The sequence below is a fragment of the Rhizobium sp. GCM10022189 genome (assembly GCF_042656325.1).
In the GTDB taxonomy this organism is placed as follows: Bacteria; Pseudomonadota; Alphaproteobacteria; order Rhizobiales; family Rhizobiaceae; genus Rhizobium.
Window position 1 is genome coordinate 48,344 of sequence record NZ_JBHSOR010000012.1, and the last position, 41,464, is coordinate 89,807.

At 63.8% G+C, this 41,464-nt stretch carries 42 protein-coding genes; 31 read left to right on the top strand and 11 right to left on the bottom strand.

Annotated features, from left to right (window positions below):
• A partial coding sequence (locus ACFPWW_RS09565; RefSeq protein ID WP_377311490.1) for a cobaltochelatase subunit CobN occupies nucleotides 1–1,517 on the top strand: 1,517 nt, incomplete at its 5' end.
• A complete protein-coding gene (gene cobO / locus ACFPWW_RS09570) occupies nucleotides 1,514–2,146 on the top strand; it encodes a cob(I)yrinic acid a,c-diamide adenosyltransferase (RefSeq protein ID WP_112569672.1) in 633 nt (210 codons plus the stop codon). The genes ACFPWW_RS09565 and cobO, both read left to right, overlap by 4 nt.
• Here the strand turns inward: cobO and ACFPWW_RS09575 are convergent.
• Nucleotides 2,143–2,937 carry a helix-turn-helix domain-containing protein gene (locus ACFPWW_RS09575; protein WP_112755085.1) on the bottom strand — a complete coding sequence of 265 codons (795 nt, stop codon included), beginning with the start codon at nucleotides 2,935–2,937 and terminating at the stop codon, nucleotides 2,143–2,145. The two genes, cobO and ACFPWW_RS09575, sit on opposite strands and share 4 nt — an antisense overlap.
• Nucleotides 2,937–3,302 (bottom strand): nuclear transport factor 2 family protein, encoded by a 366-nt coding sequence (locus ACFPWW_RS09580; RefSeq protein WP_112703271.1) that lies wholly within the window; start codon nucleotides 3,300–3,302, stop codon nucleotides 2,937–2,939. Before ACFPWW_RS09580 ends, ACFPWW_RS09575 begins: the two co-directional genes overlap by 1 nt.
• A 189-nt stretch (nucleotides 3,303–3,491) precedes the next feature.
• On the opposite strand from ACFPWW_RS09580, the gene ACFPWW_RS09585 reads away from it, so the two are divergent.
• Complete coding sequence (locus ACFPWW_RS09585; protein WP_112755083.1) at nucleotides 3,492–4,145, top strand: cysteine hydrolase family protein; 654 nt, start codon at nucleotides 3,492–3,494, stop codon at nucleotides 4,143–4,145.
• On the opposite strand, the gene ACFPWW_RS09590 is transcribed toward ACFPWW_RS09585, so the two are convergent.
• A complete protein-coding gene (locus ACFPWW_RS09590) occupies nucleotides 4,142–4,927 on the bottom strand; it encodes a TSUP family transporter (RefSeq protein ID WP_112703273.1) in 786 nt (261 codons plus the stop codon). The two genes, ACFPWW_RS09585 and ACFPWW_RS09590, sit on opposite strands and share 4 nt — an antisense overlap.
• A gap of 90 nt (nucleotides 4,928–5,017) precedes the next feature.
• On the opposite strand from ACFPWW_RS09590, the gene ACFPWW_RS09595 reads away from it, so the two are divergent.
• The 6 genes from ACFPWW_RS09595 (at nucleotide 5,018) to cbiB (ending at nucleotide 10,858) form a co-directional block, all read left to right on the top strand.
• The gene (locus ACFPWW_RS09595; RefSeq protein ID WP_377311491.1) at nucleotides 5,018–5,461 is read left to right on the top strand and encodes a cobalamin biosynthesis protein; all 444 of its coding nucleotides are present in this window, start codon (nucleotides 5,018–5,020) and stop codon (nucleotides 5,459–5,461) included.
• Nucleotides 5,462–5,584: 123 nt separating this feature from the next.
• Nucleotides 5,585–6,535 (top strand): nucleoside hydrolase, encoded by a 951-nt coding sequence (locus ACFPWW_RS09600; RefSeq protein ID WP_112753390.1) that lies wholly within the window; start codon nucleotides 5,585–5,587, stop codon nucleotides 6,533–6,535.
• A 195-nt stretch (nucleotides 6,536–6,730) separates the two neighbouring features.
• A complete protein-coding gene (gene cobA / locus ACFPWW_RS09605) occupies nucleotides 6,731–7,579 on the top strand; it encodes a uroporphyrinogen-III C-methyltransferase (protein ID WP_112569686.1) in 849 nt (282 codons plus the stop codon).
• On the top strand, nucleotides 7,576–8,883 hold the full coding sequence (locus tag ACFPWW_RS09610) for a cobyrinate a,c-diamide synthase (protein WP_377311492.1): 1,308 nt from the start codon (nucleotides 7,576–7,578) through the stop codon (nucleotides 8,881–8,883). Before cobA ends, ACFPWW_RS09610 begins: the two co-directional genes overlap by 4 nt.
• On the top strand, nucleotides 8,880–9,881 hold the full coding sequence (cobD, locus tag ACFPWW_RS09615; protein ID WP_112755078.1) for a threonine-phosphate decarboxylase CobD: 1,002 nt from the start codon (nucleotides 8,880–8,882) through the stop codon (nucleotides 9,879–9,881). Before ACFPWW_RS09610 ends, cobD begins: the two co-directional genes overlap by 4 nt.
• Nucleotides 9,878–10,858, top strand: a complete 981-nt coding sequence (cbiB, locus tag ACFPWW_RS09620) for an adenosylcobinamide-phosphate synthase CbiB (RefSeq protein WP_112755076.1) — start codon at nucleotides 9,878–9,880, stop codon at nucleotides 10,856–10,858. Before cobD ends, cbiB begins: the two co-directional genes overlap by 4 nt.
• Here the strand turns inward: cbiB and ACFPWW_RS09625 are convergent.
• Together ACFPWW_RS09625 and ACFPWW_RS09630 are read right to left on the bottom strand one after the other, a co-directional pair.
• Entirely contained in the window at nucleotides 10,855–12,027 is a 1,173-nt protein-coding gene (locus ACFPWW_RS09625; RefSeq protein ID WP_112755074.1) for an MFS transporter, read from the bottom strand. The genes cbiB and ACFPWW_RS09625 overlap by 4 nt on opposite strands.
• Nucleotide 12,028: 1 nt before the next feature.
• A complete protein-coding gene (locus ACFPWW_RS09630) occupies nucleotides 12,029–12,232 on the bottom strand; it encodes a DUF1127 domain-containing protein (RefSeq protein WP_162702898.1) in 204 nt (67 codons plus the stop codon).
• A gap of 137 nt (nucleotides 12,233–12,369) precedes the next feature.
• Here ACFPWW_RS09630 and ACFPWW_RS09635 point away from each other — a divergent pair, with 137 nt between their 5' ends.
• Nucleotides 12,370–13,878 (top strand): winged helix-turn-helix domain-containing tetratricopeptide repeat protein, encoded by a 1,509-nt coding sequence (locus tag ACFPWW_RS09635; protein ID WP_112755070.1) that lies wholly within the window; start codon nucleotides 12,370–12,372, stop codon nucleotides 13,876–13,878.
• A 133-nt stretch (nucleotides 13,879–14,011) separates the two neighbouring features.
• A complete protein-coding gene (locus tag ACFPWW_RS09640) occupies nucleotides 14,012–14,440 on the top strand; it encodes a L,D-transpeptidase (RefSeq protein ID WP_112703280.1) in 429 nt (142 codons plus the stop codon).
• Between the two features lie 111 nt (nucleotides 14,441–14,551).
• Here the strand turns inward: ACFPWW_RS09640 and ACFPWW_RS09645 are convergent, their stop codons facing one another.
• Nucleotides 14,552–15,274 (bottom strand): Crp/Fnr family transcriptional regulator, encoded by a 723-nt coding sequence (locus ACFPWW_RS09645; RefSeq protein ID WP_112569700.1) that lies wholly within the window; start codon nucleotides 15,272–15,274, stop codon nucleotides 14,552–14,554.
• A gap of 504 nt (nucleotides 15,275–15,778) precedes the next feature.
• Between ACFPWW_RS09645 and ACFPWW_RS09650 the strand changes: the two genes are divergently transcribed.
• From ACFPWW_RS09650 to ACFPWW_RS09680, 7 genes are all read left to right on the top strand, one after another.
• Nucleotides 15,779–16,057 carry an acyl carrier protein gene (locus ACFPWW_RS09650; protein ID WP_007814022.1) on the top strand — a complete coding sequence of 93 codons (279 nt, stop codon included), beginning with the start codon at nucleotides 15,779–15,781 and terminating at the stop codon, nucleotides 16,055–16,057.
• 115 nt (nucleotides 16,058–16,172) lie between these two features.
• Nucleotides 16,173–16,670 (top strand): 3-hydroxyacyl-ACP dehydratase FabZ family protein, encoded by a 498-nt coding sequence (locus ACFPWW_RS09655; protein WP_112569702.1) that lies wholly within the window; start codon nucleotides 16,173–16,175, stop codon nucleotides 16,668–16,670.
• On the top strand, nucleotides 16,667–17,872 hold the full coding sequence (locus ACFPWW_RS09660; RefSeq protein WP_377311493.1) for a beta-ketoacyl-ACP synthase: 1,206 nt from the start codon (nucleotides 16,667–16,669) through the stop codon (nucleotides 17,870–17,872). Before ACFPWW_RS09655 ends, ACFPWW_RS09660 begins: the two co-directional genes overlap by 4 nt.
• Nucleotides 17,873–17,884: 12 nt before the next feature.
• Nucleotides 17,885–19,171 carry a beta-ketoacyl-ACP synthase gene (locus ACFPWW_RS09665; protein WP_377311494.1) on the top strand — a complete coding sequence of 429 codons (1,287 nt, stop codon included), beginning with the start codon at nucleotides 17,885–17,887 and terminating at the stop codon, nucleotides 19,169–19,171.
• A 151-nt stretch (nucleotides 19,172–19,322) separates the two neighbouring features.
• Complete coding sequence (locus tag ACFPWW_RS09670; protein ID WP_112569708.1) at nucleotides 19,323–20,351, top strand: zinc-binding dehydrogenase; 1,029 nt, start codon at nucleotides 19,323–19,325, stop codon at nucleotides 20,349–20,351.
• Between the two features lie 6 nt (nucleotides 20,352–20,357).
• Entirely contained in the window at nucleotides 20,358–21,293 is a 936-nt protein-coding gene (locus ACFPWW_RS09675; protein WP_113414251.1) for a lipid A biosynthesis lauroyl acyltransferase, read from the top strand.
• Nucleotides 21,294–21,491: 198 nt separating this feature from the next.
• Complete coding sequence (locus ACFPWW_RS09680) at nucleotides 21,492–22,196, top strand: PAS domain-containing protein (RefSeq protein WP_112703284.1); 705 nt, start codon at nucleotides 21,492–21,494, stop codon at nucleotides 22,194–22,196.
• A gap of 89 nt (nucleotides 22,197–22,285) precedes the next feature.
• On the opposite strand, the gene ACFPWW_RS09685 is transcribed toward ACFPWW_RS09680, so the two are convergent.
• The 3 genes from ACFPWW_RS09685 to ACFPWW_RS09695 form a co-directional block, all read right to left on the bottom strand.
• Complete coding sequence (locus tag ACFPWW_RS09685; protein ID WP_112569714.1) at nucleotides 22,286–22,648, bottom strand: VOC family protein; 363 nt, start codon at nucleotides 22,646–22,648, stop codon at nucleotides 22,286–22,288.
• A gap of 1 nt (nucleotide 22,649) precedes the next feature.
• Complete coding sequence (locus tag ACFPWW_RS09690) at nucleotides 22,650–23,048, bottom strand: SRPBCC family protein (protein ID WP_112569716.1); 399 nt, start codon at nucleotides 23,046–23,048, stop codon at nucleotides 22,650–22,652.
• A gap of 63 nt (nucleotides 23,049–23,111) precedes the next feature.
• The gene (locus ACFPWW_RS09695; RefSeq protein ID WP_377311495.1) at nucleotides 23,112–23,897 is read right to left on the bottom strand and encodes a DUF6597 domain-containing transcriptional factor; all 786 of its coding nucleotides are present in this window, start codon (nucleotides 23,895–23,897) and stop codon (nucleotides 23,112–23,114) included.
• A 155-nt stretch (nucleotides 23,898–24,052) separates the two neighbouring features.
• On the opposite strand from ACFPWW_RS09695, the gene gndA reads away from it, so the two are divergent.
• The gene (gndA, locus tag ACFPWW_RS09700) at nucleotides 24,053–25,483 is read left to right on the top strand and encodes an NADP-dependent phosphogluconate dehydrogenase (protein WP_377311496.1); all 1,431 of its coding nucleotides are present in this window, start codon (nucleotides 24,053–24,055) and stop codon (nucleotides 25,481–25,483) included.
• A gap of 186 nt (nucleotides 25,484–25,669) precedes the next feature.
• Here gndA and ACFPWW_RS09705 read toward each other — a convergent pair whose 3' ends face one another.
• Both ACFPWW_RS09705 and ACFPWW_RS09710 read right to left on the bottom strand, forming a co-directional pair.
• A complete protein-coding gene (locus ACFPWW_RS09705) occupies nucleotides 25,670–26,179 on the bottom strand; it encodes a GNAT family N-acetyltransferase (RefSeq protein ID WP_112753402.1) in 510 nt (169 codons plus the stop codon).
• 46 nt (nucleotides 26,180–26,225) lie between these two features.
• Nucleotides 26,226–27,266, bottom strand: a complete 1,041-nt coding sequence (locus tag ACFPWW_RS09710) for a LacI family transcriptional regulator (protein WP_377311497.1) — start codon at nucleotides 27,264–27,266, stop codon at nucleotides 26,226–26,228.
• Between the two features lie 455 nt (nucleotides 27,267–27,721).
• On the opposite strand from ACFPWW_RS09710, the gene ACFPWW_RS09715 reads away from it, so the two are divergent.
• The 12 genes from ACFPWW_RS09715 to ACFPWW_RS09770 form a co-directional block, all read left to right on the top strand.
• Complete coding sequence (locus ACFPWW_RS09715; RefSeq protein ID WP_377311498.1) at nucleotides 27,722–28,957, top strand: ABC transporter substrate-binding protein; 1,236 nt, start codon at nucleotides 27,722–27,724, stop codon at nucleotides 28,955–28,957.
• A gap of 206 nt (nucleotides 28,958–29,163) precedes the next feature.
• Nucleotides 29,164–30,069 carry a carbohydrate ABC transporter permease gene (locus ACFPWW_RS09720; RefSeq protein ID WP_377311499.1) on the top strand — a complete coding sequence of 302 codons (906 nt, stop codon included), beginning with the start codon at nucleotides 29,164–29,166 and terminating at the stop codon, nucleotides 30,067–30,069.
• Between the two features lie 4 nt (nucleotides 30,070–30,073).
• Nucleotides 30,074–31,006, top strand: a complete 933-nt coding sequence (locus ACFPWW_RS09725) for a carbohydrate ABC transporter permease (RefSeq protein ID WP_112703335.1) — start codon at nucleotides 30,074–30,076, stop codon at nucleotides 31,004–31,006.
• A gap of 4 nt (nucleotides 31,007–31,010) precedes the next feature.
• Nucleotides 31,011–32,102 carry an ABC transporter ATP-binding protein gene (locus ACFPWW_RS09730; protein ID WP_377311500.1) on the top strand — a complete coding sequence of 364 codons (1,092 nt, stop codon included), beginning with the start codon at nucleotides 31,011–31,013 and terminating at the stop codon, nucleotides 32,100–32,102.
• 268 nt (nucleotides 32,103–32,370) lie between these two features.
• Nucleotides 32,371–34,833, top strand: coding sequence for a beta-mannosidase (locus tag ACFPWW_RS09735; protein WP_377311501.1), 2,463 nt, complete (start codon nucleotides 32,371–32,373; stop codon nucleotides 34,831–34,833).
• 39 nt (nucleotides 34,834–34,872) lie between these two features.
• Nucleotides 34,873–35,637, top strand: coding sequence for a sugar phosphate isomerase/epimerase family protein (locus ACFPWW_RS09740; RefSeq protein ID WP_112569738.1), 765 nt, complete (start codon nucleotides 34,873–34,875; stop codon nucleotides 35,635–35,637).
• Between the two features lie 8 nt (nucleotides 35,638–35,645).
• Nucleotides 35,646–36,779 (top strand): Gfo/Idh/MocA family protein, encoded by a 1,134-nt coding sequence (locus ACFPWW_RS09745; RefSeq protein ID WP_112569740.1) that lies wholly within the window; start codon nucleotides 35,646–35,648, stop codon nucleotides 36,777–36,779.
• Between the two features lie 324 nt (nucleotides 36,780–37,103).
• Nucleotides 37,104–38,135, top strand: a complete 1,032-nt coding sequence (mgrA, locus tag ACFPWW_RS09750; protein WP_112569742.1) for an L-glyceraldehyde 3-phosphate reductase — start codon at nucleotides 37,104–37,106, stop codon at nucleotides 38,133–38,135.
• Nucleotides 38,136–38,378: 243 nt separating this feature from the next.
• Nucleotides 38,379–39,992: a glycoside hydrolase family 43 protein gene (locus ACFPWW_RS09755; RefSeq protein WP_112755049.1), complete on the top strand. Its 1,614-nt coding sequence runs from the start codon at nucleotides 38,379–38,381 to the stop codon at nucleotides 39,990–39,992.
• Between the two features lie 8 nt (nucleotides 39,993–40,000).
• Complete coding sequence (locus tag ACFPWW_RS09760; protein ID WP_377311502.1) at nucleotides 40,001–40,501, top strand: GNAT family N-acetyltransferase; 501 nt, start codon at nucleotides 40,001–40,003, stop codon at nucleotides 40,499–40,501.
• 220 nt (nucleotides 40,502–40,721) lie between these two features.
• Nucleotides 40,722–41,036: an RcnB family protein gene (locus ACFPWW_RS09765; protein WP_377311503.1), complete on the top strand. Its 315-nt coding sequence runs from the start codon at nucleotides 40,722–40,724 to the stop codon at nucleotides 41,034–41,036.
• 99 nt (nucleotides 41,037–41,135) lie between these two features.
• Nucleotides 41,136–41,464, top strand: a 329-nt coding sequence (locus ACFPWW_RS09770) for a transposase (RefSeq protein ID WP_377311504.1), incomplete at its 3' end; no start/stop codon positions are given.

Below are 41,464 nucleotides of genomic sequence, written 5' to 3' on the forward strand. Positions count from 1 at the left end.
CCGCCCCTTGGGCCGGCCCGCGCCCGGCAATTCTCGCCGAGATCACCGACGCTCCCTGGCGCACCAACGGCGACACGGTCGAGCGCATCGAACTGCTCGCCGCCAGGCTCGTTTCCGGCGAACTCGCCTGTCCAAGCCTCTGGTCGCGAACCGGAGCCGTGCTCGCCGAAATCGAGGCCCGCCTCAAGCCCTCCATCCTCGCCTGCGGCCCGGCTGAAATCGCCGGCCTGCTCCGCGGCCTCGACGGCCGTTTCGTCGCTCCCGGCCCATCCGGCGCGCCGACGCGCGGGCGGCCGGATGTGTTGCCGACGGGGCGGAATTTCTACTCGGTGGACAGCCGCGCGGTGCCGACGCCCGCCGCCTACGAACTCGGCAGGAAATCCGCCGAACTGCTGATCCGCCGTTACGTGCAGGATCACGGCGAATGGCCCGTCTCCTTCGGGCTGACGGCCTGGGGCACGTCGAACATGCGCACCGGCGGTGACGATATCGCCCAGGCGCTGGCGCTGATCGGCGTCAAGCCGGTCTGGGACATGGCCTCGCGGCGTGTCACCGGCTACGAGATCATTCCGCCGGCCATGCTGCGGCGGCCGCGGGTGGATGTGACATTGCGCATTTCCGGTTTCTTCCGTGATGCTTTTCCCGAGCAGATCGCACTGTTCGACAAGGCGATCCGCGCGGTCGGCGCGCTGGAGGAGGATGTGGCCGACAACCCGATTGCCGGGCGCATGCGCGGCGAGGCGGCGCGGCTGACCGCCGCCGGGCTCGACGGGAAGGCGGCGGCCAGGCGGGCGGGCTACCGTGTCTTCGGCTCGAAGCCGGGGGCCTATGGCGCGGGCCTGCAGGCGCTGATCGACGAGAAGGGCTGGGAGCGGCGGGCCGATCTTGCCGAGGCCTATCTCGTCTGGGGCAGTTATGCCTATGGCGCGGGCGAGGAGGGGCAGGCCGAGCGCGACCTCTTCGAGGAGCGGCTGCGCTCCGTTCAGGCCGTGGTGCAGAACCAGGACAATCGCGAGCACGACCTGCTCGACAGCGACGACTATTACCAGTTCGAGGGCGGCATGGCGGCGGCGGCGGAAGCGCTGGGCGGCGTGCGGCCGGCGATCTACCACAACGACCATTCGCGGCCGGAAAAGCCCGTGATCCGCTCGCTGGAAGAGGAAATCGGGCGCGTGGTGCGCGGGCGCGTCGTCAATCCGAAATGGATCGAGGGCGTCATGCGCCACGGCTACAAGGGCGCTTTCGAGATAGCAGCGACGGTCGATTATCTCTTTGCCTTCGCGGCGACGACGGGCGCTGTCGGCAACCACCATTTCGAGGCGGTCTACCGGGCCTTCGTCGCCGATCCCCGGGTGCGCGACTTCATGGAAGAGAAGAACCCGGCCGCCCTTTCCGAAATGAAGGAGCGGCTGCTGGAGGCGATCGAGCGCGGGCTGTGGACGCCGCGCAGCAACTCGGCGCAATTTGATCTTACAGACCACAACGAAACCAGGAAAAGAGCAGGCAGCCAGCCATGAGCGAAGAGCCAGTAGACTCCACCGAAAAGGACGACGCCCGTCACAACGAGAAGATGGCGAAGAAGAAGGCCGCGCGTGACAAGATCATGGCGACCAAGACGGACGAGAAGGGGCTCGTCATCGTCCATACCGGCAAGGGCAAGGGCAAGTCGTCTGCCGCCTTCGGCATGATCTTCCGCCACATCGCCCACGGCAAGCCGTCGGCCGTCGTGCAGTTCATCAAGGGCGCGATGTGGACGGGCGAGCGCGACCTGATCGAGAAGCATTTCTCCGATGTCTGCCAGTTCTACACGATGGGCGAGGGCTTTACCTGGGAAACGCAGGACCGGGCGCGCGATGTGGCGGCGGCTGCCGCCGCCTGGGAAAAGGCCAAGGAACTGATCCGCGACGAGCGCAATTCCATGGTGCTGCTCGACGAGATCAATATCGCGCTGCGCTACGACTATCTCGATATCAACGAGGTGGTGGAGTTCCTGAAGACCGAGAAGCCCTACATGACGCATGTCGTGCTGACGGGGCGCAACGCCAAGGACGAGCTGATCGAGATCGCCGATCTCGTGACCGAGATGGAGCTCGTCAAACATCCCTTCCGCTCCGGCATCAAGGGGCAGCCGGGCGTGGAGTTCTAGTTCAGCGACAGGCTGCGCAGGACCGCCGCCGTTTCCTCATCGGCCGGGAAGAGCGTTTCGATGGCGAGTTCCGACAGGGTGATGTCGACGGGCGTGCCGAAGACGGTGGTGGTCGAGATGAAGGAGAGCAGGCCGGCTTTGGTCGAAAGCTGCAGGGGAACGGCGATGCCGGCAAAGTCGGCGTGCGGCTCGACCGCGTCTTCGGGGGCGGGATAGGAGAGCAGGTCTTTCAGCAGCTTTTCCAGAACGGGATCGCCCGAGACCGAAATCTGCTGGCGCAGCCGGTCGAGAAGGTGGGCGCGCCATTCGGCGAGGTTGGCGATATGCTGCGCCATGCCCCGCGGATGCAGGCTGAGGCGCAGCACGTTGACGGGTGGCTCCAGCAAGGCCGGATCAGCAACGGTTTCGAGCAGCGGCGCCAGGGCGGCGTTGGCGGCGATCAGCGTCCAGTGGCGGTCGATGGCGATGGCGGGGTAGGGCTCGTGTCCCTTCAGAATCCGGTCGATGGCGCGGCGTGCGGGAAGAAGGGCGGGATCGTCCAGCCTGCGCTCGGCAAAGACGGGGGCGTAACCGGCGGCCAGCAGCAGCGGATTGCGGTCACGCAGGGGAACGCCGAGGCGTTCGGCCAGATGCAGCAGCATTTCGCGGCTCGGGGTCGAACGCCCGCTCTCGATGAAGCTCAGGTGCCGTTGCGAAATATCGGCCTCCAGCGCGAGGTCCAGCTGGCTCATGCGGCGGCGCTGGCGCCATTCGCGCAGGTGGTCTCCGAGAGAGCGGGCGGTCGGGTTCATCAGGCGGCTTCCGGCAGCTGATCGATGAAGCCGCGGACGGATTTCAGCTTGCCGTCTTCGAGCTCGGCAAAATCCGTGCCCTTGATCAGCGCTTCGCCATTCTCGGGGCCGAGGCCCCAGGAGAAGCGCAGGTTGTTGCCGTAGCCGTCGGCCGTGCCGATCAGTTCGAAGCGGAAGCCGGGGAAGCGGCTCTGGACGGCCTCGACCAGCGCGTTGATCTGCTCATGGCCTTCGCCGCGCATCAGCGGGTCGGTATAGGTTGCGGCCTCCGTCCAGCTTTCGGCGATCAGAGCGCGGCGGCGGGCGGCATCCGTTTCGTTCCAGATGGCGAGGTAGCGCTCGGCTTTGGTCTTTGCGTCGGTCATCTTGTCATCTCCTTTTGATCGCCTGTCACGTTCAGGCAGGGCGATCATCGGTCAAAGCGGTGCAGCCTATCAATTACGCCTGACGTAATGGAAGCAGGATCAAATTCAGGTCTCGGCTTGGTGATTTGACAGGCGGGCGGGGAGTTCGGAGATTTGCCGCGACCCCTTTTGCCCGGAGGAGACCTGCCCATGAAAGCCCGTTCCCGCAAAGCCTTGGCCGCATTCGCCATAACTATTTTCGGCACCTCCGCCGCCCATGCGACCATTATCGACGACTGGAATACGATCAAGGCGCCGGCAGCGCCGCAGTTGAAGCCGGTTGATGTCGATACGTCCGATACGGCGCTGCTGCTGCTCGATTTCAACGGCGCGCAGGACCCGTCCAAGGGGCCGTGCAACACGAAGACCAAGCCGCGCTGCATCGCCTCGCTGCCGAAGGTGGCAAAGCTGACGGATGAGGCGCGCAAGAGCGGCGTGCCTGTGATCTACAGCATCACAGGCGGGGCGGCGAAGGGCGATATTGCCGAAGCGCTGGCGCCCGAGGCGGACGATCCGATCGTGCAGTCGGGCGCCAACAAGTTCATCAATACCGACCTCGAAAAGATCCTCTCCGACAGGCATATCAAGACGGTGATCGTGACCGGCACGGCCTCGGAAGGTGCGGTGCTGAACACGGCGGCCTATGCGGCGCTGAAGGGCATGAATGTCATCCTGCCAGTCGATGGCATGTCGTCGACCGACCCTTACGCCGAGCAATATGTCGCCTGGCATTTCGCCAATGCGCCGGGTGTCTCGGCCAAGACGGTGCTTACCGATATCGACGATATCAAGTTCGGGGATTAACCGCCAAGCCAGACACGCAGCGGGTTTGCCGGGTCGGCCAGAAGCTTGATCGCGAAGGCGATGCAGACGACGACGAGCAACGGCTTGATGAGCCTGGCGCCGATGCGCATGGCAAGCCGCGAGCCGAGCTGGGCGCCGAGGAACTGGCAGGCGCCCATCAGCAGGCCGATCTTCCAGAGTGTGGCGCCGAAGCTTGCGAAGACGATCAGCGCGCCGAAATTCGAGCCGAGATTGAGAAGCTTGGTGTGGGCGGTCGCCTTCAGCATGCCGAAGCCGGCGAGGGTGACGAAGGCCAGCATGAGGAAGGAGCCGGTGCCGGGGCCGAAGACGCCGTCGTAAAAGCCGATGACGGGAACCAGCGTCAGGCCGAAGAGGAAGGGCGTCATGCGGCGGTGCGTGTCGGAATCGTTGAGGTTCGGCTTGACGGCGAAGAAGATGGCGATCGCCACCAGAAGCACCGGCATGACGGCCTGCAGCACCTGGCCGGGCACCAGCGTGGCGAGGGCTGCGCCCAGCGCGCCGCCCATGACGGCCATCAGCGCCATCGGCAATTGTTCGGAAAGCTTCACATGGCCCTTGCGGGCATAGGCGATGGTTGCCGAGGCCGCGCCGAAGAGGGACTGAACCTTGTTGGTGCCGAGTGTCTGCAGCGGCGGGATGCCTGATATCAGCATGGCGGGAACGGTGATGAGGCCGCCGCCGCCGGCGATGGAATCGACGAAACCGGCAAAGAAGGCGGCCGCGCAGAGCAGCAGAAGCAGGTGGATGGCAATGTCAGGCAAGAGGCACTTCCGGGGAGGGTATTCTTGGATGGGCTTTCGGGCGGCCTTGTTGCATTTCCGGCCTCAAGCTGCAATGGCTCGGCGCACGCAATGAGGCGCAATCGGCTGACGGGAATGGGCGAAATCATCATCGACGCGGCAAGGCGGCATGTGCTCGGGCTCGGTTGCGAGCGCGGGACGCCCGATCGCGAGGTGATGGCGCTTGCGATGGACGCGCTTGACAGGGCCGGGATCGGCGGGGCGCAGCTTGCCGCCGTGGCCTCGATCGACAGCCGCAGCGAAGAGACGGCGATCCTTGCCGTTGCCGCGCGTTTTTCCGTGCCGGCCCTGTTCTTCGGCGCGGCGCGGCTGGAGGAAGAGACGCCGCGGCTCCAAAACCCGTCCAGGATCGTCTTTGCCCGTGTCGGCTGCCACGGCGTGGCGGAAGCGGCGGCGCTTGCGGCGCTCGGCGCGGAGGCGCAGCTGATCCTCGGCAAGATCAAATCTGCCCATGCGACAGCGGCCGTCGCCCGGATCGGGTTGCACAAAGCCTGACGGGCGTTATGGTGGCGGCACTTCGCGGCGCCGTCCGGCCGCCGGCGATTCAATCTTGTTTCAACGCAAGGGCGGAGGCAAAGGCGCGACGCATTGCGCTGGAATTGCTTCTAGAGGATACACATGCACAAGGTCATTTATGACACGGATCCGGGCGTCGACGATGCAATGGCGCTGCTTTTCCTGCACCGCCATCCCGAGATCGACCTGATCGGCATCACCACCGTCTTCGGCAATGCCTCGGTCGAGACGACGACGCGCAACGCGCTGTTCCTGAAGCGGGAATGGGATATTCCGGCGCCGGTCGCCAAGGGCGCCAGCGTCACCATCGATCCCGCCCGCCGGGAGCGGCCCTGGCCGACCATGGTGCATGGCGAAAACGGCCTCGGCGACATGCCGGTGCCGGAGACGATCGACCTGCCGGTCGATCCGCGCCCGGCGCATCGTTTCATCATCGAGACCGTGCGCGCCAATCCGGGCGAGGTGACGCTGGTGGCCGTCGGCCGCATGACGAACCTCGCGCTGGCGCTGAAGGAAGACCCCGAGATTGCCAGCCTCGTGAAGGGCGTCGTCATTATGGGCGGTAACTTCTACGTGCCGGGCAATGTCTCGCCGGTGGCCGAAGCCAATATTCACGGCGATCCGGAAGCGGCCGATATCGTCATGACCGCGCCGTGGAAAGTGGTCGTCATCGGCCTCGATGTGACCGCGATCACGACGATGAGCCGCTCCTATCTGCGCGACATGGCGGCAAAGGGCGACAAGGCGGTCAGGCAGCTCGACGAGCTTTCGCAGTCCTATATCGATTTCTACAAGCATGCGGTCGAAGACGGCATGATGGTGCATGACAGCTGTGCGGCCGTCTATGTCGTGGCGCCGGACCTGTTTTCGACGATCACCGGTCCGGTGCGCGTCGTCTGCGGCGGCATTGCCGACGGGCAGACGGTCGTCAAGCCGGACGGCCGCCGCTTCCCGCCGGGTGACTGGGACGGCCTGCCGAGCCAGGTCGTGGCCACCGGCATCGAATCGGAAAAGGTGCTCGATCTGATCCGCGACACGCTTCTGCGCGCCTGAACGGCCTTGACCGGCCGGCCGCGTTCCGGGCCGCCGGCCGGTCTTTCATTGCTGAGCCCGATCAATCGCTTGGCCGGATTTCCTGCGGGTTTGATTCCGCTTCCTGCGAGGTTGATCCAACGGCGTTTCGTCAACTTGCGGTGCGCGACTTCTGATTCCGTTGACCTCGCCATCTGGCGGGCCTAGATCAACGGGATGATCGATAGCGCATTCTCACATCTGCCGTCGCTGGAGCCGGGCAGCGTCTGGCTCGTTGGCGCCGGTCCGGGCGATCCGGGCCTGCTGACCCTGCTTGCCGCGCGGGGGCTCGCGCAGGCCGACGTGATCGTGCATGACGCGCTGGTCAACGAGGACTGTCTGAAGCTCGCCCGTTCCGGCGCAGAGCTGGAATATGCCGGCAAACGCGGCGGCAAGCCTTCGGCCCGGCAGCGGGACATCTCGCTGCGGCTGGTGGAACTGGCGCGCGCGGGCAAGCGGGTGCTGCGGCTGAAGGGCGGCGATCCCTTCGTCTTCGGGCGGGGCGGGGAAGAGGCGCTGACGCTGGTCGAGCACAATATCCCCTTCCGCATCGTGCCGGGCATCACCGCCGGCATCGGCGGCCTTGCCTATGCCGGCATTCCGGTGACGCATCGCGAGATCAACCATGCCGTGACGTTTCTGACCGGGCACGATTCCTCCGGCATCGTGCCCGACGCGATCGACTGGGAGGCGATCGGCAGGGGCTCGCCCGTCATCGTCATCTATATGGCGATGAAACATATCGCCCAGATCAGCGCCAATCTCATCGCGTCCGGCCGTTCCGCATCCGAGCCCGTGGCCTTCGTCTGCAATGCGGCGACCGGCGCGCAGCAGGTGCTGGAGACGACGCTCGGGCAGGCGCCCGAAGCGGTTGCCGCCTCCGGGCTGGAGCCGCCGGCAATCGTCGTCGTCGGCGAGGTGGTGCGGCTGCGCGCCTCGCTCGACTGGCTCGGCGCGCTCGGCGGGCGCCGCCTGCAGCCCGATCCTTTCCGCCAGGCCGACGGCCGGGGAAAGGAGACGGCATGAGCGGGCTTCTGATCGCGGCGCCTTCCTCCGGTTCCGGCAAGACGACGGTAACGCTCGGGCTGCTGCGGGCGCTGCGCGATCGCGGCGTGGCGGTGGCGCCCGGCAAGGCCGGGCCTGACTATATCGACCCGGCGTTCCATGCGGCGGCAAGCGGCGCGCACTGCCTGAATTTCGACCCCTGGGGCATGCGGCCGGAGCTGATCTCGGCCAATGCGACGCTGCACCGTTCCGGCGACCGCATCCTGCTCATCGAGGGCATGATGGGCCTTTTCGACGGGGCGGCGGACGGACACGGCACGGCGGCGGAACTTGCCGCGCAGCTCGGGCTTTCGGTCGTGCTCGTCGTCGATGCCTCGCGCCTGTCGCAATCCGTGGCGCCGCTGGTCAGCGGTTTTGCCGGGTTCCGGGCCGACGTGCGCATTGCCGGCGTCATCCTCAACAAGGTCGGCAGCGACCGGCAGGAGGCGATGCTGCGCCAGGCGCTGGACAAGATCCGCATGCCCGTCGTCGCCGTCATCCGCAAGGATGCGATGCTGGCGCTGCCGGAGCGGCATCTGGGGCTGGTGCAGGCGGGCGAACACGCCGCGCTTGAGGAATTCATCGACAACGCGGCCGCAGCCGTTTCGGAAGAGTGCAATTTCGAATTCCTGCTGCGCATCGCCCGCCAGGGGCTGAACCGGCCCTCGGCGGCCAATATTGCCCGGCTGATGCCCTTCGGCAGCCGCATTGCCGTTGCCCGCGATATCGCCTTCGCCTTCTGCTACGAGCATATGCTGCTCGGCTGGCGGCGGCGCGGGGCGGAGATTTCCTTCTTCTCGCCGCTGGCCGACGAGGCGCCGGCGGCCGATGCCGATGCGATCTACCTGCCGGGCGGCTATCCCGAGCTGCATGCGGGCAAGCTTGCGGGCGCGGGCAATTTTGCGGCTGCGATGAAGGCTGCGGCCGCGCGCGGCGTGCGCATCTACGGCGAATGCGGCGGCTATATGGTGCTCGGCGACGGGCTGGTCGACGGGGCGGGCGGGCGCCATGAAATGCTCGGCCTGCTGCCTGTCGTGACCAGCTACGAGAAGCGCGAGCGGCATCTCGGCTACCGGCGGGTCACGCCGCTCGAAGGCGCGTTTTTCGACAGGCCGATGGCGGCGCATGAATTCCACTACTCGACCATCGTTTCCGAAGGCGAGGCCGACCGGCTGTTTGCGGCGCGGGATGCGCTCGGCAACGATCTCGGCCCTGCGGGTCTGAGGCGCGGGCAGGTGGCCGGCTCCTACATGCACCTCATCGATCTGGCGGGAGCTGCCGCATGAATGCGCCGATCGTGCATGGCGGCGGCATTACGGCCGCGGCGGCCAGCTTCGGCGGCCGGGTGGAGGACTGGCTCGACCTTTCGACCGGGATCAATCCCAATCCGGTGGCGCTGCCGCAGATCCCGCCGCGGGTCTGGCACCGGCTGCCGGACCGGCACCTTGTCGAGACGGCGCGCCATGCGGCGCGCGACCACTATCGCAGCGGCGCGATCCTGCCGCTGCCGGTTCCGGGCACGCAGTCGGTGATCCAGCTTCTGCCGCGCCTGGCGCCCACGGGCCGGCGGGTGGCGATCCTTTCGCCGACCTACGGGGAATATGCGCGGGCATTCGGCGCTGCCGGTTTTGCGGTCGATACGGTCGGCGGGATCGACGAGATCGGGCCGGAGCACGGGCTGGCCGTCGTCGTCAATCCGAACAATCCGGACGGCCGGGTCCATGCCGCCGACAGGCTGGAAGAACTGCACGACCGGCTGAAGGCAGGCGGCGGTTTTCTCGTGGTCGACGAGGCGTTCGGGGATACGAGCCCGGAAACGAGCCTTGCGCCGCGCGCGGCCGGTCTCGCAAACCTCATCATCTTCCGCTCCTTCGGGAAGTTCTTCGGGCTTGCGGGGCTCAGGCTCGGCTTTGCCATTGCGCGGGGCGACATTCTCATGCGCCTGGAGGACTGGCTCGGCCCCTGGGCCGTCTCGGGGCCGGCGCTTGCGCTTGCCGGTTCGCTGCTGAATTCGGACGTTTCGCCGATTGCCCGCTCGATCGGCGAGCGGCAGAAAGCCCTTCATGCCGTGCTTGCCGGGGCGGGGCTTGCCGTTGCCGGCGGCACGCCGTTGTTTGCGCTCGTTGCCGATGCCAGGGCGGGCGACATTTACACCGAACTCTGCCGCCATCATATTCTCGTACGCCGATTCGACTACGCGCCGGACTGGCTGCGCTTCGGCCTGACGCCGGATGTTTCTGACGATGCAAGACTGGCTGCTGCCCTTCGGAGCTTTACCCGATGAATCTGGATGAACATTTCCTCGTGCTGGTTCTGGCGCTGCTGCTCGACCGCATTATCGGCGATCCGCAATGGCTGTGGATGCGCGTGCCGCATCCGGTCGCGATCTTCGGCCGGGCGATCGGCTATTTCGACCAGCATTTCAACCGCGAGATCCTGAGCAAGGCGCAGCGCAAGCAGAACGGCGTGGTGGCGATCCTGGCGCTCTCGGCGCTCGCCGTCGTCACCGGTGTCGTGCTGCACTGGTTCCTGATGCTCTTCGGCCCGATCGGCATCCTGGTCGAAATCTTCTGCGTGGCGATCTTCCTGGCGCAGAAGAGCCTGTCGGACCATGTCGCGGCGGTCGTCACCGCGCTCAGAAGCGAAGGGCTCGTGGGCGGGCGCAAGGCGGTGTCGCGCATCGTCGGGCGCGATCCGGAAACGCTGGACGAGCCTGCCGTCTGCCGCGCGGCGATCGAAAGCCTTGCGGAGAATTTCTCCGACGGCGTGGTGGCGCCGGCGCTCTGGTATGCGATCTTCGGCCTGCCGGGCCTGTTCTTCTACAAGATGCTGAACACGGCGGATTCGATGATCGGCCACCGCTCGGAAAAATACGTTGATTTCGGCTGGGCCTCGGCGCGGCTCGACGATATCGCCAACTGGCCGGCCGCGCGCCTCTCCATCCTGCTGATTGCCGTCGGCGCCGGCATCCGCCGCGGCACCTCGGCTTTCCGCGATGCCTTCAAGGTCGGTATCCGCGACGGCAAGCTGCACCGCTCGCCGAATTCCGGCCGCCCGGAAGCGGCCATGGCCGGCGCGCTCGATCTGCAGCTTGCCGGCCCGCGCGTCTATTCCGGCATGGTGGTGCGCGAGCCGATGATCAACGGTTCGGGCCGCGACGTGGCGACAGCGGGCGACGTCGAGGACGGGATCTCCGTCTTCCAGGCAAGCTGCATGGCGCTGACGCTGCTTGTCTTCGTGGGTTTCGTCTGCCTGCTCTAGGCTTGCCGCCTGACGACCAGAAACACCGCCAGCACGCCACTCAGCAGGCCGAGCGAGAGCGGCAGGCCGTGATGGCCGATCATCTGCATCGCCAGGCCCGTCGCGGGTGAACCTGCAATGCCGCCGAGGCCCCAGACGAGGGCGAAGGCGGCGTTGCCGGCGATCAGCGACTGGCCGGTGAAGCGCTCGCCGAGCTGGATCAGCGACAGCGTGTAGAGGCCGAAGGAGACGCCGCCCCAGAGGAAGAAGAGCGGCCAGACGAGCCATGTGCCGAAGGCGACCGGCAGGAGCAGGCAGCCGGCAAGCGAGGCGAGCGCGCAGAGGAGCAGGGTGGGGCGCGAGCCGAACTGTTCGGCGAGGCGGCCAAGTACGATCTGCAGCGCGGCATTGCCGGCGATGAAGCAGGTCATCAGCGCGGCGATGCGCTGTTCCGGGCTGTCGAGGGCGGCGCCATAGACGGCGAAGAGGGCAAGCAGGATCTGCTCGAAACCGGCGGCGACGAAGACGGCGAAGAGCAGGAGCGGCGCCAGCACGAAGACGGCGGCGACGGAGGTCGCTTCGCCTTCCTGCGGCATGTCGGGCAGGCGTCTTGAAACGGCCAGCACGATCAGGCCGCAGAGGAGGAAGGCTGCGATGCCGATCAGGAAGGGCGGCCAGCCCTCGGTGCCGGCAAGCCCGAGCGTGAGCGGGCCGATGGCGAAGCCGCCGGAGACGACCGACGAATAGAGGCCCATGATGCGGCCGCGGCGCCGGGCGGGCGTGACGGCGAGCAGCCAGGTTTCGCTGATGACGTAAAGCGGATTGGCGAAGGCGCCGAGCAGGAAGCGCAGCGGCATCCAGGCCCAGACCTGCTGTATCGACGCGATGCCCGTCAGGCTGACGGCGGCGAGGATCGAGCACAGGATGGCGAGGCGCCCGCCGCCGATACGGCGCGAGAGCGCGGGAATGACGGGGGCGGAGACGATGAAGCCAAGCGGTGTCATCGCCGCCGACAGGCCGATGAGGCCGGAGATTACGCCCTGCCGCTCCAGGATGAAGCTTAGCAGCGGATAGGTCAGGCCCTGCGCCATCGCAAAGACCGTGACCGTGGCGATGATGCCGGCCATCGCCGCCGAGCGGACGCGGTCGCCGGTCGTTGCGGCAAGGGGCAGAAGGCGCTCGTCGGTCATCTTACACATGCCAGAAGAAGCCGGCGGTCTCGCAACCTGCCTGTTGCGTCGGCAGGCCGATATCGTCGAGCAGGGCGGGGCTGATTTTCGACCTTCGTTTCCATTCCCGGCGGATGCGGATGCGCCGGAGCCAGCGCGCGATTGCGCCTCGCAGGTTGGGACGGTCGTGGTGGGGCGCGCATGTGAGGGTGCAGCAAGCGCTCATGATGACCTCCATCGGGCTTGAGGGCTCGCAAGCTTTCGGCTGCGAACAGGCCCGGAGTCTGGCGAAGGCGCGGCGCGGCGTCCTTAAACCCTTCCAAATTGTTCGCAAAAACTTCCAAAGCGATTATAGATGCGCCCATGCAGGGAGCGCGTTTTGCCTTTGGTCCGTTCGTGCTTGATCCGGATGCGGGGACGCTTTTTCGGGGCGGCGAACCCGTTGCCGTCGGGCATCGCGGGGTCGGGCTGCTGGCGGCTCTCGTCGGGCGGGCCGGCGAAATAGTCGCCAAGGCCGAGCTGATGGAGGCGGCCTGGCCGGGCATGGCGGTGGAGGAGGGCAATCTCACCGTCCAGATCGCGCAGCTGCGCAAGCTGCTGGGGCCGGCCGAAGGCGGCGGCGAGTGGATATCGACGGTTCCGCGCATCGGCTATCGTTTCCTGGGGGCCGTCAGGCCGCTTGCCGGCGCGAAACAGAAATTCCTGCCGCTGCCCGACAAGCCTTCGATCGCCGTTCTGCCCTTCGTCCATGTCGGCAGCGAGCCGGATCAGGGCTTTTTCGCCGACGGCCTGACCGAAGACCTGATTACCGATCTCTCGCGCATGCCGGGCCTGTTCGTCATCGCCCGCAACTCGTCCTTCGCCTACAAGGGAAAGGCGATGGATGTGCGTGACATCGCCGGGGAGCTGGGCGTGCGCTACCTGCTCAACGGCAGCGCAAGGCGCGCGGCCGGCCGTGTGCGCATCAATGCGCAGCTGGTGGATGCCGCCACCGGCGAGCATCTCTGGGCGGAGCGTTTCGATCGCGGTCTCGACGATATTTTTGCCGTTCAGGACGAGGTGACGGGCAAGATCGTCGAGGCGCTGCTCGGCCGGCTGCGGCCGCCATTGCCGCGCAACCGGCCGAAGAACCTGGAGGCCTACGATCTTTGCGTGCGGGCGCGCACGCTGATGGACGACGCGCCGCAGGCTGCCCGTGAGACGCAGCTGATGCTCAGGCGGGCGATTGCGCTCGACCCCGGTTATGCCGAGGCGCACCGCTGGCTGGCGCTCAACCACTGGATGGGGTGGGTGCATAGCGGCGGACCGACCGAAGCCGATCGCGCCATCGCGCTCGAACTGGCGCGCAAGGCCGTGGCGCTCGATGCCAACGATGCCGGCTGCCGCTGGGTGCTGGCTTACCTGCTGGCCTATGAGCGCAGCTTTGCCGACGCGGATGCGGAATTCGAAAAGGCGCTCGCGCTCGACCCGAACGAGGCCGATACCTGGGCGGCGCTGTCGGATATCCGTGTTCTCGCCGGGCGCATCGACGAAGGCCTGGCCCATATCGGCAAGGCCTTCCGGCTGAACCCGTTTCCGGCCAGCTGGTACTATCTGACGCTCGGCCAGGCACAATATGCCGCCCGCGACTATGAGGCCGTCGTCGAGACGCTGAGGAAGGAAGAGACCTATCGCACCAGTTCACGCCGCTTTCTGGCGGCAGGCCTTGCCCAGCTCGGCCGGCTGGACGAAGCGCGTGCGGAGGTGGAGCTGTTCCTCGTCGCAAACCCGCAATTTACGATCGGCCACTGGGCCGCGATGGAACCGTTCCGCGACGAGGCGACGCTTGCGCATTTCATCGACGGATACCGCAAGGCCGGTTTTCCCGAGTGACGGCTTGGCTCGTGACTGATCCTGTCCTGTTAAAAATGTGATTACCATTCGAGTTAAAGCAAAATAGGCAGTATTGTTGTAGTCTCTTCTCTTGTTGGGCAGAAAGCCTTTGGAATTCGACAGAGGGATTACTATGAAGACGTTTTTCGCGGCTGCGACCGCAGTATTGTTGCTGCAGTTTTCTCCCGTTGCAGCCGAGGCGGCCACGCTGGTCGCCAATATCAGCCTCAGCAAGCAGACGATGACCGTGACCGAGAACGGCTGGGTCAAGTATCGCTGGAAAGTTTCGACGGCGCGCAAGGGTTATACCACGCCGACCGGCTCGTGGAGCGCCAAGTGGCTGTCGCGCGATCACCGCTCGAAGAAATACGACAATGCGCCGATGCCTTTCGCGGTGTTCTTCAACGGCGGTTATGCGGTGCACGGCACCTTCGACCGCAAGCGGCTCGGCACGCCGGCCTCGCATGGCTGCGTGCGCCTCGACCCCAACAATGCGGCGGAGTTTTTCGCGATGACGCAGGAAAACGGCCTTGCCAATACGCGCGTGGTCATCACGCACTAGAGCAATTCCAGCAAAAGTGGGAACCGGTTTTGCGTCCGGAATTGCGGGGAAAACAATAAGCGAGAGCATTGAAGGCGACTCCGTTTTCGCCGGAAATGCTCTAGGCAGCCCTCACGCGGTGACCCGGCGCTCCAGCTCGTCCATGTCGGGAACGACGATATGACGGTTGTTCTCGATGCGGATGACGCCCTGCTTGCGCAGCTTGGTCATCTGGCGGCTGACGGTCTCGATCGTCAGCCCCAGGAAATCGGCGATCTCGGCGCGTGAGAGCGGCAGGTCGAAGGTCGTGCTGCAGGTCGTTTCCGGCTCGGCATGGGTGGCGATGAGATAGAGAAGGCTGGCGACCTTTTCCTGGGCCGTGCGGCGGCCGAGCGTCAGCATCCATTCGCGGGCCGCATCCAGTTCCTTCAGCGCCTGGGCATGCAGGTTATGCTGCAGTTCCGGCGTATCCGCGATCATGCGGTCCAGCAGCCCGCGGGGGAAGACGCAGATTTCCGTCGGCGTGGCCGCTTCGGCCGAGAGCGTGCTTTCCGGCACGAAGGGGCGGCCGATGAAATCGGGCGCGAACTGCAGGCCGACGATCTGCTGGCGCCCGTCCGGCATGACCTTGCAGAGCTTCACCACGCCATTCATGATGTTGGAATAGGAGGAGACCTCTTCGCCCTGGGCGACGATCTCGCAGCCGGCATCAAGCTTGCGGCGCGTGGAGTGCTTGCAAAGCTCGCGCAGCTGTGCGGCCGCCAGCGCGCCGCAGACGACGCCGTGGCGCGCCTCGCAGACGCGGCAGGTGGCCGGAATACTTATGTCTGGATCTTCACTGCGCGCGATGTCCATGTTGCGATGCCCCGATCCGACCTTGTGCCTGCGTTCTGTTACGCTTCGGCCGCAAGGTCATCTATCCCGATTTCTTGCGTCTCTGTCTTGATCTTTATCAATTTCAACCGGATTCCAATTTGATCCAGATCAAACTATCCTTCTTCTGCAGTTTTATTTGAAGCGAAACCTGCCTGACGGATTTTCCGCTTTGAAAAGCCGGCCCGGCGCGGAAAATTCCGGCGCCCTTCGAGCTGTAGGAACTCTCGGGCGGCAGCGCAATCGAACGCAGGTTTGGGGTGGCGGATGCGGGCTGTCCTGGCGTCGATCGGGCCGGAAGAACCTTTAGCCGGGTGGCCGCATCGGGCTGCGGCGCCTGTCCGGCGGGGGGCGGAAGGCCCCGTTCCATTGCTGTTTAGGCAACACCTTTGCGCCAAATTGGCGTACAACCGGGACGAAAGCATTGGCTTTTGAAAAGGATTTGCCTATGAGGGGGAGAATCTTCATTTCCAAGAGGTAGAGCGAGTGACCGCTACATTCGATAAAGTTGCCGACATCATTGCTGAAACCAGCGAGATCGACCGCGCAACGATCACGCCGGAAAGCCACACGATCGACGACCTCGGTATCGACAGCCTCGACTTCCTCGATATCGTTTTCGCGATCGACAAGGAATTCGGCATCAAGATTCCGCTCGAGAAGTGGACGCAGGAAGTCAACGAAGGCAAGGTTTCCACCGAAGAATATTTCGTGCTGAAGAACCTTTGTGCCAAGATCGACGAGCTGCGCGCCGCCAAGGCTTGAAGCCAAGCCATCATGTTTTTTTCACGCCCTGCCGCCGTTGATATGGCGGCCGGGCGATTTTGTTCCTAAGTAGGCCTTCCGACGGGCTTGTCGCGCGTCGCGCCGGAGAAGACTGATGCTGCTGGAATATTTCCAGATGATTGACCGCGTCGAGGCGGTGGACCTTGAGAAGCGCACGCTCAATGCGCGCTCGGTCGTGCCGGCCAAAAGCCCCGTTTTCGAGGGGCATTTTCCGGGCATGCCGCTCGTTCCCGGCGTGCTTCTGATCGAAACCATGGCGCAGGCCTCCGGCATGCTGGTGCTGGCCGCCACCGATTTTACGTCGATGCCCTTCCTGATGTCGGTCGACGGCGCCAAGATGCGCACCTTCGTCGAGCCGGAAGCCGTGCTCGACATCGAGGCTTTTCTCGAACATGACGGCTCCGGTTTTGCCGTCACCAAGGCAAAGATCACCAGCGGCGGCAAGAAGGTCTGCGATGCGCAGCTGAAACTGCGCACCATGCCGTTCAGCGAAATTCCGCTCGGCGATATCGTTAGGAAACGTGCCGGCGAGGTGGGCCTGATGGACGCCATCGCCGCGCAGGGGGCGAAGGCCCAGGGGGTGAGTGAATGAGCAAGGCCGCCAATGACGTCGTCATCACCGGTGTCGGCATTGTAACCTGTCAGGGTGTCGGCAAGGATGCGCATGTCGCGCTGCTGACCGCCGATGCGGCGCCCGCGACCATCATCGAAACCGAGAAGTTCAAGCCCTATCCGGTGCATCCGCTGCCCGAGATCGACTGGTCGCAGCAGATCGCCAAGCGCGGCGACCAGCGCCAGATGGAGAACTGGCAGCGCATCGGCGTTTTCGCCGCGGGTCTCGCGCTCGACGATGCCGGCTTCAAGGACGATCTCGAAGCCTGCGGCACGATGGACATGATCGTGGCGGCCGGCGGCGGCGAACGCGACATCAATGTCGATACGCTGATCGTGGACGAGGGCCTGAAGCGCAACGACCGCGAGCTGCTGCTGAACGAGAAGCTGACGACGGAACTCAGGCCCACGCTGTTTCTGGCACAGCTTTCCAACCTGCTGGCCGGCAATATTTCCATCGTCCACAAGGTCACCGGCTCCTCGCGCACCTTCATGGGCGAGGAAGCCTCCGGCGTTTCCGCCGTCGAGACGGCCTTCTGGCGCATCAAGTCGGGCGAATCCACCCATGCGCTGGTCGGCGGCGCCTTTGCTGCCGAACGTCAGGACATGATCCTGCTCACCGAAGCGATCGGCGCCAATACGCGCGGTGAGTGGGCGCCGCTCTGGTCGCGCTCCGGGCTTGAGGGCGGCGGCATCATCCTGGGTTCTGCCGGCGCCTTCCTGGTGCTGGAATCGCGCAAGCATGCCGAAGAGCGCGGCGCGCATATCTATGCGACGATGGGCGCGGTCGAGGGCGACCGCGGCAACCGAAACGCCGGCAATTTCGAAAAGCGCATGGAGCGGCTGCTGAAACCCGCCGGCGACCTGCCGGCCGAAACCACGGCGGTCTTCTCCGGCTCGACCGGCATGCACGAGCTTGCCGCCCGCGAAAAGGCGGTGCTGGAACATCAGCTTCCGGGGGCTGCGATCCGCGGCTTCGGCGGCGTTTCGGGCCACACGATCGAGGCGCAGTTCACGCTCGGCCTTGCGCTCGCAGCCCTTGCCGTCGATGCCAAGGCCAAGGTTCCGCCGTTCGACGCGGCGCACGAAGCGCCGATGACGGCAGGCACGAAGGCCGCCGTCGTAACGACGGTCGGACATCAGCGCGGCGAAGGCGTCGCCGTTCTTTCCGCAGAAGCGTGAGGAGTGACTGAAATGACAGCGTCCGCTTACAGGGATCATCTCGGCCGGCCGATCGTCGCCGTGACCGGCATGGGCATCATCACCTCGCTCGGCCAGGGCCTGAAGGACAATTGGGCGGCCCTTTCGTCCGGCACGTCGGGCATCCACGAAATCACCCGCTTCCCGACCGAAGGGCTTTCGACGCGCATTGCCGGCACGGTCGATTTCATCGACATTCCCGTGCCGAACGCGGTCGAGCGCTCCTACGCCTTTGCGCGCGAGACGACGATCGAGGCGCTGGCCGATGCCGATCTCTCCGGCGATTTCAACGGCCCGCTGTTCCTCGCCGCCCCGCCGATCGAGCCGGAATGGAGCGCCCGTTTCGAGCTTGCCGACCGATCGCCGGCCGCCGACCATCCGGGCGACGCCTACGAGCGGTTTTTGGCCGCCATGCGCCAGCGCCCGGACCCGGCTTTCCATGAGGCGGCGCTGTTCGGCGCGATTTCGGAGCGCCTGGCCGACCGGTTCGGCACGCGCGGCCTGCCGGTGACGCTGTCGACGGCCTGTGCATCGGGTGTGACGGCGATCCAGCTCGGCATCGAGGCGATCCGCCAGGGGCGCACCGAGCGGGCGCTGACGGTTGCGACCGACGGTTCGCTGAGCGCGGAAGCGCTGATCCGCTTTTCTCTGCTCTCGGCCCTTTCCACCCAGAACGATCCGCCGACCAAGGCTTCCAAGCCTTTCAGCAAGGATCGCGACGGTTTCGTCATTGCCGAAGGTGCGGCGACCCTGGTTCTGGAATCGCTTGAGGCGGCCATTGCCCGCGGCGCCAAGGTGCTCGGCATCATGAAGGGGGCGGGCGACAAGGCCGACAGCTTCCACCGCACGCGCTCTTCGCCGGACGGCGGCCCGGCGATCGCGACGATGCGCGCAGCACTTGCCGATGCCGGCATGAGCGAGGACGATATCGGCTATATCAACGCGCACGGCACTTCGACACCCGAAAACGACAAGATGGAATACGGCTCCATGTCGGCCGTCTTCAGCGAGAAGCTGGTCGGCATTCCGACCTCGTCCAACAAGTCGATGATCGGCCATACGCTGACGGCGGCCGGCGCGGTCGAGGCGGTGTTCTCGCTGCAGACGATGCTGACCGGCACCTTGCCGCCGACGATCAACTACAACAACCCCGATCCGTCGATCGTTCTCGATGTCGTGCCCAACAAGAAGCGGGAAGCCCAGGTCTCGGCCGTGCTTTCCAACTCTTTCGGCTTCGGCGGGCAGAACGCAAGCCTTGTCATGGCGCTCGAACCGGCTTAGAGACCCTGCTTGACTTTGGGACGAAGCGGTTTTTGACGTCGTCCTCGGGCTTGTCCCGAGGATCTACCCACGTCACTCGATGAATGCTGGCAGATGCTCGGGACAGGCCCGGGCATGACGACGATCCGCGTAGAAGAAAGAACTGCACATCATGCGCGCTTTGCAACTGATCGATGACCGCAAGCTTGAGATCACCGACCTGCCGGAACCGGATGCACCTTCGGCCGGCGAAGTGACGTTGCGCGTCAAGGCGGTTGCGCTGAACCATATCGATGTCTGGGGCTGGCGCGGCATGGCATTCGCCAAGCGCAAGATGCCGCTCGTCATCGGCGCGGAAGCCTCCGGCGTGGTCGAAGCGATCGGTCCGGGTGTCGCCAACGTTCTGCCCGGCCAGCTCGTGTCGATCTACGGCGCGCGCACCTGCGGCCTCTGCCGCCCGTGCCGCGAGGGCCGCGACAATCTCTGCGAACATGTCTCCGGCGTGCACGGCTTCCATCTCGACGGTTTCGCGCAGGAGAAGGTGAACCTGCCGGCGCGCCTGCTGGTGCCGGCGCCTCCCGGCGTCGATGCCGTCGGTGCGGCGCTCGCGCCCGTTACCTTCGGCACGGTCGAGCATATGCTCTTCGACAATGCCAGGCTGGAGCCCGGCGAGACGATCCTCATTCATGCCGGCGGCTCCGGCATCGGCACGGCGGCGATCCAGCTTGCCAAGAAGATCGGCTGCACCGTGATTACGACCGTCGGTTCGGACGACAAGATCGAGAAGGCCAGGGCGCTCGGCGCCGATCACGTCATCAACTACCGCACCGACCGTTTCGAGGGCGTTGTGCGCAAGCTCACCAGGAAGAAGGGCGTCGATGTCGTCTTCGAACATGTGGGCAAGGACACCTGGGCGGGCTCCATGCTCTGCATGAAGCGCGGCGGGCGTCTCGTCACCTGCGGCTCGACCTCGGGTGTTTCGACCGAGATGAACCTGATGATGCTGTTCCAGCAGCAACTGAAGCTGCTCGGCTCCTTCGGCTGCCGCATGGAAAACATGGCCGACGCCATGCAGAAGATGGGCCGCGGCCTCGTTCATCCCGTCATCGATACCGAAGTCGGCTTCGACGATATCGACCGCGCGCTGGAGCGCATGGAAGGCCGGCAGATCTTCGGCAAGATCATCCTGAAGATGGACTGACCCTGCGTGAAGCTTTTCATCACCCGGATCGTTCTGGCGCTCAGGCACTTCCAGCAATGGCTGGTGGCGCAGGTGATGTTCGGTTTCCTGAATTTCCTGAAGCTTTTCCCGGCTGACGGCGCCATGCGCTTTGCCGACTGGCTGACGCGCCAGATCGGCCGGCGGCTGAAGCGCCACAGGCTGATGCTCTACAATCTGCGCCGGGCTTTTCCGGAAAAGAGCGATGCGGAGCTGGAGGAAATCGCGCTCGAAAGCTGGGGCAATATGGGCCGGCTTGCAGCCGAATATGTCTTCCTCGACCAGCTTTTCGATTTCGATCCTGAGCGGGCCGAGCCCGGCCGGGTGGAAGTCTCGGGCATTCCGATCTTCCTGGAACTGCGCGACAATCCGCGTCCCTTCATCGTCTTTACCGGCCATACCGGCAATTTCGAGCTCTTGCCGGTTGCCGGCAACGCGTTCGGCCTCAGCGTGACCGTGCTCTTCCGGCCGCCGAACAATCCATACGTCGCCAGGAGGGTCTTCGATTTCCGCAGCGGCCGCATGGGCAAGCTGGTGCCTTCCCATGCCGGCTCTTCCTTCGCGCTGGCGCGCCAGCTCGAAGCGGGGCAGGGCGTGGGCGTTCTCGTCGATCAGAAATTCAGCCGCGGGTTGAAGACGACCTTCTTCGGGCTCGAGACCAAGACCAATCCGCTGCTGCCGAAACTGGTGCGGCAGTTCAACTGCGACGTCTATCCGGCCCGCTGCATCCGTCTTCCCGGCGGCCGCTACCGGCTGGAAATCGAGCCGAAACTGGACATGCCGCGCGACGAAAAGGGCAATCTGGACCTTGCCGCCACGGCGCAGATGCTGAACGACAAGGTGGAAAGCTGGGTGCGCGAATACCCGGCCCAATGGCTGTGGTATCACGACCGCTGGGATATCAAGCGTTCCGTCAGCCTGTAAGGTTGCGCCTGTAAGATTTTGCTCCTGATTTATAATCGGTGAAAAGCGACAGGTCCGGCTTGGTTGAAAATGAGTACGGTTCATGTTATGCGTTTCTACCAGGGCGCGTAAGGCGCCTACCGTAAGGCGTAATCTTTCATTAAGCATAGGCCTCGACCGGTTTCGGAACGTTTCTCAGGAAATGGATATGGGGGTATCTTGCTTGAGTTGTTCAGGGCCTTCTCCTTGCGCTGTGCGCAGATCGAGGAAGCGATAAGGCTAGGGGACGATGAGCGCGTGGAGGCGCTCGACCGCGATATCCAGCCGCTCGTCGAAGCGATACTCGCTTGCAGGGCGTCCAGTCTCATTGAAGTTTATATGCAACTTCAGTTTGTGAGCTACCTCATCAGCCAGGACGCCGACGACGGGGCTTTCGTAACGCAATATGCCGCCGTGCTGTCCTATCTGCTCGACCGTTATTTCGGCGCCCATGCGCCGGACTGGCGCGTGCCGCTGCCGGCGGAGGTGAAGCTGCGCCCGCCGCCGGCCTATGTTCCCGATACCGACAACGGCCAGTTCCTCAACGCGGCGATCCTGCAGACGCTGCCGGACCGGGTGGCGGTGCTGACGAAGGACTACCGCTACCTCTATTCCAACCCGGCCAATTGCGCCCATCTCGGCCGCAACGCCATGCAGCTCATCGGCCGCCATATCGTCGAATTCGTCGGCGAGGAGCGTTTCGCGGGCGAGGTGAAGGAAAAGCTCGACGCCTGCTTCGAGGGCGTGTCGGTCGATTATGTCTACGAGCGGGACGCGCGGCGCAACCGCTGCCGCATGGTGCCGCTGCACGATGCGGCCAGGAAGGTGATCGGGGCGCTCATCACCATTCAGAATCTCGGTGCCGCGGCAAGGGTAGACGCCTGAGCGGACCGCGATATTCGCGCGCCAGGCTTGAGGCTTTTGCTTCTGCCGCAGCCCTCGCTGAACCGCGACACCGTTCCGCGCGCCATGCCCTAATTCCTGCTCCAGACCGCAAGTTCGTAACCGTCCCTGTCGCGGAAATGGAAGCGCCGGCCGCCGGGGAAGGGGGTGATCGGCTTTGCTATCGTGCCGCCGGCCTTTTCGACGGCGGCGAGCGCATCTTCCAGCCTTTCCGCATAGAGGATGACGAGCGGGCCGCCGCCGGCTCGCACCGGGGCGAGATTGGTGAAGCCGCCCTTCAGCCTGCCGTCGTCGAATTCGCAATAGTTCTCGCCGTAATCGGTGAAGCGCCAGCCGAAGGCTGCGCCATAAAAGGCTTTTGCCGCGCCGATATCGGCGACGTTGAATTCGACATAGTCGATGCGGCGGTCGTTTTCCGTGTCGTTTCCGGCCATCTCATTTCTCCATTATCGATTTCAGCGCCGCCAGGTCCTTCTGGACATGGGCGGCGTCGGCGGCAAACTGCTCGTCGGTCATGCCCGGCAGGCGCAGCAGCGTGAACATCGCCTCGCAACCGTCGCCGTTCGGTACGATGCGCAGCGCGTTATAGACGCGCAGGCCGGATTCGATGGTGACGGTATGGTCGATGACGCCGAATTCGTTCGGCGGCACGAAGCTCACGCGGACGCTGCCGAGCGGGCCATGGGCGATCCAGTCCTCGCCGTCGGGTTCCAGGCCGCTCGCAAGGCCGGAGGCCCAGAGCGGCATGTTCTCCGGGCGACCGGCGAAATCATAGACATCGCGCCAGTCTCTCCTGATCGTGATGTGGACGATGCGGGCGGGCATTGTGTTCATTGGTCTGTCCTTTTGCTTTGCATCAGACTACAGCGCCGGCACGGGCCGTCTTGAACGAAACGGTCAGCCTGCCGCCAATTGAGCGCGCATGGCGGATGGCGTCAGCGTCGTCAGGTCGCCGATCTCGCGGGTCATGTGGGCCTGGTCGGAAAAGCCGGCTTCGAGGGCAAGCGCGGCAAGGGACGGGGGCTCGCCGGCGCGGCACAGGGCCATGAAACGCTGCAGCCGGCGGATACGCTCCAGCGTCTTGATGCCGTAGCCGAAATGGTTGTGGGCGCGGCGGCGCAGCTGCCGCTCGCCGATGCCGAGGCCGCGCTGCAGGCCGCCGATCCGGCCCGGCCCGCCATCGGCGGCGGCAAAGATCAGGCGCGCCTCGGGGTCGGGCGCGTCCTCGCTGCCTGCGAGGTCTTTCAACAGGGTGGCGAAAAGCGGGAGAGCGGCGGCCCCATCCGGGCCGTCGGTGAGGCGAGGTTCGAGCAGGGCCGCCTTTGCGGGTGCAAGCTCACGCAAGGGAACGGAGAGGCCGGTGATTTCCGACAGGGGCAGTTTCAGCCAGGCGGCACCCGCGCCCGGCGCAAAACGCGCGCCGAGAATGCGCATGCCCGGCGCCATCGGCGGGAAGGCGGCGGTGCGGTCCGGCCCGGCAACGAAGAGGCGGCCGTCTGCGAAAAGCAGGTCGCAATAACCGTCGGGCACGATGGCGACAGGGTTTGCGGTTTTTATCTCATGCGACCAGAGGCAGGTGAAATGCGGCGCAAGGGCAGGCGAGGGCGCATATTCGCGGTAGCGCCCGGCTTTGCCTGCCAGAAGCGGCCCGCTGTCGCCCCGGCTTTCAGTGCTGGCTGTCATTGCGGCCTCCCCGACCCCTTCATATGGTGCGCGCCAGGCCATTCGAAAAGCCTGTTCCGGCGGCCTTTTTTCGCCGCGAATCGGCCGTTGCGACCTTGCCGTTTGACCGAGAGAGTGCCACAACATCGCACCATTTGACTCATCGGAGGTTTGTCGTGGAAAAGGCAGAAATCGGACTGATCGGCCTTGCCGTCATGGGTTCCAACCTGGCGCTCAACATTGCGGAAAAGGGCAACAAGATCGCGGTTTTCAACCGCACTCCTGAAAAAACGGATGAATTCTACGAAAGCGCCGGCGATCTCAAGAAGCAGATCATTCCCTGCAAGACGATCGAGGAATTCGTCGAGGCGATCCGCCCGCCGCGGCCGATCATCATCATGATCAAGGCAGGCGAAGCCGTAGACCAGCAGATGGAGGCGCTTCGCCCGCACCTGCAGAAGAACGACATCATGATCGATGCCGGCAACGCCAACTTCCGCGATACGGTCGCCCGCTTCGACCGCCTCAAGGATACGGGCCTGACCTTCATCGGCATGGGCGTTTCGGGCGGCGAGGAAGGTGCCCGCCACGGCCCGTCGATCATGGTCGGCGGCACGGAAGATTCGTGGAAGCGCGTCGAGAAGGTGCTGACCTCGATCGCCGCCAAATATGATGGCGCCCCCTGCGTCGCATGGCTCGGCAACGACGGTGCGGGCCATTTCGTCAAGACGATCCATAACGGCATCGAATATGCCGACATGCAGATGATCGCCGAAATCTACGGCATCCTGCGCGACGGCCTCGGCAAGAGCGCGTCGGAAATTTCCGGCATTTTCGGCGAGTGGAACAAGGGCCGCCTGAATTCCTACCTGATCGAAATCTCCGAAAAGGTTCTGGCCGCCACCGACCCGATCTCCAAGACGCCGATGGTCGACATGATCCTCGACAAGGCCGGCCAGAAGGGCACCGGCAAGTGGTCGGCGATCGAAGCGCAGAACATGGGCATTCCGGCAACCGGCATCGAAGCCGCCGTTGCCGCCCGCAGCCTGTCGTCGATGAAGGAACAGCGCGAAGCCGCCCAGGAGATCTTCGGCGATCTCGGCGCGGCCTTCCCGGTCGCCTACGGCCCAGACTTCAACAAGGACCTGGAACTGGCGCTGTTTGCCGGCAAGATCGGCGCCTATGCGCAGGGCTTTGCCGTCATGGCGGAAGCCTCCAAGGAGTTCAACTGGTCGCTGCCGATGCCGACGATCGCCCGTATCTGGCGCGCCGGCTGCATCATCCGCTCGCAGTTCCTCGACGAGATCACCAAGGCGTTTACGGATGCGCCCGATGCGGCAAACCTCATCGTCACGCCGGCGTTTTCGGCCATGGTCAAGGAATCGATCCCGGCGCTCCGCCGCGTCGTGACCGCAGCAATGGCGGCCGGCCTGCCGGTGCCGGCACTGGCCTCGGCGCTCACCTATTTCGACGCCTACCGCCAGGGCCGCGGCACTGCCAACCTCATCCAGGCGCAGCGCGACTTCTTCGGCGCCCACGGCTTCGACCGCCTCGACGGCAAGGACTTCCACCACGGCCCCTGGGGCAGCGGTGCCTCGACCTTCTGAGGTTTGTGCGGATAGTGACGAAGAGCCCGGCCATCGCGCCGGGCTTTTTGTCATGCAGCCGTCAGTGGCTGATCGCTGCAGCGAGGTTTTTGATGCTGCGTCACGCATTCTTCGGGAAAGGGACATGCCGCACCGTCTCCGCCTTCCCGGCGACGGCACAAATGCCTCTCCCCTGAGAACGCCCGTTCAGGGCAATATCGGCGGAATGTGATAGACGACGCAACCGTATTTGGGGGTCTGACGGCGTTCCCTGACCTCGCCGCCGTAGGCTTCGGCAATCCTCCTGCTGGCAAGGTTTTCCTCGGCGACCGGGTATTCGAAATAGCGCACCGTCTGCGTTCTGCTCACCCATCTTGCCACTGCGCCGATCAGTTCGCTACCGAGGCGCTTGCCATGCACATCGCGGCGTAGCCAGATTCCGAGCTCCGGTGTGTCCGATTTGATGGCGTGCACGCCGAGAATGCCGAGGCAGCGGCTATCCTCCCGGCAGCGGGGGACGAGCGTGAGTTCCAATCCATCTTCCATTGCAGGGAGCCAGCTCTGCCAGACTTCGGCAAAGGCCGCCTCGCTCGCCGGCGCTTGCCAGGCGGTGAAGCGGGTGATCTCGGGGGAGATACAGGCGAAAACTTCACTGGCATCCTCTGCCCTGAAGGAGCTGAGGATCGTGCGTTCGGTCGGTATCTCGATTTTTCGCATGTATCTCTCCGCGCTCGAACGTCAGCGTGACTGTCGTCCTGGATGCTTACCGCCCGTTCGGCCATTCCGGCTTGCTGATCGACTGCAGCAGCTCGGCATCCACGCCATCGATGCGGGCGATCACCTGTTTGGCCATTTCGCGGCCGGCGTGGCGGACGTCTTCGTAGGCGGCGATGATTTCCGGGCGGATCCAGTTGAGGATCGGGGCGGATTGTTTGGAGACGAGGTCGACGTCGTGGCCGAGGCGCTTGCCGGCGGCCTCGATGCCGGCATTGACGGCGATGGTGGCGCTGCCGGCCGAGGAGACGATGCCGTCGGGGGCGCCGGGCGAGCGCATCATCTGCTCCACCGCGTCGCGGATCTCGGCAAGCGGGGCGTCGATATTGACGCGCAGCGGCACCTCTTCGGCGCCGTAATCGTGCAGGCCGGTCTGAAAGCCGATGCGGGTATGGGTATAGTAGGTGAGCTTGCTCGGCGGCTGCAGCAGCGCGATGCGCTTGCGGCCGCGGCTGACGAGCTTCTGCACGGCCTGATGGGCGTAAGCCTCGTTGTCGAAGTCGTGATAGGGATGCATGAGCCCGCCATCGGTGCGGCCGTGGGTGGTAAAGGGCATGCCGCTTTCGACGAGCAGGCGCACGCGCGGATCGTCAGGCTCGACGCGGGAAATGATGACGCCGTCGGCCGAGCCCGTGTCGAGGATATAGCGCACCGGCAGCATGGGGTCCTTGCTGTGCGAATGCGGGGTGACGACGATATGGTAGGGCGTGCCGGTCAGCACTTCGGAAATGCCGAAGACCATCTGGCTGGAAAAGCCCATAATCTCCTCGTCGATGCTGAGGACGAGGGCGATGACGTTGGTCTTGCCGGTTCTCAGACGCACGCCGGCCCTGTTCGGCTGGTAGCCGAGCTGGCGGGCAACCATGCGCACCCGCTCCTTCGTTTCCGCGCCAATGTCCGGTGCGTCCTTCAGCGCCCGCGACACGGTCGTCACGCCGAGACCCGTCATGAAGGCGATCGTCTTCAATGTCGGGCGTTCGCGCTGAACGGAACCGGATGCAGCTCCGCCGAAATTTCCGTTGTTTTCCATCCCTCTAGGCCCGCCTCGCGCGATTTGCTTCGCCTTATAGAGGCTTTTTTCCACGCTGTAAGCATGCCGGCGTGGAAAAAGCTCTCCTCCCTGAGCGAAACAATCTGTAACGATACAGTAGAAATGTCGAGCCTTTTTTCTGATCAGCGTTGCAGAGCAGTCCTCTCTGGTTGAATCGCCTGCCTGTCCCGCGATTTTTTGCGCCCGCGAAATCCACAACAGGGGAAATTGTCGGATTATTCAAAAATTAATCAGAAAAATCATTAGTTTGTTCGGATGCTGCACTTGCGAGATCGCTTGCTTACGCTTTTCTCATGGAGCCGGGATGGGGCGGATGATTGCAGCCACAGGCTGTATTGACGTCTTTCACAGAAAATTTTGCGAGCGGGCGGTTGCGCGGATAAATCGATTGCTCTAAGTTTTTCCGGCAACGTTTCAGTGAGGGAGGAGAACTCATGAAAATCCGTATGATGGCGGCCGTGCTTGCCGCTTCCGTGGTCATCCCGTTCGGCGCCGCCAACGCGACCGATCTCGAAGTCACCCACTGGTGGACTTCGGGCGGTGAGGCCGCCGCCGTGGCCGAGCTCGCAAAGGCATTCGACGCCACCGGCAATCACTGGGTTGACGGCGCAATCGCCGGCTCCGGCAGCACCGCGCGTCCGATCATGATCAGCCGCATCACCGGCGGCGACCCGATGGGTGCGACCCAGTTCAACCATGGCCGTCAGGCCGAGGAACTTGTCCAGGCCGGCCTCATGAAGGACCTGACCGACGTGGCGACCGCAGGCAAGTGGAAGGACATCATCCGTCCGTCGCCCCTGCTCGATTCCTGCACGATCGACGGCAAGATCTATTGCGCGCCCGTCAACATCCACTCCTGGCAGTGGCTGTGGCTGTCGAACGCGGCCTTCGCGAAGGCCGGCGTGCCGGTTCCGAAGAACTGGGATGAATTCGTCGCCGCCGCTCCGGCTCTGGAAAAGGCCGGGATCGTTCCTCTTGCTGTCGGCGGTCAGGGCTGGCAGGCCAGCGGCGCCTTCAACGTTCTGATGATCGCCATCGGCGGCAAGGACAACTACCTGAAGGTCTTCAAGGACAAGGACGCCAAGGTTGCGGCCGGACCGGAAATTGCCAAGGTGTTCAAGGCTGCCGACGATGCGCGCCGCATGTCCAAGGGCAGCAACGTGCAGGACTGGAACCAGGCCACCAACCTCGTCATCACCGGCAAGGCCGGCGGCCAGATCATGGGTGACTGGGCGCAGGGCGAATTCCAGGTCGCCAAGCAGGTTGCCGGCAAGGACTATACCTGCCTTCCGGGCCTCGGCGTGAACGAGATCATCTCGACCAGCGGTGACGCCTTCTACTTCCCGCTCCAGAAGGATGCGGAAAAGGCCAAGGCTCAGGACGTGCTTGCCGCGACACTTCTCGACCCGAAGACCCAGGTTGCCTTCAACCTGAAGAAGGGCTCGCTGCCGGTTCGCGGCGACGTCGATCTCGCCGCCGCCAACGACTGCATGAAGAAGGGTCTCGATATCCTCGCCAAGGGCAATATCGTCACCAGCTCCGATCAGCTCGCTTCGCCGGATACGACAAAGCAGATCGAAGACCTCTTCGCCGAGTTCTTCGCCAATGAGACGATGACGCCCGACGCAGCCCAGAAGCGCTTCGCCGACATCATCGCCGCTGCCGACTGATCCTCGGTCCTCAAGCCTAACAGGTCCGGCCCCGCTTGCCGCAGGGCCGGACCGCGCCGACGGATCTGCGATCCAGCCGGCGACGGCGCGTCACACCGGCTGCGGTCGCCCAAGACCGCATGGCCGACGTGGCAGGGACGGGAAGGGCGGGCCTCTTCGGACGGCGCCCCGATCACCGAAGCGACTGTGCTTCAGGAGGAAACTCAATGACAGGTCAAGCGAAAGCGGGCCGACCGTTTAAATTGTTTCGCAATCTGAATTCGAAGATTGCTTCCATTCCCATGATCCTCACCGCCATGGTCATCTTTCTCGGTGGCACGATCTGGACGGTGGTTTATTCCTTCACCAATTCCAAGCTGCTGCCGCGCCTGACCTTTGTCGGCTTCGAGCAATATCAGCGTCTCTGGTCCGCCCCGCGCTGGGTCGTGTCCATCGAGAACCTGGCGATTTACGGCATTCTGTCGCTGATCTTCAGCCTGGTCATCGGTTTCCTGCTGGCGGCTCTCATGGATCAGAAGATCCGTTTCGAGAACACGTTCCGCACGATCTTCCTCTATCCGTTCGCGCTGTCCTTCATCGTCACCGGCCTCGTGTGGCAGTGGATCCTCAACCCGGAATTCGGCGTTCAGGCGGTGGTGCGGTCGCTCGGATGGACGAGCTTCACCTTCGATCCGCTCTATACGCCTGAAATCGTCATCTACGGGGTTCTGATCGCCGCCCTCTGGCAGGGCACCGGCCTCGTGATGTGCCTGATGCTGGCGGGGCTTCGCGGCATCGACGAGGATATCTGGAAGGCGGCCCGCGTCGACGGCATTCCGATGTGGCGCACCTATCTCTTCGTCGTCATCCCGATGATGCGGCCGGTCTTCATCACCACGCTCGTCATCATCGCCAGCGGCATCGTCAAGGTCTACGACCTCGTCGTCGCCCAGACCAGCGGCGGTCCGGGCATCTCGTCGGAAGTGCCGGCGAAATACGTCTACGACTACATGTTCCAGGCACAGAATCTCGGCCAGGGTTTCGCAGCGTCGACCATGATGCTGATCACTGTGGCGATCATCATCATTCCCTGGGCATATCTTGAATTTGGCGGAGGGCGCAAACGTGGCTGACAAGATCGCTCTCAAGGCCGTCGACGGCGGCGGCATCCCCTTCGAGAAGAAGGCGGTTTCCGGTCCGGCAGGGCCAAAGCCGCGGCCGGTCGTATCGGCGCGCAACATCATCGTCTACGGCACGCTTTTCGTGGCCGCCGTCTATTACATGGTCCCGCTTTACGTGATGGTCGTCACCTCGCTGAAGGGGATGCCGGAAATCCGGCTCGGCAACATCTTCGCGCCGCCGATGGAAATCACCTTCGAGCCCTGGGTCAAGGCCTGGGCAACGGCCTGCACCGGGCTTAACTGCGACGGTCTTTCGCGCGGGTTCTGGAATTCCGTGCGCATCACCGTTCCCTCGGTCGTCGTCTCCATCGCGATCGCCTCGGTCAACGGTTATGCGCTGGCGAACTGGCGTTTCAAGGGATCGGAATTCTTCTTTTCCATCCTCATCATCGGCGCCTTCATTCCCTATCAGGTGATGATCTATCCGATCGTCATCATCCTGCGCGAAATCGGCATCTACGGGTCGCTGACGGGCCTCGTCATCGTGCATTCGATCTTCGGCATGCCGATCCTGACGCTGCTCTTCCGCAACTACTTCGTGTCGCTGCCGGAGGAACTGTTCAAGGCGGCGCGTGTCGACGGGGCGGGCTTCTGGCACATCTTCCTGCAGATCATGCTGCCGATGTCGCTGCCGATCTTCGTCGTCGCGATGATCCTGCAGGTGACGGGCATCTGGAACGACTTCCTGTTCGGCGTGGTCTTCACCCGGCCGGATACCTATCCGATGACCGTGCAGCTCAACAACATCGTCAATTCCGTCCAGGGCGTGAAGGAATACAACGTCAACATGGCGGCAACGATCCTGACAGGACTTGTGCCGCTCGTCGTCTATTTCGTGTCGGGGCGGCTTTTCGTCCGTGGCATCGCCGCCGGCGCAGTGAAGGGTTGATCCCATGAACATGAATGCAAGTGTTTCCATCAAGGACCTGTCGCTGAACTTCGGCGCGGTCAGCGTGCTCAAGGATCTGAACCTCGATATCAACGACGGCGAATTCCTGGTGCTGCTCGGCTCTTCGGGCTGCGGCAAGTCGACCCTGCTGAACTGCATCGCCGGACTGCTCGACGCCTCGGAAGGGCAGATCTTCATCAAGGGCAAGAACGTCACCTGGGAAGAGCCGAAGGACCGCGGCATCGGCATGGTGTTCCAGTCCTATGCGCTTTATCCGCAGATGACGGTCGAAAAGAACCTCTCCTTCGGCCTTCGCGTCGCCAAGGTGCCGCAGGCCGAGATCGACAAGCGCGTGGCGCGCGCGGCCGAGATCCTGCAGATCCAGCCGCTGCTCAAGCGCAAGCCGGCCGAGCTTTCCGGCGGCCAGCGCCAGCGCGTGGCGATCGGCCGCGCGCTGGTGCGCGATGTCGACGTCTTCCTCTTCGACGAGCCGCTGTCCAACCTCGATGCCAAGCTGCGTTCGGAGCTGCGCGTGGAAATCAAGCGCCTGCACCAGTCGCTGAAGAATACGATGATCTACGTCACGCACGACCAGATCGAGGCGCTGACGCTTGCCGACCGTATCGCCATCATGAAGAGCGGCATTATCCAGCAGCTCGACGATCCGACGACGATCTACAACAAGCCGCGCAATCTCTTCGTCGCCGGCTTCATCGGCTCGCCGTCGATGAACTTCCTGCACGGCGAACTGGTCAAGGCGGGCGACGGGCTCGCCTTCAGCGCCAACGGCGTCAATTTCTCGCTTGCCGCCTATGACGGCTACGAGAAGCTGCAGCCCGGCCGCAAGGTGGTGCTCGGCGTTCGCCCCGAACATATCAAGGTCAACGAGAATGCCGGCGGCGAAGAGCATGATGCGACCGTCGATATCGAAGAGCCGATGGGTGCCGACAATCTGCTCTGGCTGAAACATGCCGGTCACACGATGTCGGTACGCATCAACGGTGCGCGCCGATTCAATGTCGGCAGCAAGGTGAAGCTCAGCTTCGACATGGCGCTTGCCTCGGTCTTCGATGCCGAAAGCGAAGTGCGTCTCTAGAATATTCCGCGGGCGGGTCCAGAGACGGTGCCGCCCGCTCAGTGCTATGCCATTGCTTAGGAATTCGACGGATGCTCCGTATTCCCTCATTCCTGTGCTTGTCACAGGAATCCAGTGTGCCCAAGTCCTTGGGCACGGGAGACTTGTTTCCTTTTGGGGCTGAGTCATTCACCGCGCGGACGCGCGGTGGCTGGATTCCTGTGACAGGCACAGGAATGAGGGAGGGGAGGCGACGTCCTTTCCAGAATTGTAGATCGGAAGCGATATCGTGACCCACCAATCGACTATTTCCAGCATCGACCTGTCCGGCTCCTGGCAACTTTCTTCAAGCGACGGTGAAATCAGGAGCGCGATCACGCTTCCGGGCGACGTGCATACGGCGCTCGCCAGGGCCAATCTCATTCCCGATCCCTATTTCGGGCGCAATGAGGAAGTGGTGCAGTGGGTGGCGCATCGTGACTGGGTGATCGAGCGCAGCTTCAATCTGCCGGAGGCGGAGGGGGACTGGTATCTCGATATCGACTACCTCGATACGATTGCCGAAATCCATGTGAACGACCGTCTGGCGCTCTCGGCCGACAACGCGTTCCGCCGCTACCGGCCGGATGTGTCGAACCTGCTGAAGGCGGGCGAAAACAAAATCCGCATCGTGCTGCATTCGAGCATTGCCGAAGGTGCCGCGCGGCAGAAGAAGCAGCCCTTCTACATTCCCTACCATCCCGGCAACTCGCCGATCCCCGACGGCAACATGCTGCGCAAGCCGCAGTGCCATTTCGGCTGGGACTGGAATATCGCCATTGCGCCGCTTGGCCTTTACGGCACGATCGCGCTGAGGAAACTGGAGACGGCGCGCATCGAGCATGTGCTGACGCGCCAGACGCATAATGCCGACGGCTCGGTGGAGCTGCAGGTCACGGCAACGCTCTTTGCCAAGGACCCCGGCATCGCCCAGCTGCATTTCGATCTGGACGGCGAGCGGGTGCGGCTCGATGTCGGCGTCAATGCCGGCGAAACCAATGTCAACCACGTCTTCGAGATCGGCAATCCGCGCCTGTGGTGGCCGTCCGGCAGCGGCGAGCAGGCGCTCTATGCGCTCACCGTCGAGCTTGGCGCCGAGAGCGTGACGAAGCAGATCGGCCTGCGCACGATCGAGCTGATAACCACGCCCGACGAAGCCGGCAGCCGCTTCGCCTTCAAGGTCAACGGGCGGGAAATCTTCTGCCGCGGCGCCAACTGGATTCCGGCCGATGCGCTCTTCTCGCTCTCCTCGCCGGAGAAGACCGAGGACCTGCTGGCCTCGGCCAAGGCCGCCAACATGAACATGATCCGCGTCTGGGGCGGCGGTTTTTACGAGCACGACTGGTTTTACGACATCTGCGACCGGCTCGGCCTCATGGTCTGGCAGGACTTCATGTTTGCCTGCAACCTCTATCCCTCGACCGACGACTTCCTCGACAATGTCGCGGCCGAGGTGGATTACCAGGTTCGCCGGCTTTCCTCGCATGCCTCGATCGCGCTCTGGTGCGGCGATAACGAGCTCGTCGGCGCGCTCAACTGGTTCGAGGAATCCCGCAAGGATCGCGACCGCTATATCGTGTCCTACGACCGCCTCAACCGCACGATCGAGCAGGCGGTGAAGAGAGCGATGCCGGGTGCTACCTGGTGGCCGTCGAGCCCGGCTTCCGGCTATCTCGATTTCGGCGATGCCTGGCATGCCGACGGTTCCGGCGACATGCATTACTGGTCGGTCTGGCACGAGAACAAGTCGTTCGACAATTACCGCTCGGTCAGGCCGCGCTTCTGCTCGGAATTCGGCTTCCAGTCCTATACGTCGCTGCCGGTCATCAAGACCTATGCCGACGCCAAGGACATGAACGTCGCTTCGCCCGTCATGGAGCTGCACCAGAAGAATGCCGGCGGCAACGAGCGTATTGCCGGCACGATGTTCCGCTATTTCCGCTTCCCGAAGGATTTCCCGAACTTCGTCTATCTCTCGCAGATCCAGCAGGGCCTGGCGATCAAGACGGCGGTGGAATACTGGCGCTCGCTCAAACCCCATTGCATGGGCACGATCTACTGGCAGCTCAACGACACCTGGCCGGTCGCCTCCTGGTCGAGCCTCGATTACGGCGGTCGCTGGAAGGCGATGCACTATCTCGTCAAGCGCTTCTTCCAGCCGGTGGCGGTCGCCGCCATTCCGTCCGAGGACGGCAAGTCGATCCGCTTCTCGCTGGTCAACGATACGCTTGCCGATGTCAGCGTCGATCTTTCGATCTCGATCCTGACCATGAAGGGCGAGCGCCGGCACCTGAAGAACGTGCAGGCCATGTGCGGGCCGGATGCGGCCTGCACCGCCGCAACGCTCGACATGTCCGAGATCCCCGCCGGCACGCTGCTTGCCTGGCATTTCACGGCGTCGAACGGCATGGGCGGCGAGGGGCATTATGTCCACGGCACCTACAAGGCGCTGGAACTGGAGCCTGCCGGCCTGACCGTGACGCACGAATATGTCGAGGCGAACGGCTCGGTCGACATCAACGTCACCGCCAGGGGACTGGCGCTCTTCGTGATGATCGAGACCGACACGGACGGCAAATATTCCGACAACGCCTTCGACCTTGCGGCCGGCGAAAGCCGCCGCATCACCTTTACCCCGGCCAAGCCGCTCGAAAAGGGCAAGCTGCCGGAATTCCGCTTCTACGACCTGCATTCCTGCCAGTCGGCAGATTGATCTTACGTGAGAACGGGCACGCGGCCCGAGGAGGATGACATGACCAAGCTCAGCTATCAGCTCTATAGCGCCCGCAATTTCCCGCCGCTTTCGGCGATTTTCGAAAAGCTCGGCAAGGCCGGCTACGGCGAAGTCGAAGGTTTCGGCGGCATCTATGCCGAACTCGACGAGGCGGGCCTGAAGAGCCTGCGCGCCGATCTCGACAAGAACGGGCTGGTGATGACGACCGGCCATTTCAGCCCGGACTTCCTCGACGGCGAGGTGGAGAAGTCGCTCAGGATCGCCAAGATCCTCGGCATGGATTCGATCTATGCGCCGCACCTGATGCCCGACCAGCGCCCGAAGGATGCCGCCGGCTGGCTGGCTTTCGGCAAGCGCCTGCATGAGATGAGCAAGCCCTACAAGGATGCGGGCTATGAATTCGGCTGGCACAACCACGACTTCGAATTCGTAAAGCTTTCGGACGGCTCGCTGCCGATCGAGCGCATTTTCGAAGGCGCGCCCGATATTTCCTGGGAAGCCGATATTGCCTGGGTCGTTCGCGGCGGCGCCGACCCCTATGCCTGGGTCGAGAAGCTTGGAAACCGCATCAGCGCCGTCCACGTCAAGGATATCGCGCCGGCCGGCGAGGCAACCGATGAAGGCGGCTGGGCCGATGTCGGCCACGGCACGATCGGCTGGGCGAAGCTGCTGCCGGTCGTCAAGGCCAAGACCAAGGCCAGGCATTTCGTCGTCGAGCACGACAACCCGAACGATATCGACCGCAACATCACGCGCTCGATCGCTTCCTTCAAGAGCTATTGAGGCAAACCATGACCAGGGAACTTGGCGTCGGCATCATCGGATGCGGCAATATCTCCACCACCTATTTCTCGCTGGCCCCGCTCTTCAAGGGGCTGAAGGTGCTCGCCTGCGCCGATATCAACATGCAGGCGGCAAAGCAGCGCGCCGAAGAATATGGCGTGAAGGCACAGACGATCGACGAGCTTCTCGCCAATGACGAGATCGACGTCGTCGTCAACCTGACGATACCGGACGCGCATTATCCGGTCTCGAAGGCGGCGCTCGAAGCCGGCAAGCATGTCTATTCGGAAAAGCCGCTCGTGCTCTCGCTGGAGCAGGGCGAAGAGCTTCGCCGCATCGCCAAGGAAAAGGGCCTCGCCGTCGGCTGCGCGCCCGATACGTTCCTCGGCGGCGCGCACCAGCTCGCCCGCAAGTTCGTCGATGACGGCGGTATCGGCCGCATCACCTCGGGCGCCTGCTACGTCATGGGGCCGGGCATGGAAATGTGGCATCCGAACCCGGACTTCTTCTTCCTGCCGGGCGGCGGCCCGATCCTCGACATGGGGCCGTATTACATCGCCAACCTGATCAACCTGATCGGGCCGGTCAAGCGCGTCGCCGGCCTGACCTCGATGGCGTCGGAAACCCGCACCATCACCAGCCAGCCGCGCAATGGCGAGGTCATCCCGGTCAAGACGCCGACGACGATCCAGGCGCTGCTCGAATTCGTCTCGGGCGCGACCGTGACGCTGACGGCGAGCTGGGATGTGTGGTCGCACCGCCATGCCAATATGGAGCTCTACGGCACGGACGGTTCGCTCTACGTGCCGGACCCGAACTTCTTCGGCGGCGTCGTCGAGGCGAGCGGCCGCAACAAGGACATCAAGGCGCTGGAAGCCTGGGAGCATCCGTTCGGCAAGTTCAACCAGGACAGCCCGAACGGCCCGCGCGCCAATTACCGCACGGCCGGCCTTGCCGACATGGCGATGGCGCTGATCGAGGGCCGCGACGCACGCTGCTCGCTCGACCGCACGCTGCACGGCGTCGACATCATGACCTCGATCCTGAAGTCGGGTGCGGAAGGCCGGTTCATCGAGCTGACGACCACCTGCACGCAGCCGGCGGCGCTCGGCATCGAAGAGGCGCAGGCGCTGTTGAAGTAAGGCGAGGGGGCGCCGTGCGCTTGTCGTGCGGCGCGCTTGCTCCTGCGCTTGCGTCATCCGCGGCCTTGTGCCGAGGATCTGCCGGGAGCGCAGCAGAGGCTCGGGACAAGCCCGAGCATGACGGCATCGGCGGGTGTGGCGTGCCTTCGGGCAATGTCAGCATGTGAAGTTGTCGAGAACATCCGCCACGCGCTTGCCGTATCGGCGTGCTTGATCCAATAGTGCCGTCGCGCCCGGCCCCCGCATGAGGCGCGACGTTTTCAGCTTTCGCCCGCACCGCGGGATACGAAAGGGAAGCACTTTTACAGGTTGAGGAGACCTCAGATGAGCTGGCAACCGGCCGAAGACCGTTATTCGAAGATGAAATATAACCGCACGGGCCGTTCCGGCCTGAAGCTGCCGGCCGTTTCGCTGGGGCTGTGGCACAATTTCGGCGGCGACACCCCGCATGACCGCAAGGTCGACATGTGCCGCACGGCCTTCGATCTCGGCATCACCCATTTCGATCTCGCCAACAATTACGGCCCGCCTCCCGGCAGCGCCGAAACGGCCTTCGGCGAAATCCTGCGCACCGATTTTGCCGGCCTGCGCGACGAGCTGATTATCTCCTCCAAGGCCGGCTACGGCATGTGGCCGGGCCCCTATGGCGAATGGGGCAGCCGCAAATATCTCGTCGCCTCCTGCGACCAGAGCCTTCAGCGCATGGGCCTCGACTATGTCGATATTTTCTATTCGCACCGTTTCGACCCGGATACGCCGCTGGAAGAGACCTGCGGCGCGCTCGACTATATCGTGCGCTCCGGCCGCGCGCTCTATGTCGGCATTTCCTCCTATAACTCGCAGCGCACCCGCGAGGCGGCCGCGATCCTGAAGGATCTCGGCACGCCCTGCCTCATCCACCAGCCGAGCTATTCCATGCTCAACCGCTGGGTCGAGGACGACAAGCTGCTCGATACGCTCGACGAGGTCGGCATGGGCTCGATCGTCTTCTCGCCGCTCGCCCAGGGCATGCTGACGACGAAATATCTCGGCGGCATTCCTTCCGACAGCCGCGCGGCGCAGAACCATTTCCTCAAGAAGGACTTCATCCGCCCCGCCATCATCGACAATATCCGCAAGCTCAACGAGATCGCCGAAAAGCGCGGCCAGACGCTGGCGCAGATGGCAATCGCCTGGGTGCTGCGCGGCGGCCGCGTGACCTCGGCGCTGATCGGCGCCAGCCGTTCCTCGCAGATCGTCGATTGCGTTGCCGCGCTCGACAATCTCGACTTTTCGGCCGAGGAGCTGAAGGAGATCGATGTCTATGCCAAGGAGGCGGATATCAATCTCTGGGCCAAGTCGGCCGAGCTGGAATAGGCTAGGCCCAAAAGAAATCTCAATGGGAGATTGGGGCAGCACAATCGCCCCAATCTCTCCTCATCTCTGTGCTCGTCACAGAGATCCAGCCAGCCCAAGTCCTTGGGCTGAAAAGAGTCTCTTCGCCGCGCAGACGCGCGGCGGCTGGATTCCTGTGATGATCCCCGGAACAAGCCCGAGGACAGGAATGAGGGCGTTGTGTTTGACGTACGTACCGCAGTTTATCCTTTGGAGGAGCCGCCAATGATCCGCAATCCCATCCTGCCCGGTTTCAATCCCGATCCGTCCATCTGCCGCGTCGGCGACGATTATTATATCGCGACCTCCACGTTCGAATGGTATCCGGGCGTGCAGATCCACCATTCGCGCGATCTGGTGAACTGGAAGCTGGTGCGCCGGCCGCTGGAGCGCGCCTCGCAGCTCGACATGCGCGGCAATCCCGACAGCTGCGGCATCTGGGCGCCGTGCCTTTCCTATGCGGACGGGCAGTTCTGGCTCGTCTATACGGACGTCAAGCGTTTCGACGGCAATTTCAAGGATGCGCATAATTACATCGTCACTTCGCCCACCATCGAGGGCGAATGGTCCGAGCCCGTCTATGTCAATTCCTCCGGCTTCGACCCGTCGCTCTTCCATGACGAGGACGGGCGCAAATGGTTCATCAACATGCAGTGGAACCACCGCACGGAGAGCTATGGCGGTTCGCCGAAATCGCCCGCCTTCGACGGCATCCTGCTGCAGGAATGGGACCCGCAGGCCAAGGCGCTGAAGGGGCCGATCCGGAATATCTTTGCCGGCAGCCCGCTCGGCCTCGTGGAGGGGCCGCATCTCTTCAAGAGAAACGGCTGGTATTATCTGACGACGGCCGAGGGCGGCACGGGTTACGACCATGCAGTGACGATGGCGCGCTCGCGCACTATCGAGGGCCCTTACGAGCTGCATCCGAACCGGCACCTGATTACCTCCAAGGACCATCCGGAAGCGGTGCTGCAGCGGGCAGGGCACGGGCAATATGTGGAGACGCCCGACGGGCAGGTCTATCACACCCATCTCTGCGGCCGGCCGCTGCCGCCGAAGCGGCGCTGCACGCTGGGGCGCGAGACCGCGCTGCAGAAATGCGTCTGGCGCGAGGATGGCTGGCTCTATCTCGAAAACGGCACGACCGTACCCGAAGTCGAGGTGCCGGGTCTTGGCGGCGCGACACGCGCCGAAAAGCCTGTTCGCAGCGAATATGCCTTCGACGGCGGCACGCTGCCCGCCGATTTCCAGTGGCTGCGCACGCCGCAGCCGGAGCGCATCTTCAACCTGACCGACCGCCCCGGCCATCTGCGCCTGATCGGCCGCGAAAGCATCGGCTCCTGGTTCGAGCAGGCGCTTGTCGCCCGCCGGCAGGAGCATCACAGTTTCCGTGCCGAGACGGTGGTGGAGTTCGATCCGGATACCTATCAGCAGGTGGCGGGCCTGACGCATTATTACAACCGCCACAAGTTCCATGCCGTGGTCGTCACGCTGCATGAGAAGCTTGGCCGCTGCGTCACGATCTTTTCCTGCGACGGCGACTATCCGAACGGGCGCATGACCTTCCCGGCCGGACCGGGCGTGGCGATCCCGGCAGGGGGCCGCGTGCAGCTTTCCATGGAAATCCGCGACAACGACCTGCAATTCTTCTGGCAGACGGAAGGCAAGGGCGCCTGGCAGCCGATCGGCCCGGTTCTCGATGCCGGCGTCGTCTCGGACGAGGGCGGGCGCGGCGAGCATGGCTCGTTTACCGGCGCCTTTGCCGGCGTCTTCGCCTTCGATACGTCGGGACGGGCAAAGACGGCCGATTTCGACTGGTTCAGCTACGAGGAACTGTGAGGGCTGGCATGGCCGGAAATATCCGGATCGAGCGCATGACCGAAGAGCATGTCGAGGGTTTTCACCGGGCTCTCGATACGGTGGCGCGCGAGCGGAAATATCTGACGCTGCTCGAAGCGCCGCCGATCGAGGATACGCGCGGGTTCGCGCTGTCCTCGATGGCCAAGGGCAATGTGCATCTGGTGGCTCTCGACGGCGGCGAAGTGGTCGGCTGGTGCGATATCCGCCGGCACTTCTTTCCCTCGCAGGCCCATTGCGCCTCGCTCGGCATGGGCCTTGTTCCGGCCTATCGCGGGCAGGGGATCGGGCGGCGGCTGATCGAGGCGGCGATAGCGCAGGCGCGCGCGGCGGGCATGATCCGCATCGAACTCGGCGTGCATGCCGACAATGTGCGGGCGACCCGGCTCTACGAGCGGGTGGGATTCGTGCACGAAGGGGTGAGCCGCGACGCGTTCTGCGTGGATGGGACGTATGTGGACGTGGTAAACATGGCGATGGTTTCGCGGTGATTTCTCCTTCTCCCCGGCGGGGAGAAGGGGCGTGCCCGCCCGATTACGCAGACGTGATCACCTGGCGGCATGATCTTGCCATCGTCCGTTATGCCGAAATTAGAATATTAGGAATTAGACATAAGTGTCCGATTCCATTACAAATCTTTAATTTTATTTTCAGAATTCGTTCATTTTCGAAGACGTAGTTTCGGGGCGTGTTCAACACGAGGAAGCCCCCATGAAAAAGATTTTTGCAGCTCTTCTTTCCGCCTCTTTCCTGCTCTCGCCGATCGTCGCATCCGAAGCGAGCGCGGCCGATCATCGCCGTCCGCCTGTCGTGGTCGAGAAGAAGGTCGTCGTGCGTCCGCACTGGTCCAGAGGCTACCGCATGTCGGCTGCCGAGCGTCATCGCTACGCCGAGGTGCGCGACTACCGCCGCTACCGCCTGGCACCGCCGCCGCGCGGCTATCACTGGGTGAAGGCCGATAACGACTATCTTCTCGTCGGCATCGCCACCGGCGTGATTTCCAGCATCATCGCCGCCAATCGCTGATTTCGCGCGATCGGCCAGGAAAGGGCGGCTTCGCAGCCTGTGTGATAAGTTCGCCAAATCAGTTAGTCTGGCCGCATTGGAAACGATGCGGCCATTTTCATGGGTTATGTTTCAGGAACGGATCGAGGTCAGGCATGTTTGCTGCCTGATCGGATTGAGGATTATGTTGCCGCGGATGCGGCTGTGCGCGTGATCGATGCCTTTGTCGATCGGCTGAACATGGCCGAACTTGGTTTCCAGCGTGCGGTTGCGCCGTCGATTGGGCGACCGTCTTACGATCCGCGCGATCTTTTGAAGCTCTCTATCTACGGCTATTTCAACGAGGTGCGCTCGTCGCGTCGGCTGGAACGGGAATGCCGCCGCAACGTCGAGGCCATGTGGCTGATGCGGCGCCTTGTCCCCGACTTCAAGACGGTTGCCGACTTCCG

Coding starts and splice junctions, on each gene's coding strand:
- cobO (WP_112569672.1), top strand. CDS start 1,514: ATGAGCGAAGAGCCAGTAGACTCCACCGAAAAGGACGACGCCCGTCAC.
- ACFPWW_RS09575 (WP_112755085.1), bottom strand. CDS start 2,937: ATGAACCCGACCGCCCGCTCTCTCGGAGACCACCTGCGCGAATGGCGC.
- ACFPWW_RS09580 (WP_112703271.1), bottom strand. CDS start 3,302: ATGACCGACGCAAAGACCAAAGCCGAGCGCTACCTCGCCATCTGGAAC.
- ACFPWW_RS09585 (WP_112755083.1), top strand. CDS start 3,492: ATGAAAGCCCGTTCCCGCAAAGCCTTGGCCGCATTCGCCATAACTATT.
- ACFPWW_RS09595 (WP_377311491.1), top strand. CDS start 5,018: ATGAGGCGCAATCGGCTGACGGGAATGGGCGAAATCATCATCGACGCG.
- ACFPWW_RS09600 (WP_112753390.1), top strand. CDS start 5,585: ATGCACAAGGTCATTTATGACACGGATCCGGGCGTCGACGATGCAATG.
- cobA (WP_112569686.1), top strand. CDS start 6,731: ATGATCGATAGCGCATTCTCACATCTGCCGTCGCTGGAGCCGGGCAGC.
- ACFPWW_RS09610 (WP_377311492.1), top strand. CDS start 7,576: ATGAGCGGGCTTCTGATCGCGGCGCCTTCCTCCGGTTCCGGCAAGACG.
- cobD (WP_112755078.1), top strand. CDS start 8,880: ATGAATGCGCCGATCGTGCATGGCGGCGGCATTACGGCCGCGGCGGCC.
- cbiB (WP_112755076.1), top strand. CDS start 9,878: ATGAATCTGGATGAACATTTCCTCGTGCTGGTTCTGGCGCTGCTGCTC.
- ACFPWW_RS09625 (WP_112755074.1), bottom strand. CDS start 12,027: ATGACCGACGAGCGCCTTCTGCCCCTTGCCGCAACGACCGGCGACCGC.
- ACFPWW_RS09630 (WP_162702898.1), bottom strand. CDS start 12,232: ATGAGCGCTTGCTGCACCCTCACATGCGCGCCCCACCACGACCGTCCC.
- ACFPWW_RS09635 (WP_112755070.1), top strand. CDS start 12,370: ATGCAGGGAGCGCGTTTTGCCTTTGGTCCGTTCGTGCTTGATCCGGAT.
- ACFPWW_RS09640 (WP_112703280.1), top strand. CDS start 14,012: ATGAAGACGTTTTTCGCGGCTGCGACCGCAGTATTGTTGCTGCAGTTT.
- ACFPWW_RS09645 (WP_112569700.1), bottom strand. CDS start 15,274: ATGGACATCGCGCGCAGTGAAGATCCAGACATAAGTATTCCGGCCACC.
- ACFPWW_RS09655 (WP_112569702.1), top strand. CDS start 16,173: ATGCTGCTGGAATATTTCCAGATGATTGACCGCGTCGAGGCGGTGGAC.
- ACFPWW_RS09660 (WP_377311493.1), top strand. CDS start 16,667: ATGAGCAAGGCCGCCAATGACGTCGTCATCACCGGTGTCGGCATTGTA.
- ACFPWW_RS09665 (WP_377311494.1), top strand. CDS start 17,885: ATGACAGCGTCCGCTTACAGGGATCATCTCGGCCGGCCGATCGTCGCC.
- ACFPWW_RS09670 (WP_112569708.1), top strand. CDS start 19,323: ATGCGCGCTTTGCAACTGATCGATGACCGCAAGCTTGAGATCACCGAC.
- ACFPWW_RS09685 (WP_112569714.1), bottom strand. CDS start 22,648: ATGGCCGGAAACGACACGGAAAACGACCGCCGCATCGACTATGTCGAA.
- ACFPWW_RS09690 (WP_112569716.1), bottom strand. CDS start 23,048: ATGAACACAATGCCCGCCCGCATCGTCCACATCACGATCAGGAGAGAC.
- ACFPWW_RS09695 (WP_377311495.1), bottom strand. CDS start 23,897: ATGACAGCCAGCACTGAAAGCCGGGGCGACAGCGGGCCGCTTCTGGCA.
- ACFPWW_RS09705 (WP_112753402.1), bottom strand. CDS start 26,179: ATGCGAAAAATCGAGATACCGACCGAACGCACGATCCTCAGCTCCTTC.
- ACFPWW_RS09710 (WP_377311497.1), bottom strand. CDS start 27,266: ATGGAAAACAACGGAAATTTCGGCGGAGCTGCATCCGGTTCCGTTCAG.
- ACFPWW_RS09715 (WP_377311498.1), top strand. CDS start 27,722: ATGAAAATCCGTATGATGGCGGCCGTGCTTGCCGCTTCCGTGGTCATC.
- ACFPWW_RS09720 (WP_377311499.1), top strand. CDS start 29,164: ATGACAGGTCAAGCGAAAGCGGGCCGACCGTTTAAATTGTTTCGCAAT.
- ACFPWW_RS09730 (WP_377311500.1), top strand. CDS start 31,011: ATGAACATGAATGCAAGTGTTTCCATCAAGGACCTGTCGCTGAACTTC.
- ACFPWW_RS09740 (WP_112569738.1), top strand. CDS start 34,873: ATGACCAAGCTCAGCTATCAGCTCTATAGCGCCCGCAATTTCCCGCCG.
- ACFPWW_RS09745 (WP_112569740.1), top strand. CDS start 35,646: ATGACCAGGGAACTTGGCGTCGGCATCATCGGATGCGGCAATATCTCC.
- mgrA (WP_112569742.1), top strand. CDS start 37,104: ATGAGCTGGCAACCGGCCGAAGACCGTTATTCGAAGATGAAATATAAC.
- ACFPWW_RS09755 (WP_112755049.1), top strand. CDS start 38,379: ATGATCCGCAATCCCATCCTGCCCGGTTTCAATCCCGATCCGTCCATC.
- ACFPWW_RS09760 (WP_377311502.1), top strand. CDS start 40,001: ATGGCCGGAAATATCCGGATCGAGCGCATGACCGAAGAGCATGTCGAG.
- ACFPWW_RS09765 (WP_377311503.1), top strand. CDS start 40,722: ATGAAAAAGATTTTTGCAGCTCTTCTTTCCGCCTCTTTCCTGCTCTCG.